Origin of the sequence: Gillisia sp. CAL575, from assembly GCF_000403785.1 — a bacterium.
Classification (GTDB): domain Bacteria; phylum Bacteroidota; class Bacteroidia; order Flavobacteriales; family Flavobacteriaceae; genus Gillisia.
Genome location: NZ_APHJ01000020.1, coordinates 1 through 43,292, shown reverse-complemented (window position 1 = coordinate 43,292; position 43,292 = coordinate 1). Strand labels below are relative to the sequence as shown.

Below are 43,292 nucleotides of genomic sequence, written 5' to 3'. Positions count from 1 at the left end.
CAACTTCAACCCGATGCCAGGGAGCGGGGTCAGTGACCACCACAACCACAGCAACTAACTCAACAGGAATTACTTACAGTCTGGATGCAGCAAGTTTAACTGGAGGTAATACGATTGTTGCAGCTACAGGGGCTGTAACCTATGCAGCAGGTTGGAGCGGAACAACAACCATAACCGCCAGTGCTGCCGGATGTAACGGTCCGGCAACTACCACTCATGTGGTAACGGTAACACCATCAGTAACAATCAATGCTTTTTCTCCGGCAACTTCAACCCGATGCCAGGGAGCGGGGTCAGTGACCACCACAACCACAGCAACTAACTCAACAGGAATTACTTACAGTCTGGATGCGGCAAGTGTAACCGGTGGAAATACGATTGTTGCAGCTACAGGGGCTGTAACCTATGCAGCAGGATGGAACGGAACAACAACCATCACAGCCAGTGCAGCCGGATGTAACGGTCCGGCAACGACCACACATGTGGTAACGGTAACTCCAACAGTAACAATCAGTGCTTTTTCTCCGGCAACTTCAGCCCGTTGCCAGGGAGCGGGATCAGTGACTACCACAACCACAGCAACCAACTCAACAGGAATCACTTACAGTCTGGATGCAGCAAGTGTAACTGGTGGAAATACGATTGTTGCAGCTACAGGGGCTGTAACCTATGTAGCAGGATGGAGCGGAACAACAACTATAACCGCCAGTGCAGCGGGATGTAACGGCCCGGTAACGACCACACATGTAGTAACGGTAACACCAACAATAACCATCAATGCATTTTCACCGACAACTTCAACCCGTTGTCAGGGAGCAGGAACAGTAACTACTACAACCACAGCAAACAATTCAACTGGAATCACCTATAGTTTAGATGCCACCACAGCAGCCTTCTCAGGGAATAGTATTAACTCTTCCACAGGAGCTGTAACCTATGCAGCAGGATGGGGCGGAACAACAACCATCACAGCCAGTGCAGCCGGATGTAACGGCCCGGCAACGACCACACATGTGGTAACGGTAAGACCATCAGTATCCATCAATGCATTTTCTCCGGCAACTTCAACCCGATGCCAGGGAGCGGGATCAGTGACCACCACAACCACAGCAACTAACTCAACAGGAATTACTTATAGTCTGGACGCAGCAAGTTTAACTGGTGGAAATACGATTGTTGCAGCTACAGGTGTTGTAACCTATGCAGCAGGTTGGAGCGGAACAACAACCATAACTGCCAGCGCTGCGGGATGTAACGGGCCAAAAACTACCACTCATGTGGTTACGGTAACTCCAACAGTAACCATCAATGCATTTTCTCCGGCAACTTCAACCCGATGCCAGGGAGCGGGATCAGTGACCACTGCAACCACAGCAACTAACTCAACAGGAATTACTTATAGTCTGGACGCAGCAAGTTTAACCGGTGGAAATACGATTGTTGCAGCTACAGGTGCTGTAACCTATTCAGCAGGTTGGAGCGGAACAACAACCATAACTGCCAGTGCAGCCGGATGTAATGGTCCAAAAACTACCACGCATGTAGTAACTGTAACACCAACAGTAACAATCAGTGCATTTTCACCGACAACTTCAACCCGTTGCCAGGGAGCGGGATCAGTAACCACCACAACCACAGCAACTAACTCAACAGGAATTACTTACAGTCTGGATGCAGCAAGTTTAGCGGGTGGAAATACAATTGTTGCAGCTACAGGAGCTGTAACCTATGCGGCAGGATGGAGCGGAACAACAATCATAACCGCCAGTGCAGCTGGATGTAACGGTCCAAAAACTACCGCACATGTTGTTACGGTTGACCCCGTTCCGGTGGGAGGAAAATTACTTTTTTCAAAAAACAATGAACGTATCTATTTGTCTTGTGTAAGTCCAGCGTCAAGTAATAGTTTATCTGCAATATCACTATCAGGCGTAACAGCAGGAACAGTTGTAGCATGGAAATACAGAAAGGCTTCAAACCCAGACTTTACTACAATTCAAACAAGCGGAACTTCGTTATCTGCTGCTCAAATTTATGCATTAGGAGTAACTGAATCGATAGTATTTCAAGTAGAAATAGCAAGTGGTTCTTGTATTCCAAATGCCCTATCTCAAACTGCCATCTTAAGTGTAATACCAGCGAACATCAAACCAGCTCCTGTTAAAGTAGATCCGGCTGTGGTTTGTAAAGGTGAAGAGGTAACCTTAAGTTCCAGTACTGGGTATGGTGAAGACTTCGGAAAATTTGAAGGAGGTGCTTTTGACAATTCTTCTATTACCAATAAAGGATGGAGAATTACTGATAAAAATGGAAATTCCGATTATAATTTTGAATCTAGTGCAGATAACCGCAGGCCAGATAAGTGGTTAAGGACAAATCCTCATGACTTTGCTACAGCCAATATCACTACCAATGCAATTACTGACCAAAGATGGGATACTAAACTTGGAAATTCTGGTAATAAAGGTTTTGCAATTGTTTCTGGTAATAATCCATCTACATTTGAAACACCTGTATTTGCCTTGAGTGGTTTAGATGAAGCAATTTTAACTTTTGATCAGGCATTCAATTTAACCAGTGGGGCTACTATAAAAATTGAAATTTCAACTAACGGGGGAGCGAGTTATACATCAGAACCTATACTTTATACCAAGACAGGTCCATTAAGTAGCGGAAATTATGATCGTTTTGGAGAAGGAACTCCAGGAGTAAACCAAATGTCCATTGACTTGGGCAACTATTTGGGAAGAGGTAATTTACGCATTCGATTTAAATATGAAGGTAAACGAGACGGAGATATATGGGCTTTAGATAATATTAAAGTTCCGGAAGGGCCACAGGATATAATCCTGGAATGGAGAGATTATAGCGATCCTTCAAAACCTGAAGGGGTATTTATAGGTAATAATAGTTCGGAACAATGGGAACCAAAATTAATAGGATGGAATGTTTTTGAAGTGAAAACTCAATTAAATTTAGATTCGAGTGGAAATAATTGTAGTAGCTTAGAAAGTTCCAAAACAATCAGAGTTTTTGTTTATGACCGTTATACAACAACAATTAGCGCTGTTGCCGGTACCTGCGGAAATTACACTGTAAACTTAACAGCGAATGCTTCAGGTGCATTTGGAGGAAATGTTTTAACTTATCCTACCAAAGATTTCTATATTGGGGAATGGGTAATCACCAAATCCGGAGTGGTTGCAGACCCTACTACTTATACCTTGGTTAATTCTGATAGTAATAGCATATTAATTCCTAAAAATAACCCGAATGCCCAATTTGAAGCAAACAATTCAGGGGAATTTACTTTTACCTGGAAACTTACTTCCACAGCGGTCTATCCAGTTGATTATTTTGATGTAACCCAAAGAGGTAAAGTTGTTCAGAATAATGGTTGCCCTCCTGTTTTAACGCCAACTCCTGTACAGTTTCAAGATTGTACTACATTGGATTTTGACGGAATTGATGATTATGTAGATTTGGGTAATACTTATGGTGGAAGTTTAAATTCTAAAAGTATCGAAGCTTGGATTAGACCTAAAAGTTCCATGGGAACAATTATTTCTGGGGCAGGTTTTGAAATTAAAATGCAAGATCTACCAACCACAATAATACCAAATACCAGATGGTACCATTTAGCAGTTACTAATGGAAAATTATATATAGATGGTATACAAGTTGGGAATGCTGGCACAGGAATAGGTGGAAATAAAACATTAATTGGAGCTAGGTGGAATAATACCACGAAAAAAGCAGAAAATTATTTTTCAGGATGGATTGAAGAAGTTAGAATATGGAAAAAATCGCTTACTGTAGAACAAATTCATTTTATGATGAATCAACATTTACAGAATGCTACAAATATGGGGAAAGAGATTCCTATGCCAGTTCCGGGTGCACTCTTATACAGTGATTTGGAAGGGTATTATCCACTTATATCAAAAATCCCGGATCCTCTAAACTTAGAAACCTTCGATGGTAGCTTGATGCCTTTAAACGGCTTCACACCAGATATATCACTATCTATTATTACCCCGGGAAGGTTATATAATATGACAACACATCAGGAAAACACCGCTCCTCTGCCTTATATTTCTGCAAATCCCGGGGAATGGAAAACTCTTACCACTTGGCTCCGTCCAACTGTTTGGGATTTCCCAAATTCATCAGGAATAGCTAAAGATGTAATGGATACAGATCCAAGTCATACTGAAACTTATAAAACTCCAATAGATTGGAATATTGTTAGAACCAATCATAATATTCAATCTGGAGATAGAGATATAACCGTTCTAGGTCTAAAATCTGAAACTTTAGACAAACGTATCGAAATTGCTGGTCCTGGGACTAAAAACGAAAATAATCCTGGTCAAATGTTAAGGGTTACTAATTACCTCTTATTAGACGGAAATATCGATTTGGTTGGCGAATCTCAGTTATTGCAAGATCAAGGTAGCATATTGGCAGAAACTAGCAAAGGCTGGTTAAAACGTGATCAGCAAGGTAAAGTAATGAGTTTCAATTATAATTACTGGTCCTCACCAGTTAGTGCACAATTAAGTCCGAATAATTCACCATACCTTCCTGGAGAGGTAATGAATTATGGCTGGGATAACGCTGTAACTGGAACAGTAAAACCCTTAGTTTTCACAGCAGATTCTAATCCTTATGGCGCAGATAACACAACTATGAATACCTGCCCTTACTGGTTATGGAGATTTCATGGCCCTGCAGACGATTATGATTCTTGGATTTTTATAGGCAAAACCGGCTCTTTGAACACTGGAGAGGGACATACTATGAAAGGAACAATTTTTACTGGAACTACAGATTATTCGCACTCTCAAAACTATGGTTTTAAAGGAAAACCTCATAATGGTGATATTACGCTAACAAGCATCCCAGATCAAAATTATTTAGTAGGAAATCCATATCCTTCTGCAGTTGATTCTGAAGAATTCATTTTAGATAATTTAGATAAAAACACAGTTAATGGAGCAACGAATACTAAGAATCTCTTTAATGGAGTAATTTATTTTTGGGACCATTTCTCTGGAGCTACTCATATATTAAGAGAATATATTGGGGGATATGCCACACTTAATTTAATTGGTGGTTTGCAAGCAATTTCCAGTGATGAACGTATAAACGCAAACGAAAATGAAGGCAGTAAGACTCCAACCCAATTTATTCCTGTAGGCCAAGGCTTCTTTGTTAATTCGGGTACAGATGAGCAATTTACCGGTGGTAAACCCTTTACTATAAGCCCAGGTAATCTTATATTTAAAAATAGTCAACGTGTATTTGCCAGAGAAACTTCGGGAAACTCAATTTTCTTAAAACCGGAAATTGTTGTTAAATCCGGAAAAGAAGAAGCTAAGAGCACAACCTCTAAAATCAGAATTTCTTTTAAATCTCCCAAAGGTTATGTTAGACAACTACTAGTTGGTGCAAACCCTAATACCACAAATGGTTTTGATCTAGGTTATGATGCCCCTATGATCGAATATAATTTGGAGGATATGTATTGGGTACAGGAGGGTAATTTCTTAGTAATTCAAGGAGTTCCAGATTTTGGAAAAGATCAGATATTACCTATTGGTGTGAGAATTGAAAAAGAGGGTGAATTTAAAATTAAAATTGATACTCTCGAAAATATGAACGCCGATCACACCATCTATTTAAAAGATATTGTTTTAGATACTATTCATGATTTAAGATCTGGGCCATATACCTCAACTTCAAAACCAGGTGAAATTACGGATAGATTCCAGTTAATTTTCTATAAAGAACTATCTACACCAGATCCAGATCCAATTGTCGTGGAAGAACCCGTAATAGACGATTTTTCAGAGATAAGTCTTCTACACTCCTATTCAGCTAATGAAATGATGGTATTAAATCCTAAAGAACTTAATATTTCTGTGATTCATTTATTCGATCTTAACGGGAAATTACTAGAAGTATTTGATGAGGTACCATCAGAAGCGGAGATTAGACTTAAGGTTTCTAATTATAGTGAAGGAATTTATATCTTAAAAATGCATACTGATACAGAGGTTATTACAAGAAAAATAATTATCAAAAAATGAAAATAGTTGTGGCGCTTTTCATATTGATGAAAACGAATCAAAAAAGGAACTCATAATATTAATCCACGTTCTATAATTATTTAAATTCAAGACACTTGCATTTCTAATTCAGAAATTTATGCCTCATTTATAAACTTGCCGTATATATTTATGTAAATACACTTCTTAATGAGGTTTTATTAGAGAACAAAGTAGATAAGCTGAGCTAACAAAAAACTTTTAGATTTTTGTTAGCTCAGCTTATCTATAAAATTATTATTCTGAATAAAAAACTGTCACCCAGAGATATCATACTATAAGAAATCACAATTTCCCAAAATACTCATTTTAGATTTGAACAATCCCAAGATTAAATAATTAACCATTGCAATACAGTTAGACTGCTTTCCATTTTTTTATTCAACTAAGTGAATTTTTATCTAATCTGTAGTGTAAAATGTTGAATTAATAATTTTTAAAATTAATTTCTCTATTACAAATCTAAAGTCGATAAACAATTATAATTCAGTGAGGTAAATAGATATTTAAATTTTAATCTGAAAAGATGGCTTAAAAAAAATAATGTTTGACTTTATATGAATTTTCCTACGATATAATTTAATATTTTCAATTAAAGTTAAATTTTAATGCTCTTCATCGATTAATAAGGTATTTCAACCTTAAATAACAGATAATTTAATGTAGTTTTACATAAATTCTGTTAAAATAATTGTCTCATGGGAAAAATTACTTTGATGGGAAGAGCCTCATTATTGATTTTATTCTATTTAGGTACTTCCTTTTTCACAACTTCGAATGCTTTCAACACTAGTGAGACAATTACAATTACTGGAAATATTTCAGAATTAAATTGTAACAGCGTCAATAATGCATCAATAACAATCACCATTAATGGCGGTACATCTCCCTACACCCATTTATGGAGCGATTCCAACACCTCTAAAAACAGAACTAATTTAACGGCAGGTAGTTATACTATAAACGTTACAGATGCTCTTGGATTGACAGCTTCCAAAACCTTTACTATAAATAGTCCCACTCCTATTAGCACAAATCCCCCATCTAAAACTAATATCTCTTGCTTTAATAATAATGATGGAATAATTACTGTAGGTTCGGTTTCGGGAGGAGATAATAATTATGAATACTCTATAAATGGTATCAATTTTCAGAGTAGTAACATTTTTAATAATTTAAACGCTGGGAATTATACAATTACAATTAGAGATGGGAATAGTTGTAGAACTTCTATAAGTACCACCTTAACCCAACCTACCCAATTATCGATGCAAAATTCTAGTTTTGTAGCTGTTAGTTGTAAGGGAGAGAGTAATGGTTCTATCACAATTGGAAGTGCAGCTGGTGGAAGTGGTTCATATTCCTACTCTATAGATGGAGTTAATTTTAAACCTGCGAGAACATTTAATAATCTCACCGCAGGAACTTATACCACCACTGTAAAAGACGGGAATAACTGTAAAATATTTGGGAATATTACTGTTTCTGAACCATCGTTATTAACAATGAGTTCATCCTCAACTACTCCTGTTTCTTGTAAAAATGGATCAGATGGAACAATTACGGCAGGAACTGTTTCTGGAGGTAATTCTGGCTATGAATATTCAATAGATGGAACTAACTTTATAACTAGCAATATTTTCTCTGGCCTAAATGCTGACGATTATATTTTAACTGTCAAAGACTCTAAAGGGTGTACAGCCATAGAAAACATTACAATTACCGAACCTGCTACTCTTTCTATGACCTCAGCTTCCATTACTCCAACGAGTTGCAATGGAAGATCAGACGGAATAATTTCGGTAGGAACTGTTTCTGGAGGTAATTCTGGCTATGAATATTCAATAGATGGGGTTAACTTCCAGTCCAGTAAAATATTTTCTGATTTACCTGCCAGTAACTACATAATAACTGCAAGAGATTCAAAAGCTTGTTTTGTTACCGAAAATCTTACAATCACTCAACCATCTGTTCTCAACATGCAATCTGCAATTATCACTTCCGCATCTTGTTTTGGCGCAGAGGATGGAGCTATAGAAGCAGGGCTTGTATCTGGAGGAAATAACGGCTATGAATATTCTATTAATGGAACCAACTTTCAATCACATAATAAGTTTCCTAATCTTGCCGCAGGTAATTATACCATAACTGTAAAAGATATTAACGGATGTACTACAACTGAAGCTGTTGAAGTTACAGAGCCTATTATACTAAGCATGCAAGCTGCTACTGTTAAGGTTGTAGGTTGTGCAGGAGCTGCGGATGGTAGCATTACTGCTGGAGTAGTATCTGGTGGTAATGGTAGTTATGAATATTCCATTAATGGAACCACATTTCAAAACAATGGTACGTTCACGGGGCTTTCCGGAGGAATATATACTCTTAGTGTTAGAGATACCAAAGGGTGCTCAACTTCTGAAAATATTGAAATAGCTGAACCTTCAACCCTAATCATGGAACCTGCAGAACTTTTCCATGTTAAATGTTATGACTCTGGAGATGGCGAAATAATTGCAGGTCTAGTTAGCGGCGGAAATGGGGAATATGAATATTCTTTAGATGGGATTAATTTCACCTCTAATAATACGTTTAAGGAGCTAAATGTTGGTACCCATACTATTACCGTTCAAGATTCTAAAGGTTGTATCGCTACAGAAACGGTTACCTTAACAGGTCCTCAGATCTTAGAAATGGAACCAGCAACTAAAACAGATATTAGTTGTAATGGAGCGTCTAATGCCACTGTCACCGCAGGAGCAGTTAGAGGTGGTACCACAGGCTATCAATATTCTATTGACGGAGTACACTTTGGATCTGAAACCACGTTTGAGGTTCTCTATGCAGGAACCTATACTTTAACAGTTCGCGATTTAAACGGATGTAAAATAGAAGAAATTTTAGAAATCTATGAGCCAGATCCGCTAACTTCAACTCCTGCATCTTCAACTGATGCTTCATGTTCGCTAAATTATGATGGAACTATAACTGCAGGTACGGTATCTGGCGGTAATGGGGGTTATTTATATTCAATAGATAATACTAATTTCAATTCTACTGGAAATTTTACTGATGTTGCAGAAGGTAATTACACAATTTTCATTAAAGATAGCAAAGGATGTGCAACGCAGTCTGATGTTGTAGTAACTACTCCAGAAGTACTAAATGCGTCCATAGTAATAACTAACGTTAGCTGTTATAATGGAGCAGATGGAATAATAACAATTAATAATACAACTGGGGGGCATGGAGCATATGAATATAGCATTAATGAATCCACATGGAAAACTGACCCCCAATTCACTTCACTTCCCGCTGGGACTTACTCCGTTAAAATTAGAGATAGGGATTATCCAACCTGCGAGACTACGTTAAGTGCGAACACAATTATTTCTCAACCAACAACAGAAGTTAGTCTTCAAGGTACAACAACGAGAACAACTTCTTATGGAACCTCAACAGGAACTGCCACTGCAAATGCAACTGGAGGAACTCCAGGTTTTACATATGCTTGGAGAAAATTAAATGAAACCAATGTACTTCAAACTACCAAGACTGCAACAGATTTAGCTGCTGGTAAGTATGTGGTAACAGCAACAGATAGAAATGGATGTTTTAATACAATTGAACTAATTATAATTGAAGCTATAAAAGCTCCAGTTATCCCAACATCTATTTGCCCAGAAGACGAAGATGTAATTAGAACTTCATATTTTGAAGTAGAAGATCGCACTGCAATCGGCGGTATTGGCCCCTACACCTATTCATGGAATTTTGGTAATGGCGCAACGCCAGCAACGGCAACTGGCCCGGGATCTCATACTGTAAACTATTCTTCTACAGGAAATAGAACTATTACAGTAACGGTAACTGACGCTACTGGAATAAGCAAAACTGAGTCTATAGTTCAATATGTTGGGGAATGTTTTAAGGATGATTGTGGTTCCAATGATTTTGGAATCAATACTTTTTATATGGCAGATGCAAGTGGAAATAAAGTGACAGCTTCAAGTTGTGGAGATGGACAACCAAAATTCTTGTATTTCGATCTTCCTACCAATTCGGATCGTTACTCCATGTATATAGAATATATATTTTCTGTAGAGCATGCAGATGGAACTTTCACTCACGTAAATAAAGGTCTATGCTTTTATGAACAACAAGCAATTCCCCAAAAAGTGCAAACAATTCAACTGGATTGGCAATGTGGTGATCTACTAACAATAGAAAACGTATATATGACTTTTTCTAACAATATTAAATGGAAATGCGGGCAGGGACCTAAACCTAAATGTTACTCTACAAATAATAACGAAGTTGTAATTACACCTCTTTATGCCAGAGCCGCACCTAATGAATTATTATGTAATGGATCTAACACTGGAATTGTTACAGTGAGAGCAAATGGAGGTCAAGGACCATATCAGTACAGCATAACAAATGCAAGCTCCGGATATCAACCTAGTAATGAATTTTTAGATCTTAATGCAGGAAGTCATACGGTTTGGGTAAAAGATTATGAGGGAACGATTTTTCAAGCAGATCCTGTAACTATTAATCAACCACTTTCACCAATTAAATTATCTCTAAGTTTTACAAATCCTATTTGCTTCGGAGAAACAGGAGAAGCAAAAGTAACAGCTTCTGGAGGAACTCCATTTATATCTGAAACTGGTGAATCTTATTATACTTATTTATGGAATGATGCAAATGAACAAACAACAGCCAATGCTACAACTTTAATAGATGGTGAATATACAGTTACGGTAATTGATAAAAATGGATGTCAAGCTATTGAAACTGTGACCATAGTAGAACCAGCTCAAATCACACTGGCAATTGCCGGTGAAGATCAAAATTTTAGTTGCGGATTTAATAGCACTAACCTTACTGGGAATATTCCTACCGAAGGAACAGGAATATGGACAATTGTTTCTGGAAGCGGAGGACAAATTCTTGATCCGAATAATGCTCAATCTTATTTTACTGGAACAACTGGTAGTTATACTTTAAAATGGACTATTGCAAACGAAACCAATACCTGTACAACTAGTGATGAAATGATTATTTCTTTTACTGCTGATTGTAGTACGTTAGATTTTGATGGTATAGATGACCATATTAGCATGGGAGACAATTATAACTTAGATTCAGATAACTTTACTATTGAAGCCTGGGTTAAATTAAATTCAGTTAACGGCCAACGTACTATACTTTCAAAAAGAGATTCACAAAACATTTCTGCTGGCGGATATGATCTTTCAATAAATAGTGGTTCGCCAACATTTAAATGGGGGAATTCTACTGTAACATCTTCGTATAAATTAGATAACCAAAGGTGGTATCATGTTGCTGTGATCTTCACTTATTCTAAAGTTAAGTTGTATGTAGATGGGATTAAAGTAGGTAATGGAGATGCTGCAAATCCTAAGGCTACGGTTAGTCCTTTCTTAATTGGTGCAATTTACAGAGGTAACAAACCTGAAAACCCTGTAAATTATTTTCATGGTTGGATAGAAGAAGTGCGAATCTGGAAAACTGCATTACAAGAAGATCAATTGAGATTTATGATGAATCAGCGTTTAGAAGTAAATGTAAGTCCGGTTAAAGGAACAGTATTACCATTAGTTGTTCCTGGAGATCTGCCATATACAGATCTATCAGGTTATTATCAACTTATAGGAAATGAGCTTATTGCTGGACTTACCCCCGATAAAGCAACAGTTAAAGTTGATGGGCAATTAAAGAATATCGAGACAACTCAAGAAAATTCCGCTCCATTACCTTACATTTCTAAAGCTACTGGTCAATGGAGAAATAAAAACACTTGGCAACGTCCAGATGTATGGGATGCTCCTAATAGTTTAGGAATTAATGGGGAACCAATAAATTGGAATATTGCGCAAATAGCGCATAATATTACCTCGGGTGGTAAAGATATCTACATGCTGGGATTACTATCTCAAATAGGTGAGCTTAAAATGGCAAATCCAAATCAAACATTAAACGAAAACAACTCTGGTCAAGGACTCACTATTACTCATTATTTAGATCTAAATGGAAGTATAGACTTAGTAGGAGAATCTCAATTAGTCCAGACAGAAGGAAGTATTTTAGCGCCAAACAGTACTGGTTTTATTAAACGCGATCAGCAAGGAACGGCAAGTAGTTATAATTATAATTATTGGTCTTCTCCTGTAGTGAATCAAGGTACAAAAAACACAACTTATAAAATTTCTGAAGTGATGCTGGATGGAACTATATCCTCTGCACCAAAAAACATACTTTTCGGTAATGGAGTAACCTTTGCAGATGGACAATATTCCAATCCTAGAATGATAAGTAATTATTGGATATGGAAATTTAAGGGAACAGCAGATGAATATTCTGAGTGGAAACATATTGGAAGTAGCGGTGTTCTAAAATTAGGAGAGGGCTACACGATGAAAGGGACTTCTGGTGATGCAGCTATTACAGATAGACAAAATTATGTTTATAAAGGAAAACCTAACAATGGTACCATTACGTTGAACATAGGACTAGATCAGAATTATCTTTTAGGAAACCCCTACCCGTCTGCGATTGATGCGAAAAAATTTATTTTAGATAATATTAAAGATAGTGGTGGATTAAATACTCAGAACATATTTACCGGAGCTGTATATTTCTGGGATCATTTTGCAGGAAAGACTCATATATTAAGTGAATATGTAGGTGGATACGCAACCTATAATTTAATTGGCGGAGTAAAGGCCATCGCGATGGACGATAGAATTAATAGCAATACAGATGATGTTGCCAGTAAAACTCCTGGGCAATATATCCCTGTTGGGCAGGGCTTTTTTATAAATACTATGCCTGATCCATCACTATCCGGGGTGACCAATATTGCAGGAGGAGATGTATTGTTCAAAAATAGCCAGAGAGTTTTCGCAAGGGAAGCGGTTGGTAGCTCTCAATTTTTAGCACCCGAGAAATCTAAAAAAACTAATAAAGAGGCCGAAGCATTAGGAAAAATTAGAATTAATTTCCACTCACCTAAAGGATACCGGAGAGAACTTCTTGTAGGATTAAATCCAAATGCAACCAACGGTTTTGATCTTGGTTATGATGCACCTCTCAATGAATATAATGTAGAAGATATGTTTTGGCTTATAAAGGACCATGAATTCGTAATTCAAGGAGTTTCGCATTTTGATAAAGAACAAATACTGCCTATAGGAATGATGATAGATGAAGAGGGTCCGGTAAGTATCGGTTTGCAATCTTGGGAGAACTTACCAGAAGATAAAGAGGTATACATTCATGATAAATGGAATGATAGCATACACGATATAAAAGAAGTTGCTTATGAAACACTTATGAAGCCGGGTTATGTTGTAGATAGATTTGAATTGATTTTTTTTAAAGAGGTACAGCCTGTAACACCTGTGGATACTATCCCAGTTGTTACCGAAATACCTAAGGATTTTGTTCTATCATTAAAACATAATTATAGAGATAATGAATTACAAATTTTAAATAAGGATGAAATTTTAATTTCCCACCTTTATCTATACGATCTAAACGGAAAACTCTTAGAAGATCACACCTCTATTGGAAATGTGAAAGAAGCGAGAATTGCTATTAAAAGCTATCCATCTGGAGTTTACATCGTTAAACTAAAGACTCAAAATCAAACTATAACACAAAAAGTTATTATGAAAAATTAATATAGAAATTCTTACAATCCTCATAATTCTGACAATAAAAATTAGCTAAATCACAGTATTTATGCGTTTTACCTAAATTTTTTGCTCTTTATCAAAACTTTTTTCATGTAAACTACGTACATTTGGAAACAATTGTAACAATTTTTGCATGGGAAAAATTACTCTATTGGTTAGAATCTGCTTAATAATATTCTTATTGTTTGCTACTTCTAACACTTTACAAGCTTCCGAATATTCAAATTCAGATAACTTTTCTTCTACTACTGAAGGTGTTTGTTATATGTTTTTTGAATCTAAAGAAATAGAACCATTAGATTTCAATCATTCTGTATTAGCCACATTTAAAGAATCACATTATAAAACTGAAGAGGTCACCAAATCTATAGTTTTTGCAAAACCTACTATTAATTTATCTGCAATACCAATAATTTGCAAAGGAACAACCAGTGTTACACTATCATATACAGCAACGAGCAACAATCCCAATAAATATTCTGTAATATTTGATCAGGCTGCTAAGAATGTTGGGTTTTCAGATGTTAGTAAAGATCACACCTTTCGATCTGACGCAGGGAGTTTAAATATTAATGTTCCAACGAATGCACCTTTCGGAACTTACGAAGCTACTTTCTACACTAGTAGCAGCAGTAATTCCAGTGATAAAAGTGATCCTTATAGGATAAAAATAATTATTGGAGACAATGATAATCCAACAATTACGACGCTTGCCGCTATTAATGTTAATGCAGACTCTGGAACTTGTACTTACAATAGCACACAACTTACAAAACCAACAGCTTCAGATAATTGCTCTGTAGTAAGTGTGATTGCTTCGCCAACTAGTTTAGTTTTGGGAGCAAATACGGTAACATGGACGGTAACCGATGGTGCAGGTAGAAAAGCAACGTCTTCGCAAACAGTAACGGTTGTTGATGCACAGGATCCAACAATTACGACTCTTGCCGCTATTAACGTTAATGCAGACTCTGGAATTTGTACATACGCAAGTTCCCAACTAACAAAACCTAGTGCTGCCGATAATTGTTCAATAGCAAGTGTGATTGCTTCGCCAACTAGTTTAGTTCTGGGAGCAAATACGGTAACCTGGACGGTAACCGATGGTGCAGGTAGAAAAGCAACATCTTCGCAAACAGTAACAGTGGTTGATTCACAGAATCCAACAATTACGACTCTTCCCGTTATTAACGTTAATGCGGACTCTGGAACTTGTACATACGCAAGTTCCCAACTAACAAAACCTAGTGCCGCCGATAATTGTTCAATAGCAAGTGTTATAGCTTCGCCAACTAGTTTAGTTTTAGGAGCAAACACGGTAACCTGGACGGTAACCGATGGTGCAGGTAGAAAAGCAACTTCGACCCAAACAGTAACTGTTGTTGATGCCCAAGATCCAACTATAGCTACCTTAACGGCGATTGACGTAAATGCTGATGCAGGAACGTGCACTTATGCAAGTTCTCAACTAACAAAACCAAGTGCCGCTGATAATTGTTCTGTGGCTAGTATTGTGGCTACTCCAACTTCTTTAGCTCTAGGTCCCAATACAGTAACTTGGACCGTAACCGATGGAGCAGGAAGAACAAAAACTTCTACGCAGATGATAACCGTGGTGGATGCCCAAGATCCTACAATAACCATCTTATCGGCGATTGATGTAAATGCTGATGCAGGAACTTGTACTTATGCAAGTTCTCAATTAACAAAACCAAGTGCCGTTGATAATTGTTCTGTGGCTATCGTTATGGCTTCTCCAACTTCTTTAAATTTAGGTCCCAATACAGTGACGTGGACCGTAACTGATGGAGCAGGAAGAAAAGCAACGTCATCGCAAACAGTAACGGTGGTAGATTCAGAAAATCCTACTATTACAACATTAGCACCAATTAGTGTGAATGCAGATGCAGGGAAATGTGACTACGCTAGTACCCAACTTACAAAACCTGGAGCTTCAGATAATTGTTCTGTGGCAAGTATATTGGCTACACCTGCTACTCTTATTTTAGGGACTAATTCGGTAACATGGACAGTTACCGATGGTGCAGGACAAACTGCAACATCTTTACAAACCGTAACGGTGGTAGACTCTCAAAACCCAACAATTAATTGTATAGGTGATCAGGTCCGATCATCTGATTTAGATGAATGCTATTATACTGTACTTGGAACAGAATTTAATCCAACTGCAACCTCAGATAATTGTTCAATTCAATCTGTAATAAATGATTTCAATTCAAGTTCAACCTTGGAAGGCGCTATGGTATCAAACGGCACTATTATCACATGGTCTGTTACTGATTCATCATCGAACATAACAACTTGTAGTTTTACAGTTATTGTTAATGATACTCAAAACCCTATAACACCTACTTTACCGGATTTAATTTCGCAATGTTCGCTCACGGTGGTGCCTCCAACAACTACAGACAATTGTGATGAAGTTGTAACAGGAACTACAGGGGTAGATTTAACAATTACCGAATCAGGCTCAATTTTTTGGATTTTTACTGATAAATCAGGAAACAACACTACAGCAGTTGAACAGAAAGTAATTATAAGTGATACAGAAGCTCCTGATCCCGATAAGCCTAATTTACAGAGGAAAACTATAACAGGATGTCAAATTACAAGTATTTCCGATTTAGAAAGACCAACCGCAACAGATAATTGTGAAGGCACAATTATAGGCACATTGAGTTCTACTTTCACTTTTCCATATTCCTTCTATGGAACAAAAACTATTAATTGGGAATTTATAGATAGTAAAGGAAACATTTCTACCCAACCACAGGAAATTCAACTTAATCAAGTTGCTATAAACGGCGGAACTATCAAAGGTGTATTTCAAGAAGTAGAATTTTTAGATCAAATTGACATTTCATCTTGTGGACAAGCTGTTACTGTAAGTCTAGCTGTAAGCGGACAAGAGGGAACTATTATTTCATGGGAAAAATTTGCTGTAAATGATGGATCATGGAATGTTATATCTAATTCTAGCAATACTTTAACAGCAACATTTCCGGTTGGTGGCCTGGAGTCTACTTATTATAGAGCTTTAATTCGATCAGGAACTTGTACTGAATATTCAGACAGCTTCTTTATTAGAGCACTACCAGCAGGAGAAGCTCCAACTGTTACTATTGTAGATCATCCGAATAATAAATATTGCCTAGGTGAGGAAGTGAGTATAAATGCAAAAAGTAATTATACTGCTACTCAACCAGCTCTTCCAGATAATGCTCCAGGTGATTTTAATCAAGGGCAATTAAATACTCAAGATCGGGATTCTTGGCTTGTTGATGGTGAAATTAGAAACTTCACTGCTGGAGGAAATTCAGCAGCTGCAAAAAATTGGTCTGGAACTAATGATCATCCTTTTGGAGGTATAAGGTATGATAGTAAAGAAGGAAAATTTGCTATAGCTCAAGGGGATTTTTTTGAAAAAGATAGGAAGGGAGATATTATTTACGACGGTAAAAACCCTACTACTTTAGAAAGTCCAATCACGGATTTTTCCGATGCTAAGTCCGCAACCCTTAATTTTGATCAGGCATATAATTTAGTGAATAATGATGTTGCCATTATTGAAATTTCCTTTGACGGTGGAGAGAAATATATGGATTTGTATAATTTACACGCCGCAAACACTGGAAACAAAAATTGGTATGATGCAGGTCTGGCAGAATCATATGCTGGATCTGACAACTTAAACTATAATTTTAATACAGATAATACATCTATATCATTAGCCCAGTTTTTTGATGGAAGAGATGTAAGTAAAGTAAGGATTAAATGGACATTTGTTGGAACCAGTGGAAGTAGTGTTTGGGCATTGGATAATATTTTTATAAATAAAGAAATATTTGTTGAAACAGGTATTGAGTTGACAGATGGTATTGGAGATCCTGATGAAGATCCTATTGTGAGAGGTAATACAGAATTACCAATAAAATTTACTCCACGCTCTCCTGGTGTGCATTCATATGGAGGTACCGCGCTTATTAAAGGATGCCGAACCTATGATAATGAAGGGACGGATTTAATTGAAATTTCTGTGAGTTCATCATTTGCCGGTTCAGATATAATATATTCTGCTGAAGAATGTGGTAGAAATAAAGTTCAATTAAATGCTTATGACAATAGCAAAACTGCTAATGAGAATATAGCAAAAGATTCATATCCTCCTGATGCTCCGCAAGACTGCAAAAATTGTGATGATCCCGGAACAGGAGATATCGGGACTTGGACATGGGCTAGAGAAGGAGAATCGACCTCTTGTTTAACCGAAACTTTAAGTAACATTAACGATCCAAATGCAAGTTTCATTGCTAGTGCAGGAACCTATAATTTAACTTGGACGGTTAACGGTTGTGCTAGCAAAATAAAAGTAATAATTACTGATTGTGATAAAGTTGACTTTGATGGTGAAGATAATTTTGTAGATTTTAGTGATAATTACAATCTTAGTGGATCATTTAGTCTCGAAATGTGGGTGAAACCTGAATTGATTAACAGCAATCAAACTTTATTTTCGAAAAGAGATGCTAATTATTCCGGTAATGCTAAAGGTTATGATTTAAGCATTAACGGCAGCGGAGAAGTTTTATTTAATTGGGATAAGTCGGGCAGCATTAGTTCATCTCCATATAAAATAAGTACAAATCGCTGGTATCATATTGCAATAACTCATTCTGAATCGGGCGAATATAAATTATATATAGATGGAATTTATTTAAAATTAATCGGTGGTGGTTCTCCTAGTACGAACGAATATAATGCTATAATGGGTGCTATGGATACTGGGGTATTTAATAAACCATTAAATTTCTACAATGGATGGATGGATGAAGCGAAAATTTGGAATGTAACTCTGTCTGCAGATCAAATACGTCAAATGATGAACCAAAAAATAAAGACCAGTCCTATTTCTGCAGGAAAGGTTCAAGGAGACGTTCTTGAGCTTGATATTACTGGATTATCTTGGTCTAACTTATTAGGTTATTACCAAATGGAATCAATAGGATGTGGTTATTTAAATTCAAGTGTAGATTCTATTAAAGGTGAATTAAAAAATATTACAACTGCTCAACCCCAAACCGCTCCACTACCATACATTTCAGTTAACAGTGGTAAGTGGAACACATCTGCTACTTGGGCACAACCAAATGTATGGGATATCCCAAACAGTAATGGTGTAGGTAAAGATATTCTTGATGTTGATCCAAATCATCCAGCGAATTATAAATCACCAATTGACTGGAATATTGTAAAACTTACAGATAATAAGAATATTAACTCTGGAGGGAGAAATATTACTTTATTAGGTTTATTATCTGAATCCGGAAAATTAACTATGGATGGCGTTACCGATATATCAAATGGGACTGGTACCGGTCAAGGATTATGGATTACTCATTATTTATTCCTAAATGGTATAATTGATTTAGAAGGTGAATCGCAATTAGTTCAAAAGCGATATTCTTCAACCCAAACCTATGAAAGTATTTATAATGAAACAAGTAAAGGTTATATCGAAAGAGATCAGCAAGGAACTGCACGTAGTTTCAATTACAATTATTGGAGTTCCCCAGTAGTGCCTGTTGAAAACAAATTAAATTCTACGTACACAGTAAAATCTGTTTTACTAGATGGTACAATTAGTTCATCACCAAAAATAATAAATTTTGGAGATGGTGTAGATTTTGCAGACTTTGCACTTACAGTTCCAAGGAAGATAAGCAACAGATGGATTTATAAATTTAAAGGTAAAGCAGACGAGTATAGTGATTATGAATTGATTGGTAGTACAGGAAAACTTAATGTTGGAGAGGGATATACTATGAAAGGAACATCCGGAGAGTCGAAAAATACAGATAAGCAAAATTACGTTTTTAGAGGTAAACCTAATAATGGAGACATTTCATTAGAGGTTTTCGAAAATCAGAACTACATGATAGGTAATCCATATCCATCAGCTCTAGATGCAAAAAAATTCATTTTAGATAATTTAAATAAAAACAACGTAAATGGAGCTACTAATACTGATAATGTTTTTAATGGCGCGTTGTATTTTTGGGATCATTTTGGAGGTGAAAACAATAATCATAATTTAAGTGAATATGTTGGAGGTTATGCCACTTATAACTTAATTGATGGTGTTAAGGCAATTGCTACAGATGACAGAATAAATAGTAGCTCGCTTAATAATAATAACTCTGCTGGTTATAAACCTGGACAATATATCCCTGTAGGACAGGGGTTCTTTATTAATACAGCTATAGATAGCATTCGTGGTGATATTTCTGGTAATGGTGGTACAATTAAATTTAAAAACAGTCAGAGAATATTTATAAATGAGAAAACTTCTACATCTCACTTTTTAAGTCCTGAAAAAACTTTAAATAATCAAAAAGAAGCTACCCCCGATCCAAAAATCAGGTTAGATTTCTCCTCTCCTCTAGGTTATCATAGACAAATTTTAGTAGGTGCCAATTCAAATGCCACTAATGGCTACGATTTAGGTTATGATGCTCCTTTGAATGATTACAATGAGGAGGATTTCTTTTGGTTGATTAATAATTATGAATACGTTATTCAGGGTGTTTCGAATTTTGATCCAGATCAGGTTTTACCTATCGGAGTATATATTTCTAAAGCAGGAGAAGCTAAGTTTGAAATTAATAAACTTGAGAATATTCCAGATAATACCACAATCTATTTAAAGGATCTTGATACGAAGTTATATCATGATTTGAGAGAATCTGAATTCAAAATTACCTTGGAACCTGGTGCATATTATGAACGTTTTCAAATAGTATTCGAGAAAAAAGATGATGATGCTGAAGAGGCAGAAGAAGAAACCGACAATGAAGAAGAGGAAACTGGAGATGAATCAAATCCTGATGTTGAGGAAGAAGGTTCTATAGATCCAGAAGATTTGGTTGATCTCGATTCAGGTCTGGATATTGTTTATATGACTACAAACCGTGAATTGGCTATTATTAACCCTAGCAATCTAGCAATCCAAAAGGTGGTTATTTATAATATTTTGGGTCAAAAAATTCAGGAATATGAGAAAATAGAAAATAAAAAAATGATCACATTAGGAGTTAAAGAATTTCCTATGGCTGTATACCTAGTAAAAATGTATTCGGAAAAAGGAGAAATTTCTAAAAACATCATGTTAATGAGATAGTTTGAAATAGTAGTTTTAAAACCAAAAGAGTCTAGGTTTAAATAAAAACTAGACTCTTTTAATTAACAAGTATTAGAACTGTTATTTATATTTTAATGGCAGATGAACCACCTTTTTTGTTTCAAAAAATTCTTCTTCAAAATAATCTGTTAGATCATAAATACTTGCAGTTTTATAGGTTTTTAATTCTTCAGATAAATCTCCACCCTTCAAATATAAAATTCCGTTTTTCAAATCATGACTGCTAGTCTTGGCCGTTTTACCTTTTACCCAAGCAACAAAAGAAGGCATAACAGCTACTGCCCTACTTACAATAAAATCGAATTCTCCTTTAATTTCTTCAACTCGGGAATTAGTGGTTTTCACATTCTTTAGTTGTAAACCTTCCACTACTTCATCCACTACTTTTATTTTTTTTCCAATAGAATCTACCAAATGAAACTGAGATTCAGGAAAAAGAATAGCCAATGGAATCCCAGGAAAACCTCCACCTGTTCCCACATCTAAAATTTTTGAGCTTGGATTAAATTTTTGAATTTTTGCAATTCCAAGAGAATGAAGTACATGTCTAAGGTATAACTCTTCAATATCCTTTCTTGAAACTACATTTATCTTAAGGTTCCAATCCTTATATAATGCCTGCATAGATTGAAATTGGTCCAATTGATGAGGTGTTAGATCTGGAAAGTATTTTTTTATTAAATCCAAGGTTTTATATTTTAGGATGCAAAAGTAATTAAAATTATCACGTTAATTTTCTACAATTAAGGCATGCTCATTGCAGAATGTTTTACCTTTGGAATTAGAGTTAAATAAAATGGCAATAGATAAAAATCAAATTAAATTTTCACGAGTAGATTCAGTGAAATTTTTTAAAACCCTAAATAAACGTGTAAACGCTTATTTTAAGGATAATAATATTTCTAAAACAGGAAATTGGAAACTTCATTTAAAGACTATTGTAATGTTTTCTTTATTCCTAGCGCCTTACTTTTTAATTTTAAGTTTAGACATCTCCCAATGGTGGATGTTAGTTCTTACAATTATAATGGGAGCAGGAATGGCAGGAGTGGGAATGAATGTAATGCATGATGGAAATCACGGATCTTATTCCTCTAAAAAATGGATTAACAATTTTATGGGGGGAACAATTTACGTTCTTGCCGGAAATGTATATAATTGGCAGGTACAGCATAATGTTTTACATCATACATATACAAATATTCATGGACACGATGAAGATTTAGACGCTGGAAGAGTTATACGCTTCTCCAAACATTCCAAGTGGCATAAAATTCATAAATTTCAGCATTACTATTCAGTATTTCTTTATGGCCTACTAACGTTTAACTGGGCGCTGACTACAGATTTTAAACAGACTAAAAATTATTTGGCTAGAAAACTTTCTTATGGAAAGATGCCAACACCAACTAAACAGTGGAGCATCATAGCCATCACTAAGTTAATATACGTAGCTGTCTGGATCGTAGTTCCTATGCTTTTTGTATCTATCGCTTGGTGGAAAATCTTAATTGGTTTTTTTGTGATGCATTATACCGCAGGTCTTATCTTAAGCATTGTATTTCAATTAGCACATGTTGTAAAAGAAACCGAAATGCCTTTACCAGACGAAACTGGCTCTATGAAAAACACATGGGCGATCCATCAATTATTCACAACCGTAAATTTTGCTACTAATAATAGATTGGTCAATTGGTTTACAGGCGGACTCAATCATCAGGTAGAACATCACATCTTTCCAAACATTAGCCATATTCATTACACAAAAATTGCAGAAATTGTAAAACAAACTGCAAGGGAATGTAATTTACCTTATAACGAATTTAAGACTACCCGAGGAGCTATTGCTGCTCACTTCAAATATCTAAAAGAAATGGGTGCTAAACCTGTTTCTGCTTAAAAATTTTAATCTTTTATTTTATGCAAAAACACTTATCTGATCGTATTAATAATTTGGCAACTTCTCAAACCTTGGCTATGGCAGCTAAAACCAGAGAGCTAAGAGAAGAAGGGAAAGATATAATTGGTTTAAGTCTCGGTGAGCCTGATTTCAATACACCAGATTTCATTAAAGATGCCGCGATTCAAGCAATAAATGATAATTATAACAGCTATACTCCGGTAGATGGTTATGTAGAGTTAAAAGATGCTATTATAACTAAATTCAAAAGAGATAACTCGCTTACATATAACCGCTCTCAAATTGTTGTTTCTACTGGTGCTAAGCAATCTTTAGCAAATGCTGCTTTGGTATTACTTAATCCAGGAGATGAGGTGTTATTGCCTTGCCCTTATTGGGTAAGTTATGCAGAAATAGTAAAATTAGCAGAAGGTGTTCCTGTTGAAGTACCAACCACTGTTGAAAACAATTTTAAAATTACACCACAACAGTTAAGAGATTCAATTACTCCTAAAACAAAAATGATCTGGTATAGCTCTCCTTGCAATCCAAGCGGGATGGTATATAGTAAAAATGAATTAAGAGCTTTAGCAGATGTTTTAGTCGATTATCCAGACATTATTATTTTGAGCGATGAAATTTATGAGCATATAAATTTTGTAGGCGAACATGCATCTATGGCTGCATTTCCTGATATGTATGACCGCGTAATCACCATAAATGGGGTATCTAAGGCCTTTGCCATGACAGGTTGGAGAATAGGATATATGGGTGCTCCAGAATGGATTGCCAGAGCCTGTAATAAAATGCAGGGTCAAATTACTAGTGGCGCTAATTGTATTGCACAACGAGCGGTAATTACTGCACTAGAAGCTCCAGTAAGTAAGATCAAATTTATGGTAGATACTTTCAAGGAGCGCCGTAAATTAATAATTTCCTTGTTGGATGAAATTGAAGGATTTAAGACTACAGAACCAGAAGGTGCTTTCTATGTATTTCCAGATATCTCATTTTTCTTCGGAAAAAAATTGAAGGGACATCAAATAGATAACGCTACAGACTTCTCAATGTTTTTGCTAGAAGAAGCATTAGTAGCAACAGTAACAGGAGATGCATTCGGAAATCCAAATTGCATTAGATTCTCTTATGCTGCAAATGAAGATCAAATTAAAGAGGCTTTAAAGAGAATAAAACTAGCTGTTTCTTAATACTAAACTTACTATTAACGAAAAAGCTCCATAGAAATATGGAGCTTTTTTTTGTGTGTTATTTCTTTTGTTTTTATCTATTTCTCCAGAAAAACGGAGTTAATATTATTAATACCGTAAATAATTCTAGTCTACCAATAAGCATCAAAAAGGCTGACCACCACTTTCCCGCAGCTGGTAATATATCATAATTATTTACAGGTCCAAGTCCGCCAAGTGCAGGGCCAATATTTCCTAAAGAAGAAGCTGCACCTCCAATTGCCGTCATAAAATCTATTCCCATAAAAGCAAAGACCAAAGCGCCAATTATAAAAGATAACATATAAAGGATAAAAAATCCTAGGATATTAAATACAATCTCTTGTTTAATAGATCTTTTATTGTAACGAACCGGTAATATTGCATTTGGGTGCAAGCTGCGCTTAAATTCTGTAACCCCATTTCTTATTAAAATTAAGTGACGCATCACCTTCACACCTCCAGCCGTAGATCCTGCAGAACCACCTAAAAACATTAACCCAAAGAACATTACTGTTAAAAATGGAGTCCACAAAGTATAATCTGCACTAATAAATCCTGTAGTGGTTATAACTGTTAGCACCTGAAACAAGGCATGCCTAAACGCACTCTCTCCCTCACCCCAGACCATTGGATGAGATATAGAAGACAAGGAAACATCTGCCTGATAATAAATAATTAACGAAGCGATTAAGGTAAATGTTGCGATGAAGATACAGTACCATTTAAACTCATCATCATGCAGGACTTTCTGAAACTTCCCTTTAAAACTGAAATAGCTTAAAACAAAATTAGAACCCGCCAAGAACATAAATACTATAATAATATATTGAATTATAGGCTGATCGTTCCAATATGCAAGACTTGCATTTTTAGTTGAAAACCCTCCAGTAGATAGCGTGCTTAAAGAATGATTCACTGCATCAAAGAAGCTCATACCAGCTACTTTAAGTAATATTGTTTCAGCTAAGGTATATAAGAAATAGATAAGCCATAATCTCTTAGCTGTGTCTGTAATACGTGGCTTTAATTTATCTGCACTAGGACCTGGTGCTTCCGCAGAGAAAAGCTGCATCCCTCCTATCCCTAATAAGGGAAGGATCGCAATAGCTAAAACAATAATCCCCATTCCACCAATCCAATGTGTAAGACTTCTCCAAAATAAAATTCCTTTTGGAATAGATTCAATATCTTTAATGATCGTAGCACCTGTGGTAGTATAACCAGACATTGTTTCGAAAAAAGCATTCGTAAAATCTGGTATAGCTTCAGAAAATAAATAGGGAAGCGATCCACTCAATGCCATGAAAATCCATCCAAAAGTCACAACAATATAACCTTCTCTTTTCTTGATTTCCTTTCTATGCCCTCTTGTAAAAAACATTAAAACAGTTCCTATGAACATAGTGAGTAACGCTGCCGACGAGATTTGCATGGTAACTCCATCCTCGTAATACCAACTTACAATTACTGCCAATAGCATAAACCCACCATTACACAAAAGGAGTAAGCCCATAATGTGCGAGATGATTTTATAATTCATTTTAGGCATTACAGAAAGAGTTTTTCAACTTTATTTATAGATCTAGGTAAGCAACATACTACAATTCTATCGCCAGCGCGAATCATAAAATCTCCTAAAGCAATAATTCCTTCACCATCACGAATAATCCCTCCTATAATTGCTGATCTAGGGAAATCTAAATCTTTTATTTTTTTATCGCACACTTCAGAAGTTTGCTTCACAATAAATTCTAATAATTCAGCATTCATATTATTGAGCTTGGTCATTGCAACCACTTCTCCTTTTCTAATAAACCTGAAAATATTATTTGCCGCTAAAAGTTTTTTATTAATAAGTGTATCTATCCCAATAGAATGGCTTAATTGAAAATAATCCATGTTTTCTACCAAAGCAATAGTCTTTTTAACACTCTTCGATTTGGCAACAAGACAAGACATAATATTAGTTTCGGAATTACCTGTTACAGCAATAAAAGCATCCATATCATGAATATTTTCTTCTTCTAAAAGCTCTACATTCCTTCCATCGCTATTTATAACTAGGGTATTGGGCAGCTCATCTGCAAGGTCAAAAGCTTTTTCACGATCATTTTCAATTAACTTTACATTGAAATTATTTCGGCATAGATCTGAAGCTGTTTTCTTCCCTATTTTGCTTCCACCAAGTATCATTACATTTTTAATAGTTTGCTTCACCTTGCCCGTAAGCTTATAAAGCTCATCTACCCCACTATCAACTGTAATAAAATAAACCTGATCCCCTTCCTTAAACTGAGTATCTCCCCTTGGTATAAGTGTATATTGAGTACCAAATCGTTGTATGGCAATTGGTACAAAATGAAGTTGCGGGAAAATTTTTGCGGCTTCCTTAACTGTTTTACCTACAAAAGTAGCAGTTCTAGAAAGGCTAAGGCCTATCATAGTTAATGCCCCATCTTCAAATTCATAACTATCATCAAAAGCAGATTGATTTAATAACAAAGCGATCTCACGAGCTGCGAGTGCTTCTGGCGAAATAAGTTCATCTATTCCAAATTTATCAAACCCAATTTCCTCTTTATAATCTAAAAACTCAGTATTAGAAATACGGGCGATCGTGCGTTTAGCTCCAAGTTGTTTTGCCAAAACGCAAACTGTAATATTCGTAGCTTCGCTAGAAGTCACGCTAATTACAAGATCTACATTTTTAACCTGAGCCTCCTTAAGAATATGAATTGAAGTAGCATCTCCCTTTAAAGTACGGATATCCAGATGAGTATCTGCATATACTAAATTATTCCTGTTATTATCTATAAGGGTAATATCTTGCGATTCGTAGGAAAGGAGTTTTGCCAAATGAAATCCAACTTCTCCTGCACCTGCAATAATAATCTTCATACTTGTATTCCAGTTAAATGGAAAATCAAAGATAAGTTATTTTATACAACTGAATTTAGGTAGTATCTTAATAATTATACAATCTTATGAACTCTTTTATTTGATATCCCCTATCTTTGGATCAAATTTTTCCAATGAATAAAAAAGTAACGCCCTACAAAGATTCTTCGCTTAATAAAAAAGAGCAGGTAACTCAAATGTTTGATAATATCTCTAAAAATTACGACGGACTTAATCGTGTTATTTCATTTGGAATAGATATTAAATGGCGTAAAAAGGTTGTGGATTTAGTAAAGACAAAAAATCCAGATAATATTCTGGATATTGCAACTGGAACTGGAGATTTGGCTATTAATTTAGTTGAAACAGGCGCTAAAGAAATTATTGGTTTAGATATTTCTGAAGGGATGCTTAACGTAGGAAGAAAAAAAATTGGAGCAAAAAATCTTTCTGAAAAAATAAAAATGGTTAAAGCAGATTCTGAAGCGCTACCATTTGAAAGCGAAACATTTGATGCGATAACTGTCGCATTTGGGGTTAGAAATTTTGAAAATTTAGAAATTGGACTTTCAGAAATATATAGAGTTTTAAAACCTAAAGGAATTTTTGTAGTTTTGGAAACTTCTGTTCCTACCAAATTTCCCTACAAACAAGGTTATAAATTTTATTCCACAAAACTGTTACCAGTAATTGGAAAATTATTTTCGAAAGATAAAGTTGCATACTCATATTTAAGTGAAAGCGCAGCAGTTTTTCCATATGGAGCAAAGTTCAACAATATTTTAAGTAAAATCGGGTTTATAGATATAGAAGATAAGCCTCAAACATTTGGTGTTGCAACCATTTACACAGCTTCTAAATAACCATATGAAAAATTTTGTTGCCATTATAGGGCTTTGTTTGATCTGTTCTCAAGCGAATGCTCAAATATTTTCAGGAGAAAGTATTATTAATCAAGAAAACATTGACAACAAACGTTGGTCTTGGGGATATTATTTAGGTTTTAATACCTACGATTTTGATTTTGATTATAAAAATTATAATCCAAGTCCACTTTTAGGGAAAGATTTTAATGTAGAAACAACTATAGGTTTTAATGTTGGTCTTGTAGGAAGCTTAAAATTGAATAACAATTTTGATCTTAGATTAGAGCCCGGAGTTAGCTTCAATACTAGAAATTTTCAAGCGCTTAAAGCTGATCAAAATACGTTCCGAGAGATCAATTCAACTTATGTTCACATTCCGCTACTCATTAAATTTTCAGCGGATAGACTTAATAATTTTAGACCATTTGTAGTTGCAGGAGCCTCTACCTCATTAAATTTATCTAGTAACGAAAAAAATCCCGATGATAATAGTGTAGGCCAGTTTAGAATGAAAACTACTACCTTTTATTATGAAGTTGGTGTAGGCTTAGATCTTTATTTACCTTATTTCAAATTTTCTCCATCTTTAAGAGGCGTATTTGCTATAAACGATGAATTAATTAGAGATGCGGATCCCGGAAGTTTATATACTGGAAATATTGAGCAAATGAGAACAAGAGGGGTGTTTTTAAATTTTACTTTTCAATAATTTTCTTTCCGCCTAAATTCACTTAACAAAATAGCTGTTGCCGTTGCCACATTTAAACTCTCCGTGTTATTTGCATTACTGAATTGAGGAATATTAATCTTCTTCTCCACTAATATTTCAATATCATGAGAAATACCGTTAGCTTCATTTCCTAAGATAAGTATAGCGTCTTTAGGAAATTCTGAAGAATATAAATCCTGACCCTCAAGAAAAGTCCCAACTTTAAGATGCGAATTGTTTTCCTTTAAAAAAAATGCTAAGTCTATATAATTTATGTTAACTCTTGTGATACTGCCCATACTTGCTTGCACAACTTTAGAATTGTAACAATCTACAGTATCTAAAGAACATAACAAGGTTTCAACTCCAAACCAATCACAAAGTCTAATTATAGTCCCTAAATTTCCTGGATCCCTTATCCCATCCAATGCGATTGTAATCCCTTCTATTTCTATCTTAGAAGAAATTGGAATTTTAAATAAAGCCAAACCTATCTGTGCAGTTTTTAATCGGCTTATTTTATTTAATTCCACCTCAGAAATTAGATGTGTTTGTTCTGGAGAAGCATTAAAAATATCTTGTGAAGTAAATAGTGAATGCAATTCAAAATTTGATTCTAAAACTTCCTCTATCCCCTTTTTTCCTTCAACAACAAACAACCCCATTTTGGTTCGATGTTTTTTTTGCTCAAGACTAGTTATTAACTTAATTTGGCTTTTGCTAACCATGCAATTAATGTATTTTTGAATCCTTAATTCAGCTTTATTGAAACGCTATCCCGCAAAAATATCGTTATTATTTTTAACCTTGGCATTTTTCATTTCGTGCGATGCTGTTAAAAGAGTTAAAAACGACGAATTACTACTTACGGAAAATACCATTTTTCTAAATGGTGAAAAAATTAAGGAATCTAGAATATACAATCAAGTATACCAAGAACCCAATGCAAAGCTATTAGGCACACCCTTAAGACTTCATTTTTATAATCTTGCAAAACCAGATCCCGATTCAGTTTTTCAAAATTGGCTTCATAAAAAACCCAATAGAATAAAGAGATTAGAAAATATTTATTCTCAAAAACAGGTATATAAAATTGAAGAATCCTATATAGACCTAAATAAGTGGATCAAAAAAACCGGGGAAGAACCTGTAATTATAAATGAAGAATTAACAAAAAAATCCAAAAACAGACTTCAGGCATGGTATTTTAATAATGGATGGTTTGATGCTGAAATAGAATATGACATAAAACCTCAGGACAATAAGAGAGGAGAAATAGATTATTTTGTTACTTCCTATGAGCCATATATTGTAGATTCCATTAATCAACGAATAGGTTCGGTAGTGATAGATTCAATTTATAATGCATATTCAGCCAGCTCTTTGATCACTTCGGGAGTGCAGTATAAAACTTTGGATTTTAATGCGGAAAGAGATCGATTGTCCAGATTATTCAGAAATAATGGTGTTTACTATTTCGATCAAGAATATATAAGTTTTGAGGCTGATACGGTTGATACTAACCATAAAGTAAATGCCACTGTAATAATTAATAACAGACAAGTCACTCAAGGAGATACCACAGCGAGGATCCCTTTTAAAATACATAAAATAAGTAAGGTAAATGTGTTTACAGACTACACTTTTAACAATCGCTATAAACCTGTAACAGATAGTGCCGTTTATAAAGGATATAATATTTATAGCTTTGATGAGCTGGAATATAAGCCTCGTGCTATTACAGATGCTATTTTCATAAAACCGGGAGAAATTTTTAAAGATACAGATAGAACTCGTACTTATAATAGAATGAGTTCTCTACGAGTGTTTAAATATCCCAACATAGAATACTCATTAGATCCAACAGATAGTACCAATACAGATTTAATAGCAAATATTTTTTTAAGTCCGCAGCCTAAATATTCTTTAGGGTTTGATTTTGATATTTCTCAGAGTAATATTCAGGATTTTGGGGTCGGCTTTGGAGGTTCGTTATTAATTAGGAACGTATTTAAGGGTGCAGAAAATTTTGAGATTTCCGCCAGAGGAAGTGTTGGATCTTCCTCCGATGCTGCTAGAGGAAGTTCACAAGATCAACTCTTTAATATTTCTGAGATTGGGGCCGACATTAAACTTATTTTCCCTCGGATTTTTATGCCATTTAACACTGAAAAATTTATCCCTAAGTACATGTCCCCGTTTACAACATTAAGTCTAGGGATAAGCACACAGAATAATATTGGATTAGATAAACAGAACTTAAATGGTATTTTAAATTACAAGTGGAATCCATCTAAAATACTTTCACATAGACTAGATCTTTTAAACATCCAGTATGTTCGAAATTTAAATACAGACAATTACTTTAATGTATACCAGAATTCATATAATAATTTAAATGAAATAGTACAATCTGGAGATGTAATTACCAATCCAAATTACATTAATGAAGTTGGAGAACTAATTATCCCTACAGGAGCTGAAGGTTTTATAACCGATGTTATTAACAGCAATCCAAATACATCTGGCATTTCCGAAGACCAGCGTCAAGTTATTGACAACATCAATGAGCGTAAAGACAGGTTAACAGAGAATAATTTGATTTTTGGATCAAATTTCACTTATGTAAGTAATAATAAAGAAAATTTATATGACGATGATTTCTCTAGATTTCGGTTTAAGATTGAAACTGCTGGAAATTTTCTAGCTGCTTTTTCAAGTCTAACTGGAGCAAAAAAAGATGATCAAGGGAGATATGATGTTTTAGGGGTAAATTACTCTCAATATGTTAAAACTGAAATAGATTATATAAAACACTGGAATTGGGGAAATAAAAACATTTTCGCAATAAGAGCATTTTCAGGGGTTGCTATTCCATATGGTAATGCTAATAGCATCCCGTTTATCAGAAGTTTCTTTGCAGGAGGCCCAAATGACAACAGAGCTTGGCAAGCCTATGATTTAGGTCCTGGCAGTACTGGAGGAAAGAATGAATTTAATGAAGCTAATTTAAAGTTGGCCTTTAATGCAGAGTATAGATATAATCTTTTTGGAGCCTTAAACTCTGCATTCTTTATAGATGTTGGGAATATTTGGAATGTGCTGGATATTGTAGAAGATCCTGCAGCTACTTTTACTTCACTCTCAGATCTTCAAGATATAGCTATTGGTTCTGGAGCTGGCCTAAGGTACGATTTCAATTTTTTTGTATTGAGATTCGATGTTGGTCTTAAAACTTATGACCCATCAAGATCTCTGGGTGCTAGATGGTTCAAAGATTATAATCTCTCCAATGCTGTTTATAACGTAGGTATCAATTATCCGTTCTAAACAAACTAATTTTCTTATTTTTGTAAATCTTAACTTAAAATAATAAACATGAGTCATAATATAAAACCAGGGGTTGCCACTGGAAAGGAAGTACAGGAAATTTTTAAGTATGCAAAAGAAAAAGGATTTGCTCTTCCAGCAGTAAATGTGGTAGGTTCTAGCACTGTGAATGCTGTTTTGGAAACTGCTGCAGATCTAAACTCTCCGGTTATCATTCAGTTTTCGAATGGTGGCTCACAGTTTAATGCAGGAAAAGGACTTTCTAATGAAAATCAAAAAGCAGCAATAGCTGGAGGTGTTGCAGGTGCTTTGCATATTCATGAGCTTGCTAAGGCCTATGGAGCAACCGTGATCTTACATACAGATCACTGTGCTAAAAAATTATTGCCTTGGATAGATGGTTTATTAGATGCTGGTGAAAAATTTTACAAGGAGCATGGTAAACCCCTATACAGCTCTCATATGATAGATCTTTCTGAAGAATCTTTAGAAGAAAATATCGAGATCTGCAAGACTTACTTAGAGAGAATGAGTAAAATGGGAATGACCTTAGAGATCGAATTAGGTATCACTGGTGGTGAAGAAGATGGAGTAGATAATACAGATGTAGATGATTCCAAATTATACACACAACCAGAGGAAGTCGCTTATGCTTTTGAGGAATTAAGCAAAGTTAGTGACCAATTTACTATTGCTGCAGCCTTTGGAAATGTACATGGAGTTTACAAGCCAGGGAATGTAAAATTAACTCCAAAAATCTTAAAGAATTCCCAGGAATTTTTAAGTAAAAAACTTGGACTTGAAGAAAATCATATTGATTTTGTATTCCATGGTGGAAGCGGTTCTACTGTTGAAGAGATTAGAGAAGCTATTGGTTACGGAGTTATAAAAATGAATATAGACACAGACCTTCAATATGCTTATGCAGAAGGAATTCGTGATTATATGGGAGATAACAAGGATTTTTTGAAAGCTCAAATAGGAAATCCAGAAGGTGCAGATGTACCTAATAAAAAATATTACGACCCTAGAGTTTGGTTACGTGCTGGTGAAGTTACTTTTAAGAATAGACTTAAAAAGGCCTTTGAAGATCTAAATAACGTAAATACACTTTAATAAAATGGAGCCTGAAATAATTAATAATTATTTCAGGCTTTTAATTATAATATAGATTATGGCTTGGTTTAAAAGAACACAAAAAGGAATTCAGACTGCCACTGAAGATAAGAAGGATGTACCAAAAGGATTATGGTATAAATCTCCAACAGGGAAGATTGTAGATGCAGAGCAATTGGAGAAAAATTTTTATGTAAGTCCCGAAGATGGATATCATGTTAGAATTGGTAGTAAAGAATATTTTAAAATTCTTTTTGATGACAACAAATTTAAAGAGCTTGATAAGAATATAGAATCTAAAGATCCATTAACATTTACAGATACTAAAAAATATACCGAGAGATTAAAAGCTGCGCAAGAAAAAACAGGACTTACAGATGCTGTAAGAACCGCGGTTGGAAAGTCGAAAGGAAATGATTTAGTAATTGCCTGTATGGACTTTAGTTTTATTGGCGGGTCTATGGGATCTGTAGTAGGTGAAAAAATTGCCAGGGCAGCAAATCACGCTTTGATAAATAATATTCCATTTATGATCATTTCGAAATCTGGAGGTGCAAGAATGATGGAAGCTGCGTTATCTTTAATGCAAATGGCTAAAACATCTGTAAAATTAGCACAATTAGCAGATGCTAATATTCCATATATTTCTCTATGTACAGATCCAACTACGGGAGGAACTACAGCTTCTTTCGCAATGTTAGGAGATATCAATATTTCTGAACCTGGAGCGCTAATAGGATTTGCTGGACCAAGGATTGTAAAAGATACTACAGGGCAAGATCTTCCAAAGGATTTTCAGACTGCAGAATATTTGAAAGATCATGGATTTTTAGACTTTATAACCCCCAGATCGGAATTAAAAGACAAGGTGAATTTATATTTGGACTTGATTTTAAATCAGCCAGTTAGAAGCTAAAAGAAGGGTTTTAAAGAATTTATTTAGCCTGATAATAAAAGATTTCACACGTATTACCTTTAATAAAAATATAGTATATTTGCGCCTTGACAGAAATACTGTCTGTACATAAAAATCATTAAAATTAATATTGGAATGTATTTAACTAAGGAAGAAAAGCAAGAGCTTTTTAAAAAACATGGAAATAGTGCTACAAACACTGGATCCGCAGAAGGTCAAATCGCATTGTTTACACAACGTATTTCACACCTTTCTGGACATTTAAAAACAAATCGTAAAGATTATAACACTGAGCGATCTCTTGTAAGATTGGTAGGGAAAAGAAGAAATCTACTTGATTATTTAATGAAGAAAGATATCTTAAGATACCGTGCTATCGTAAAAGAATTAGGATTAAGAAAATAATTTTCAAGGGAGCTATATGCTCCCTTTTTTTTATTCGTATTAATATAACTTCTCACTGTCTTTAGAATTATTTTAAAATTTTTACTCTTAGTAAAGTCGAAGAGTAGTTTTTCATTGGTCACACAACAACCACACAACAACACAACTTGTTCGTCCAGAAAGACGAAGACCATTGTATAACACACAATTTGTATTTATGCAAATTGGAATTGAAAAAAAACAATATGATACCAAAAGTTTTTAAAGAGGTTATCGATCTTGGGGACGGTAGAGAAATTTCTATCGAAACCGGAAAATTAGCAAAACAGGCACACGGATCCGTAGTGGTTCAGTCTGGAAAATGTATGATGCTTTGTACTGTAGTTTCTAACTACGAACAAAAAGATCTAGATTTCTTACCATTAACGGTAGATTACCGTGAAAAATTTGCAGCCGCAGGACGTTACCCAGGTGGTTTCTTCAAAAGAGAAGCACGCCCTAGTGATGGTGAAGTTTTAACAATGCGTTTAGTGGATCGTGTTTTACGTCCCCTATTCCCTAAAGATTACCACTCTGAAACTCAGGTGATGATCCAGTTAATGTCTCACGATGATGATGTTATGCCAGATGCTATGGCAGGACTTGCCGCTTCTGCAGCAATTCAGTTATCTGATTTCCCATTTGAATGTGCTATCTCGGAAGCAAGAGTAGGACGTGTTAATGGTGAATTCGTAATCAACCCAACAAGAGCACAATTAGAAGAATCTGACATCGATATGATGATTGGAGCTTCTGCAGATTCTGTGATGATGGTTGAAGGTGAAATGGATGAGATTTCTGAAGAAGAAATGGCAGACGCTATCAAGTTTGCTCATGAGCATATTAAAGTGCAATGTGCTGCTCAATTAAGATTAGCAGATGCTGTTGGAAGAAAAGAAGTGCGTGAGTACCCAGCAGAAAGAGAAGATGCAGATCTTAAGAAGAAAGTTCACGATATGGCATACGATAAAGTATATGCTATAGCAAAAGCTGGTTCAGCAAAGCATGAACGTAGTGCAGCTTTCAGTCAAATAAAAGAAGACATTAAAGCAACTTTCTCTGAAGAAGAGATGGCAGATTATGGTGGTTTAGTTTCTAAATATTACCGTTCTGCTGAAAAAGCTGCAATTAGAGATCTTACTTTAAACGAAGGACTTCGTCTTGATGGTCGTCAGACTGTTGATATTCGTCCTATTTGGTGTGAGATTGATTATTTGCCTTCTGTACACGGTTCTGCAATCTTCACACGTGGAGAAACTCAGGCTTTAGCTACAGTAACTTTAGGTACTTCTAGAGACGCAAATAAAATTGATATGCCATCTTATGAAGGAGAAGAGAATTTCTACCTTCATTATAATTTCCCTCCTTTCTGTACAGGTGAAGCAAGACCTATTCGTGGAACCTCTCGTAGAGAAGTTGGTCACGGTAACTTGGCTCAACGCGGATTAAAAGGAATGGTACCAGATGATTGTCCTTACACGGTACGTGTAGTTTCTGAAGTTTTAGAATCTAACGGTTCTTCTTCTATGGCAACTGTTTGTGCTGGAACAATGGCTATGATGGACGCAGGAATCCAGATGAAAAAGCCAGTTTCTGGTATTGCAATGGGATTAATTTCTGATGCAGAATCTGGAAAGTTTGCTGTATTATCTGATATTCTAGGTGATGAAGATCACTTGGGAGATATGGACTTTAAAGTAACTGGAACGGCAGATGGAATTACCGCTTGCCAGATGGATATTAAAGTAAAAGGATTGCGTTACGAAATTCTTGTAAGTGCTTTGAAACAAGCTAGAGAAGGTCGTTTACACATTTTGGATAAAATAACTGAAACAATCGCTACCCCTAGAGCAGATGTAAAAGAATATGCTCCTAAAATGGTTTCTGTTCGTATTAAAAACGAATTTATTGGTGCGTTAATTGGACCAGGAGGAAAAGTGATACAAGAACTTCAAAAAGAAACTGGATGTACTATCGTTATTAACGAAGATCCAGTAACTGAAGAAGGTATTGTTGAAATCTTAGGAACAGGACAAGAAGGAATCGATAAGGTATTAGCCAAAATTGATTCTATCACGTTTAAACCAGAAGTGGGATCTGTATATGAAGTAAAAGTAATCAAGATGTTAGATTTTGGCGCTGTTGTAGAATATTTAGATGCTCCAGGAAACGAGGTGTTATTACACGTATCTGAATTAGCTTGGGAACGTACAGAAAACGTAAGCGATGTAGTAAACATGGGCGATGTGTTTGATGTAAAATACTTTGGCCTAGACAAACGTACGCGAAAAGATAAAGTTTCTCGTAAGGCATTGATGGACAAGCCAGAAGGTTATGTTGCACCTAAGCCAAGAGAAAATGATAGAAACGACAGAGGTCGTGATAACAGAGGATCTAGAGATTCCAGAGGCCGTGATGATAGAGATCGCAAGCCTAGAGAAAATAGAGACTAAGTTATTAAAAGTCATATTTAAGAGGTCGATTGAAAAATCGGCCTTTTTTTTTGTGCTAATTTCAAAATAAGTTTTATTGCGTTAGGGATTGCAGCAAAAAGCCCACAGCGACCATAGAGAGCGAGGACTTGGAGCGGAAAGCCCGACCCTGAAATCCATTTTTATGGATCGAAGGGGAACGCTAAAAAAATATTTAGCAGGACTTTTGTAACATTTTTAGGAACTCTTACGTATAACTTAATACAAGAGCTATTCATAATTAAAAATCCAGGGAGAAGATAGATGAGACAACTTAAAATTACGAAGCAGGTAACTAACAGAGAAACCGCTTCGCTAGATAAGTATTTGCAAGAAATTGGTAAAGTAGACCTAATTACTGCTGAAGAAGAGGTAGAATTAGCACAAAAAATTAAAGCGGGTGATGACCGTGCACTAGAGAAATTGACAAAAGCGAACTTGCGTTTTGTTGTTTCGGTAGCAAAGCAATATCAAAATCAGGGATTAACTCTTCCCGATCTTATAAACGAAGGAAATTTAGGGTTGATTAAAGCTGCGAAACGTTTTGATGAAACTCGTGGTTTTAAATTTATCTCTTATGCAGTTTGGTGGATTAGACAATCTATCCTACAAGCATTGGCAGAGCAATCTCGTATTGTACGTTTGCCATTGAATAAAATTGGATCTATAAACAAGATCAATAAAACATTTGCTTTTCTTGAACAATCTCATGAGCGCCCACCAAGTGCTGAAGAAATTGCAAAGGAATTGGATATGACAATTAATGACGTGAAGGAATCCATGAAAAATTCTGGACGTCACGTATCTATGGATGCTCCTTTGGTAGAAGGTGAAGACTCTAACTTGTACGATGTATTGCGTTCTGGTGAGTCTCCAAATCCAGACAGAGAATTATTGCATGAATCTCTAAGAACAGAAATAGAACGCGCTTTAGAAACGCTTACTCCGCGGGAAGCCGATGTTATTAGATTGTACTTTGGTCTTGGTGACCAACACCCTATGACATTAGAAGAAATTGGAGAAACTTTCGATCTTACTCGTGAGAGAGTTAGACAGATAAAAGAAAAAGCGATTAGAAGATTAAAGCATACTTCTAGAAGTAAGATCTTAAAAACATACTTGGGATAATATTCCCTTAAAGATGACAACAGTATACCCGATTCTTATCGGGATAACTGTTCGTTTTTTGATTGATGAATGACCCCGGAGTGATGACCGGGGTCTTTTCATTTTATGATTTATACTTATATTCTATAAATTATACTATTAACTTTCTTATAGGCTGGTAATTAAATTATTCTTTTACAATACTTAACCAATAAAGCCAAATTATGCATTATGCTATTTGCTATGTAAGCAGCGCATACCCAAATCTTACAGAATACGAAATTAAAAGCATTTTAAACTTCAGCCGGGACTGCAATAATGAAAATAATATTACAGGAATATTGTTATATTCTGATGGAAACTTTTTTCAGGTCCTTGAGGGCAATATGGAGATAGTAAAATCTCTTTTTGTAAATATAAGAAATAACAAAAATCATCAAAACATCATGGTGATTTTCGAAAAAGAAGTTTCTATTACTCAATTTGACACTTATCAATCAGATTTTATTACTCTCGATTCTCGTTTTCAGTCTGATATAGATTTGTATTTTTCTCAAATAGAAAAATTGAATCCTAAAATTCAAAGTTCTGTGCGATATATTTTAAATAGTTTTGCCAAAGGAATCATATCTATATAATCCATATTATTTACGTCTGTTAAATAATTGCACCAAGTATTTATTAAAATATAAAAAAAGGATTCTAGAAACATTATTATAAAAACATAATTGAAATAAAATACCCATAATCTAAAAAACATTATAATCTCAAAACTATGGTATAATTATCATTTTATTTTGTGATGAATAAACTGAAAAGACAGATTTTTATATTAAATTATAATGATTTTTTTAGAAAATTATAACATATTCCTACAATCACCCAGATTTTAAATCCCTAAATTATTCTTTTAAAATTTGAATGAAACCTAGAATTATGAGATATGCTATAGTATATGTAAGCACAGCTTCCAATAACTTAAAAGATGAAGAAATTCAAAATATTTTAAGTTCAAGCAATACATGGAACAACAAAAATGATATAACTGGTCTTTTATTATTTTCAGAAGGCAATTTCTTCCAGATTATAGAGGGTGAGAAAAAAACAATTACTGAATTGTTTGAGACTATCCAGGAAGATGACCGACATCACAATATTATGCAGATTTTTGGAAAAGACATCCACAAAGATGCCTATGACGGATATGTTTCCGATTGTGTTTCTGATCAATCAGATTACGAACCAGAGAAATTTCAACATTATTTAAATCATATTAAAGTTTTGGACAAGACTGCTCAAAAAGCCGTAGAAAATATATTAAAGGTATTTTTACCTATTTAGAAAGAGCTAAACCTATTTTCTTGTTATTTTTGTGTGCACTATAAAGACACATAACAACTTATGAGCACAAAACTTATTGCCCCATCTGTATTAGCAGCCGACTTTGGGAATTTACAAAGAGACCTAGAAATGATCAATATAAGTGAAGCCGATTGGTTTCATATAGATATTATGGATGGTGTTTTTGTACCAAACATTTCTTATGGGATGCCAGTTTTAAAAGCTATTTCTAAACATGCTAAGAAGACTATAGATGTACATTTAATGATCGTAGATCCAGATAGATATATCAAGGAATTTGCTGAATTGGGCTCTGATATTCTTACTGTACACTATGAAGCTTGTACTCATCTTCACAGAACAATACAGGCGATTAAAGCGGAAGGAATGAAAGCTGGTGTTGCTCTAAATCCTCATACTAATGTAGATTTATTGAAAGATATCATTAAAGATATCGACTTAGTGCTCGTAATGAGCGTTAACCCCGGCTTTGGTGGTCAGAGTTTTATTGAAAACACTTATAATAAAGTAAAACAGTTAAAATCGATCATTGAGAATGCAGGTGCTCATACACTAATTGAGGTAGATGGAGGAGTAACAGATAAAAATGCAGCTCAACTTACCAAAGCCGGAGCAGATGTTTTGGTGGCTGGAAGCTATGTTTTCAAAGCTTCTAATCAAATAGAAACAATAAAAGGACTTAAAGAAATTGCAAATTCAAACTAAAGAATTCGATATTATTATAATTGGTGGAGGTCCAATTGGAATTGCTTGTGCCTTGGAAGCAAAAAAACGTGAGTTAAGCTATGTTATTTTAGAAAAGGGATGTTTAGTAAATTCTATTTACCACTACCCTACTAATATGACCTTTTTCTCTACTTCTGAAAAATTAGAATTAGACAACATACCTTTTATAAGCACTAATCCAAAGCCACATAAAGCCGAGGCCTTAGAATATTATAGAAGGATCACTACTTCCAATGAATTGAATATTCATTTATTTGAAAAAGTGAGTTCTGTAGAAACTTTGGATAACAAACTTCATAAGGTAACGACCACTAAAGCTGAGTATACTGCCAAAAATGTGATTGTAGCTACGGGATTTTATGATATTCCAAATTATTTAAGTATAGAAGGAGAAAACCTCCCAAAAGTCTCACATTACTATAATGACCCACATTACTTTGCAACTCAAAAAACAATAGTTGTAGGCGCTAGTAATTCTGCAGTAGATGCTGCATTAGAAATTTATCGTAAGGGCGGGGATGTTACAATGATAGTTCGGGAAGATGCTATTGGAGAACGAGTAAAATATTGGGTGAGACCAGATATAATTAATCGTATAGAAGAAGGAAGTATTAGAGCTTATTTCTCTTCAGAGTTAAAGGAGATCACAGAAAAGGATGTTCTTATTAACACAGCAGACGGAGAAATAAGACAGGAAAACGATTTTGTAATATTACTTACTGGATATCGTCCAAATTTTGATTTTTTAAAATCTATGGGAATATCTCTTTCTGAAGATGAAAAAAGAATTCCAACATATAATGAAAACACAATGGAAACTAATATACCAGGAATTTATCTTGCAGGAGTTATTTGTGGTGGAATGGAAACTCATAAGTGGTTTATAGAAAACTCTAGGATTCATGCAAAGATGATCCTTGACGACATTGCGAAAAACAAATAACAAACTTCGGGACAAGTCGATGCAATATATGCAAACGGTCCGGAAGGAAAATAATTTACTAACGAATTACGAATTTTACCTTTTAGTGAGCAAAAAAAGGAGAGGAACTTAAATTCAAGTTCCTCTCCTTTTTTAATTGCTTTAATTTATTTTATAATACCACCACTTCAGCATCCCTATAACTATATTTTCTTCTATTTAATAATTTTCCATAAAAAGCTAAATCGTCATTTTGATAATTAAAAGAATCTTTTAACCATTTATTAGATCTTTCAATTGGAAAAGTGAAAATCTGTATTATTGGATAATGAGAATTGTTTGTATTAGTGTCTTCGATACCAATTTCTATTGTTTTCTGTTCCTTATTAAAAGAGACATATTTTGCTAAAAAATTATACTTAATTAGATCTCTAAAGTCTTCAGATAATTCTTCACATTCAATACATTCTTTTAAATAATCGGCTACTATAACTTTCATAGCAGATTGAATTTCGAACTTATTATAATAGGATGTCATAGGCTAAGTATTTTTATATAGATGATAAATTTACCCTAATCCCTTAAACCTTAAATCATTTTATAGAAGGTTTAACGAAGCTTCCTAATAATATCAAAAAAAAAAAATGCCTCAGTTTTTAAGTTGAGGCATATAATCATGATAATTTGATTAGTTAATTAATCTACTATAATTCTCTTTTCATAGGAGTGTCCAGTAGCAGTTGTAATCTTTATAATATAAATTCCGCTCATTAAATTTCTTCTTTGGAAATCTACATCGTAATTCTCCATTGCTTTAACTGTACCTGTATATAAGCTTTCTAACATTCTTCCAGAATAGTCAAAGAGTCTAAGTGTTACAATAGCATCTTCCTTAAGGCTGAAACGTATTGTTGAAGCGCTGATCACAGGATTAGGTGATACTGCTAGTGTTTCTAATATCTCAGGCTGCAGGTCTTGCATGATAACTGGAGTTCCTTTAGTCACAATTTCCTGAGCTTTACCTTTTGGTTTGTGAATCACTATGGAGCCACCACCAATAATAGTTGCATCGTCTGAAACTTCGGAGACACCACGTTTGTTATCGTATAGAAGCGAACTGGAAGAATTGTTGTCCCATATCATAATTCTGAACTTATCAGTTCCACCACCTCCGGATACTTGACCATCAATAGCTATTACTCTAAATTTATGGTTTCCTACCCCATTCACGGTTCCCGTACCGGTATAAGTTGCCTTAGCTCCTGAAATTACCAGTTGCATATTGTCAAGCATGGCACTTGAGAAGTGTAGGTCTCCTGCTTTAAATTGGAAGTTTGTATTTCCATCTACCTCATTGGTGTTGTTCTTTCCTGTCTTGTATTTAGCATTGAAACCGAAGTTCGCTTTTCCTACAACATCCGCCTTAATACCAGTCATCGCACCAACTGGCGAATCTATCCAACCACCACCGGTTACAAATCCTCCTGCTGGGTCATAAACTGGAAGGAATACAACATCAGTTGCAGAGCATCCACCTGCCAAAGCTGTTACCGGATAAAGATTCGCTTCTAGTTTGCTAAGATTGAATGTTGCTACACCATTTACAGAGGTTGCTGTTGGTGAACCAAAACCTAACACATTTAGAGTGACAACAACTCCATTAAGTGGCATTGTCCCATCTTTTACTACAATCGTTATACTTACATCCTCATTTATGCTTCTTGGCATTTGAGCATTAGTGACATCTAACGTAACCGTTTTCACTGTTAACTCACCAGAGATATAAGAAATATTATAATTACTCAACCCTGTACCTACAGCTGCCGATATATTTATCGCGTAAGGTGAACCTGTCGTGCTTGCTGATGGAATAGCACCATTGGATGTTATAGTTGCCGAACTTACAGCATCTCCATTTACCAATCCTACATGGGTAAATTCTAGACCGGTGAAAGTAATGGTCTGACCGCAATATTTAGATGCATTTTTAGCTGTGATGGTAATTGGAGCTTTGTTGATTACAATCGCTGCAGTTCCGCTTTGATTAGTATAGTTTGCCCCTCCGGTGAATGTCCAATTGGCTGTACCGCCTGGAACATTGGTGAAGCTAGCGCCAAGATTCAATCCTGTCAACGTTTCCCCTGCTACACCTAGAGCTGATCCAGTTGCACCATGTGCTAATGCATCGTATGTGCCAGTGTAACCTGTTACCGTGATGGCAGCATCTGATTTGCCGATTACGATTTGAACGTTACCTGCAT

Annotated in this window: 23 protein-coding genes; 17 read left to right on the top strand and 6 right to left on the bottom strand. The window is 35.2% G+C overall.

Translation table 11 applies throughout. From position 1 onward, the window contains the following. Positions 1-32 precede the first annotated feature (32 nt). From I130_RS02850 to I130_RS02840, 3 genes are all read left to right on the top strand, one after another. The gene (locus I130_RS02850) at positions 33-6,095 is read left to right on the top strand and encodes a LamG-like jellyroll fold domain-containing protein (protein WP_034919106.1); all 6,063 of its coding nucleotides are present in this window, start codon (positions 33-35) and stop codon (positions 6,093-6,095) included. 716 nt (positions 6,096-6,811) lie between these two features. Next, positions 6,812-13,822, top strand: a complete 7,011-nt coding sequence (locus I130_RS02845) for a LamG-like jellyroll fold domain-containing protein (protein WP_034919103.1) — start codon at positions 6,812-6,814, stop codon at positions 13,820-13,822. Between the two features lie 148 nt (positions 13,823-13,970). Beyond that, entirely contained in the window at positions 13,971-21,035 is a 7,065-nt protein-coding gene (locus I130_RS02840; RefSeq protein ID WP_034919098.1) for a LamG-like jellyroll fold domain-containing protein, read from the top strand. A gap of 81 nt (positions 21,036-21,116) precedes the next feature. On the opposite strand, the gene rsmG is transcribed toward I130_RS02840, so the two are convergent. Further along, positions 21,117-21,743, bottom strand: a complete 627-nt coding sequence (gene rsmG / locus I130_RS02835) for a 16S rRNA (guanine(527)-N(7))-methyltransferase RsmG (RefSeq protein ID WP_034919096.1) — start codon at positions 21,741-21,743, stop codon at positions 21,117-21,119. Positions 21,744-21,852: 109 nt separating this feature from the next. Here rsmG and I130_RS02830 point away from each other — a divergent pair, with 109 nt between their 5' ends. Both I130_RS02830 and I130_RS02825 read left to right on the top strand, forming a co-directional pair. Continuing rightward, a complete protein-coding gene (locus I130_RS02830) occupies positions 21,853-22,956 on the top strand; it encodes a fatty acid desaturase family protein (protein ID WP_034919092.1) in 1,104 nt (367 codons plus the stop codon). Between the two features lie 20 nt (positions 22,957-22,976). Beyond that, complete coding sequence (locus I130_RS02825) at positions 22,977-24,164, top strand: pyridoxal phosphate-dependent aminotransferase (RefSeq protein WP_034919088.1); 1,188 nt, start codon at positions 22,977-22,979, stop codon at positions 24,162-24,164. 73 nt (positions 24,165-24,237) lie between these two features. Here the strand turns inward: I130_RS02825 and I130_RS02820 are convergent, their stop codons facing one another. Together I130_RS02820 and trkA are read right to left on the bottom strand one after the other, a co-directional pair. Further along, complete coding sequence (locus I130_RS02820) at positions 24,238-25,734, bottom strand: TrkH family potassium uptake protein (protein WP_034919085.1); 1,497 nt, start codon at positions 25,732-25,734, stop codon at positions 24,238-24,240. Beyond that, positions 25,734-27,083, bottom strand: coding sequence for a Trk system potassium transporter TrkA (trkA, locus tag I130_RS02815; protein ID WP_034919083.1), 1,350 nt, complete (start codon positions 27,081-27,083; stop codon positions 25,734-25,736). The genes I130_RS02820 and trkA overlap by 1 nt, the downstream gene beginning before the upstream one ends. 134 nt (positions 27,084-27,217) lie before the next feature. On the opposite strand from trkA, the gene ubiE reads away from it, so the two are divergent. Both ubiE and I130_RS02805 read left to right on the top strand, forming a co-directional pair. Beyond that, positions 27,218-27,946, top strand: coding sequence for a bifunctional demethylmenaquinone methyltransferase/2-methoxy-6-polyprenyl-1,4-benzoquinol methylase UbiE (gene ubiE, locus I130_RS02810; protein WP_034919079.1), 729 nt, complete (start codon positions 27,218-27,220; stop codon positions 27,944-27,946). Positions 27,947-27,950: 4 nt separating this feature from the next. Further along, positions 27,951-28,658 (top strand): porin family protein, encoded by a 708-nt coding sequence (locus tag I130_RS02805; protein ID WP_034919077.1) that lies wholly within the window; start codon positions 27,951-27,953, stop codon positions 28,656-28,658. On the opposite strand, the gene I130_RS02800 is transcribed toward I130_RS02805, so the two are convergent. Further along, on the bottom strand, positions 28,652-29,386 hold the full coding sequence (locus I130_RS02800; protein WP_034919074.1) for a TrmH family RNA methyltransferase: 735 nt from the start codon (positions 29,384-29,386) through the stop codon (positions 28,652-28,654). The two genes, I130_RS02805 and I130_RS02800, sit on opposite strands and share 7 nt — an antisense overlap. A 37-nt stretch (positions 29,387-29,423) precedes the next feature. On the opposite strand from I130_RS02800, the gene I130_RS02795 reads away from it, so the two are divergent. The 10 genes from I130_RS02795 to I130_RS02750 all read left to right on the top strand — a co-directional run bounded on the left by I130_RS02795 (position 29,424) and on the right by I130_RS02750 (position 41,052). Further along, complete coding sequence (locus I130_RS02795; protein ID WP_034919071.1) at positions 29,424-31,988, top strand: POTRA domain-containing protein; 2,565 nt, start codon at positions 29,424-29,426, stop codon at positions 31,986-31,988. A gap of 48 nt (positions 31,989-32,036) precedes the next feature. After that, positions 32,037-33,104: a class II fructose-bisphosphate aldolase gene (gene fbaA, locus I130_RS02790; protein WP_034919066.1), complete on the top strand. Its 1,068-nt coding sequence runs from the start codon at positions 32,037-32,039 to the stop codon at positions 33,102-33,104. A 58-nt stretch (positions 33,105-33,162) separates the two neighbouring features. Next, entirely contained in the window at positions 33,163-34,020 is an 858-nt protein-coding gene (gene accD, locus I130_RS02785) for an acetyl-CoA carboxylase, carboxyltransferase subunit beta (RefSeq protein ID WP_034919062.1), read from the top strand. 135 nt (positions 34,021-34,155) lie between these two features. Then, positions 34,156-34,425: a 30S ribosomal protein S15 gene (rpsO, locus tag I130_RS02780; protein WP_034919059.1), complete on the top strand. Its 270-nt coding sequence runs from the start codon at positions 34,156-34,158 to the stop codon at positions 34,423-34,425. A 224-nt stretch (positions 34,426-34,649) separates the two neighbouring features. Then, positions 34,650-36,896: a polyribonucleotide nucleotidyltransferase gene (locus I130_RS02775; protein WP_034919055.1), complete on the top strand. Its 2,247-nt coding sequence runs from the start codon at positions 34,650-34,652 to the stop codon at positions 36,894-36,896. Positions 36,897-37,178: 282 nt separating this feature from the next. Next, on the top strand, positions 37,179-38,042 hold the full coding sequence (locus I130_RS02770) for an RNA polymerase sigma factor RpoD/SigA (RefSeq protein WP_010230640.1): 864 nt from the start codon (positions 37,179-37,181) through the stop codon (positions 38,040-38,042). A gap of 203 nt (positions 38,043-38,245) precedes the next feature. Further along, complete coding sequence (locus I130_RS02765) at positions 38,246-38,659, top strand: BLUF domain-containing protein (protein WP_034919053.1); 414 nt, start codon at positions 38,246-38,248, stop codon at positions 38,657-38,659. Positions 38,660-38,942: 283 nt separating this feature from the next. Next, the gene (locus tag I130_RS02760; RefSeq protein WP_232224010.1) at positions 38,943-39,362 is read left to right on the top strand and encodes a BLUF domain-containing protein; all 420 of its coding nucleotides are present in this window, start codon (positions 38,943-38,945) and stop codon (positions 39,360-39,362) included. Positions 39,363-39,422: 60 nt separating this feature from the next. Next, the gene (gene rpe / locus I130_RS02755; RefSeq protein ID WP_034919044.1) at positions 39,423-40,088 is read left to right on the top strand and encodes a ribulose-phosphate 3-epimerase; all 666 of its coding nucleotides are present in this window, start codon (positions 39,423-39,425) and stop codon (positions 40,086-40,088) included. Next, a complete protein-coding gene (locus I130_RS02750) occupies positions 40,072-41,052 on the top strand; it encodes a YpdA family putative bacillithiol disulfide reductase (protein ID WP_034919039.1) in 981 nt (326 codons plus the stop codon). The genes rpe and I130_RS02750 overlap by 17 nt, the downstream gene beginning before the upstream one ends. Before the next feature lie 151 nt (positions 41,053-41,203). Here I130_RS02750 and I130_RS02745 read toward each other — a convergent pair whose 3' ends face one another. Then, the gene (locus I130_RS02745; RefSeq protein ID WP_157480485.1) at positions 41,204-41,530 is read right to left on the bottom strand and encodes a hypothetical protein; all 327 of its coding nucleotides are present in this window, start codon (positions 41,528-41,530) and stop codon (positions 41,204-41,206) included. Between the two features lie 197 nt (positions 41,531-41,727). Then, on the bottom strand, positions 41,728-43,292 hold a 1,565-nt coding region (locus tag I130_RS02740; RefSeq protein WP_034919031.1), incomplete at its 5' end, for an MBG domain-containing protein.

What these genes read in the sequence shown, in the direction of transcription:
- I130_RS02765 (WP_034919053.1), top strand. Translation starts at nt 38,246, where the DNA reads ATGCATTATGCTATTTGCTATGTAAGCAGCGCATACCCAAATCTTACA.
- trkA (WP_034919083.1), bottom strand. Translation starts at nt 27,083, where the DNA reads ATGAAGATTATTATTGCAGGTGCAGGAGAAGTTGGATTTCATTTGGCA.
- accD (WP_034919062.1), top strand. Translation starts at nt 33,163, where the DNA reads ATGGCTTGGTTTAAAAGAACACAAAAAGGAATTCAGACTGCCACTGAA.
- I130_RS02825 (WP_034919088.1), top strand. Translation starts at nt 22,977, where the DNA reads ATGCAAAAACACTTATCTGATCGTATTAATAATTTGGCAACTTCTCAA.
- rpsO (WP_034919059.1), top strand. Translation starts at nt 34,156, where the DNA reads ATGTATTTAACTAAGGAAGAAAAGCAAGAGCTTTTTAAAAAACATGGA.
- I130_RS02770 (WP_010230640.1), top strand. Translation starts at nt 37,179, where the DNA reads ATGAGACAACTTAAAATTACGAAGCAGGTAACTAACAGAGAAACCGCT.
- I130_RS02745 (WP_157480485.1), bottom strand. Translation starts at nt 41,530, where the DNA reads ATGAAAGTTATAGTAGCCGATTATTTAAAAGAATGTATTGAATGTGAA.
- I130_RS02775 (WP_034919055.1), top strand. Translation starts at nt 34,650, where the DNA reads ATGATACCAAAAGTTTTTAAAGAGGTTATCGATCTTGGGGACGGTAGA.
- I130_RS02845 (WP_034919103.1), top strand. Translation starts at nt 6,812, where the DNA reads ATGGGAAAAATTACTTTGATGGGAAGAGCCTCATTATTGATTTTATTC.
- I130_RS02805 (WP_034919077.1), top strand. Translation starts at nt 27,951, where the DNA reads ATGAAAAATTTTGTTGCCATTATAGGGCTTTGTTTGATCTGTTCTCAA.
- I130_RS02800 (WP_034919074.1), bottom strand. Translation starts at nt 29,386, where the DNA reads ATGGTTAGCAAAAGCCAAATTAAGTTAATAACTAGTCTTGAGCAAAAA.
- ubiE (WP_034919079.1), top strand. Translation starts at nt 27,218, where the DNA reads ATGAATAAAAAAGTAACGCCCTACAAAGATTCTTCGCTTAATAAAAAA.
- I130_RS02760 (WP_232224010.1), top strand. Translation starts at nt 38,943, where the DNA reads ATGAAACCTAGAATTATGAGATATGCTATAGTATATGTAAGCACAGCT.
- rpe (WP_034919044.1), top strand. Translation starts at nt 39,423, where the DNA reads ATGAGCACAAAACTTATTGCCCCATCTGTATTAGCAGCCGACTTTGGG.
- I130_RS02840 (WP_034919098.1), top strand. Translation starts at nt 13,971, where the DNA reads ATGGGAAAAATTACTCTATTGGTTAGAATCTGCTTAATAATATTCTTA.
- fbaA (WP_034919066.1), top strand. Translation starts at nt 32,037, where the DNA reads ATGAGTCATAATATAAAACCAGGGGTTGCCACTGGAAAGGAAGTACAG.
- I130_RS02830 (WP_034919092.1), top strand. Translation starts at nt 21,853, where the DNA reads ATGGCAATAGATAAAAATCAAATTAAATTTTCACGAGTAGATTCAGTG.
- I130_RS02820 (WP_034919085.1), bottom strand. Translation starts at nt 25,734, where the DNA reads ATGCCTAAAATGAATTATAAAATCATCTCGCACATTATGGGCTTACTC.